The sequence below is a fragment of the Polyangiaceae bacterium genome, assembly GCA_016715885.1.
Taxonomy (GTDB): domain Bacteria; phylum Myxococcota_A; class Polyangia; order Polyangiales; family Polyangiaceae; genus Polyangium.
Window position 1 is genome coordinate 1,211,100 of the sequence record JADJXL010000020.1, and the last position, 57,671, is coordinate 1,268,770.

45 protein-coding genes, 2 tRNA genes and 1 pseudogene (1 of these 48 only partly in view) are annotated in these 57,671 nt (G+C 60.2%); 24 read left to right on the forward strand and 24 right to left on the reverse strand.

All coding sequences use genetic code 11. The features are described from left to right. Positions 1-21: 21 nt before the first annotated feature. Positions 22-1,086 carry a serine/threonine protein kinase gene (locus tag IPM54_30305; protein MBK9264083.1) on the reverse strand — a complete coding sequence of 355 codons (1,065 nt, stop codon included), beginning with the start codon at positions 1,084-1,086 and terminating at the stop codon, positions 22-24. 197 nt (positions 1,087-1,283) lie between these two features. Next, on the reverse strand, positions 1,284-2,516 hold the full coding sequence (locus IPM54_30310) for an FHA domain-containing protein (GenBank protein ID MBK9264084.1): 1,233 nt from the start codon (positions 2,514-2,516) through the stop codon (positions 1,284-1,286). 126 nt (positions 2,517-2,642) lie between these two features. Here IPM54_30310 and pilB point away from each other — a divergent pair, with 126 nt between their 5' ends. The 7 genes from pilB to IPM54_30345 all read left to right on the forward strand — a co-directional run bounded on the left by pilB (position 2,643) and on the right by IPM54_30345 (position 10,533). Beyond that, entirely contained in the window at positions 2,643-4,367 is a 1,725-nt protein-coding gene (pilB, locus tag IPM54_30315; GenBank protein MBK9264085.1) for a type IV-A pilus assembly ATPase PilB, read from the forward strand. A gap of 2 nt (positions 4,368-4,369) precedes the next feature. Continuing rightward, a complete protein-coding gene (locus IPM54_30320; GenBank protein ID MBK9264086.1) occupies positions 4,370-5,497 on the forward strand; it encodes a type IV pilus twitching motility protein PilT in 1,128 nt (375 codons plus the stop codon). A gap of 125 nt (positions 5,498-5,622) precedes the next feature. Further along, entirely contained in the window at positions 5,623-6,288 is a 666-nt protein-coding gene (gene lexA / locus IPM54_30325; GenBank protein ID MBK9264087.1) for a transcriptional repressor LexA, read from the forward strand. A gap of 301 nt (positions 6,289-6,589) precedes the next feature. Then, entirely contained in the window at positions 6,590-6,868 is a 279-nt protein-coding gene (locus IPM54_30330; GenBank protein MBK9264088.1) for a DUF4398 domain-containing protein, read from the forward strand. Next, positions 6,865-8,079, forward strand: a complete 1,215-nt coding sequence (locus IPM54_30335) for a DUF4398 and OmpA-like domain-containing protein (GenBank protein ID MBK9264089.1) — start codon at positions 6,865-6,867, stop codon at positions 8,077-8,079. The genes IPM54_30330 and IPM54_30335 overlap by 4 nt, the downstream gene beginning before the upstream one ends. Positions 8,080-8,196: 117 nt before the next feature. Then, positions 8,197-9,888: a hypothetical protein gene (locus IPM54_30340; GenBank protein ID MBK9264090.1), complete on the forward strand. Its 1,692-nt coding sequence runs from the start codon at positions 8,197-8,199 to the stop codon at positions 9,886-9,888. A 114-nt stretch (positions 9,889-10,002) separates the two neighbouring features. Next, entirely contained in the window at positions 10,003-10,533 is a 531-nt protein-coding gene (locus tag IPM54_30345; protein ID MBK9264091.1) for a hypothetical protein, read from the forward strand. Positions 10,534-10,691: 158 nt separating this feature from the next. Here IPM54_30345 and IPM54_30350 read toward each other — a convergent pair whose 3' ends face one another. Then, entirely contained in the window at positions 10,692-11,033 is a 342-nt protein-coding gene (locus IPM54_30350) for a PilZ domain-containing protein (GenBank protein ID MBK9264092.1), read from the reverse strand. A 248-nt stretch (positions 11,034-11,281) separates the two neighbouring features. On the opposite strand from IPM54_30350, the pseudogene IPM54_30355 reads away from it, so the two are divergent. Continuing rightward, positions 11,282-12,885, forward strand: a pseudogene (locus IPM54_30355) (TIGR02266 family protein). Positions 12,886-13,093: 208 nt separating this feature from the next. On the opposite strand, the gene IPM54_30360 reads toward IPM54_30355, so the two are convergent. From IPM54_30360 to IPM54_30370, 3 genes are all read right to left on the reverse strand, one after another. Next, positions 13,094-13,168 (reverse strand) — tRNA-Val (locus tag IPM54_30360). Between the two features lie 151 nt (positions 13,169-13,319). Continuing rightward, positions 13,320-14,519 (reverse strand): pyridoxal phosphate-dependent aminotransferase, encoded by a 1,200-nt coding sequence (locus IPM54_30365; GenBank protein ID MBK9264093.1) that lies wholly within the window; start codon positions 14,517-14,519, stop codon positions 13,320-13,322. A gap of 80 nt (positions 14,520-14,599) precedes the next feature. Further along, positions 14,600-15,700 carry a GNAT family N-acetyltransferase gene (locus IPM54_30370; GenBank protein ID MBK9264094.1) on the reverse strand — a complete coding sequence of 367 codons (1,101 nt, stop codon included), beginning with the start codon at positions 15,698-15,700 and terminating at the stop codon, positions 14,600-14,602. 69 nt (positions 15,701-15,769) lie between these two features. On the opposite strand from IPM54_30370, the gene IPM54_30375 reads away from it, so the two are divergent. Beyond that, positions 15,770-17,251: a PLP-dependent aminotransferase family protein gene (locus IPM54_30375; protein ID MBK9264095.1), complete on the forward strand. Its 1,482-nt coding sequence runs from the start codon at positions 15,770-15,772 to the stop codon at positions 17,249-17,251. Between the two features lies 1 nt (position 17,252). On the opposite strand, the gene IPM54_30380 is transcribed toward IPM54_30375, so the two are convergent. The 6 genes from IPM54_30380 to yajC form a co-directional block, all read right to left on the reverse strand. Next, positions 17,253-18,383, reverse strand: a complete 1,131-nt coding sequence (locus tag IPM54_30380; protein MBK9264096.1) for an MCE family protein — start codon at positions 18,381-18,383, stop codon at positions 17,253-17,255. A gap of 23 nt (positions 18,384-18,406) precedes the next feature. After that, entirely contained in the window at positions 18,407-19,186 is a 780-nt protein-coding gene (locus tag IPM54_30385; protein MBK9264097.1) for an ATP-binding cassette domain-containing protein, read from the reverse strand. Positions 19,187-19,189: 3 nt separating this feature from the next. Next, a complete protein-coding gene (gene recJ / locus IPM54_30390) occupies positions 19,190-20,977 on the reverse strand; it encodes a single-stranded-DNA-specific exonuclease RecJ (GenBank protein MBK9264098.1) in 1,788 nt (595 codons plus the stop codon). 151 nt (positions 20,978-21,128) lie between these two features. Then, positions 21,129-22,388, reverse strand: a complete 1,260-nt coding sequence (secF, locus tag IPM54_30395; protein MBK9264099.1) for a protein translocase subunit SecF — start codon at positions 22,386-22,388, stop codon at positions 21,129-21,131. A 10-nt stretch (positions 22,389-22,398) separates the two neighbouring features. After that, positions 22,399-24,546, reverse strand: a complete 2,148-nt coding sequence (secD, locus tag IPM54_30400; protein MBK9264100.1) for a protein translocase subunit SecD — start codon at positions 24,544-24,546, stop codon at positions 22,399-22,401. 55 nt (positions 24,547-24,601) lie between these two features. Then, positions 24,602-25,015, reverse strand: coding sequence for a preprotein translocase subunit YajC (gene yajC, locus IPM54_30405; GenBank protein MBK9264101.1), 414 nt, complete (start codon positions 25,013-25,015; stop codon positions 24,602-24,604). A 196-nt stretch (positions 25,016-25,211) separates the two neighbouring features. Here yajC and IPM54_30410 point away from each other — a divergent pair. The 3 genes from IPM54_30410 to IPM54_30420 all read left to right on the forward strand — a co-directional run bounded on the left by IPM54_30410 (position 25,212) and on the right by IPM54_30420 (position 27,023). After that, positions 25,212-25,283, forward strand: a tRNA-Val gene (locus IPM54_30410). 233 nt (positions 25,284-25,516) lie between these two features. Next, on the forward strand, positions 25,517-26,245 hold the full coding sequence (locus IPM54_30415; protein MBK9264102.1) for a translation initiation factor IF-3: 729 nt from the start codon (positions 25,517-25,519) through the stop codon (positions 26,243-26,245). Further along, positions 26,235-27,023, forward strand: coding sequence for a hypothetical protein (locus IPM54_30420; protein ID MBK9264103.1), 789 nt, complete (start codon positions 26,235-26,237; stop codon positions 27,021-27,023). Before IPM54_30415 ends, IPM54_30420 begins: the two co-directional genes overlap by 11 nt. Here IPM54_30420 and IPM54_30425 read toward each other — a convergent pair. Beyond that, positions 27,009-28,919, reverse strand: a complete 1,911-nt coding sequence (locus IPM54_30425; GenBank protein MBK9264104.1) for a protein kinase — start codon at positions 28,917-28,919, stop codon at positions 27,009-27,011. The two genes, IPM54_30420 and IPM54_30425, sit on opposite strands and share 15 nt — an antisense overlap. Before the next feature lie 239 nt (positions 28,920-29,158). On the opposite strand from IPM54_30425, the gene IPM54_30430 reads away from it, so the two are divergent. Together IPM54_30430 and IPM54_30435 are read left to right on the forward strand one after the other, a co-directional pair. Then, positions 29,159-30,241: a hypothetical protein gene (locus IPM54_30430; GenBank protein MBK9264105.1), complete on the forward strand. Its 1,083-nt coding sequence runs from the start codon at positions 29,159-29,161 to the stop codon at positions 30,239-30,241. 93 nt (positions 30,242-30,334) lie between these two features. Further along, the gene (locus IPM54_30435) at positions 30,335-32,758 is read left to right on the forward strand and encodes a hypothetical protein (protein ID MBK9264106.1); all 2,424 of its coding nucleotides are present in this window, start codon (positions 30,335-30,337) and stop codon (positions 32,756-32,758) included. A gap of 189 nt (positions 32,759-32,947) precedes the next feature. On the opposite strand, the gene glgB is transcribed toward IPM54_30435, so the two are convergent. Beyond that, positions 32,948-35,335, reverse strand: a complete 2,388-nt coding sequence (gene glgB, locus IPM54_30440) for a 1,4-alpha-glucan branching protein GlgB (protein MBK9264107.1) — start codon at positions 35,333-35,335, stop codon at positions 32,948-32,950. Between the two features lie 128 nt (positions 35,336-35,463). Between glgB and IPM54_30445 the strand changes: the two genes are divergently transcribed. Both IPM54_30445 and IPM54_30450 read left to right on the forward strand, forming a co-directional pair. Beyond that, on the forward strand, positions 35,464-37,047 hold the full coding sequence (locus tag IPM54_30445; protein ID MBK9264108.1) for an aldehyde dehydrogenase family protein: 1,584 nt from the start codon (positions 35,464-35,466) through the stop codon (positions 37,045-37,047). Positions 37,048-37,143: 96 nt separating this feature from the next. After that, a complete protein-coding gene (locus IPM54_30450; GenBank protein MBK9264109.1) occupies positions 37,144-38,841 on the forward strand; it encodes a serine/threonine protein kinase in 1,698 nt (565 codons plus the stop codon). On the opposite strand, the gene IPM54_30455 is transcribed toward IPM54_30450, so the two are convergent. Continuing rightward, on the reverse strand, positions 38,835-39,293 hold the full coding sequence (locus tag IPM54_30455; protein MBK9264110.1) for a DsbA family protein: 459 nt from the start codon (positions 39,291-39,293) through the stop codon (positions 38,835-38,837). The two genes, IPM54_30450 and IPM54_30455, sit on opposite strands and share 7 nt — an antisense overlap. Before the next feature lie 36 nt (positions 39,294-39,329). Then, complete coding sequence (locus tag IPM54_30460; GenBank protein MBK9264111.1) at positions 39,330-40,091, reverse strand: hypothetical protein; 762 nt, start codon at positions 40,089-40,091, stop codon at positions 39,330-39,332. Positions 40,092-40,136: 45 nt separating this feature from the next. Between IPM54_30460 and IPM54_30465 the strand changes: the two genes are divergently transcribed. Beyond that, positions 40,137-40,886, forward strand: a complete 750-nt coding sequence (locus tag IPM54_30465) for an HAD family phosphatase (GenBank protein MBK9264112.1) — start codon at positions 40,137-40,139, stop codon at positions 40,884-40,886. Between the two features lie 120 nt (positions 40,887-41,006). Then, positions 41,007-43,328 (forward strand): hypothetical protein, encoded by a 2,322-nt coding sequence (locus IPM54_30470; protein ID MBK9264113.1) that lies wholly within the window; start codon positions 41,007-41,009, stop codon positions 43,326-43,328. Between the two features lie 176 nt (positions 43,329-43,504). Here the strand turns inward: IPM54_30470 and IPM54_30475 are convergent, their stop codons facing one another. The 5 genes from IPM54_30475 to IPM54_30495 form a co-directional block, all read right to left on the reverse strand. Then, positions 43,505-45,304, reverse strand: coding sequence for an ABC transporter ATP-binding protein (locus IPM54_30475; protein MBK9264114.1), 1,800 nt, complete (start codon positions 45,302-45,304; stop codon positions 43,505-43,507). Then, a complete protein-coding gene (locus tag IPM54_30480; GenBank protein MBK9264115.1) occupies positions 45,301-46,308 on the reverse strand; it encodes an MvdD family ATP-grasp ribosomal peptide maturase in 1,008 nt (335 codons plus the stop codon). Before IPM54_30480 ends, IPM54_30475 begins: the two co-directional genes overlap by 4 nt. Beyond that, positions 46,309-47,319 (reverse strand): MvdC family ATP-grasp ribosomal peptide maturase, encoded by a 1,011-nt coding sequence (locus IPM54_30485; GenBank protein ID MBK9264116.1) that lies wholly within the window; start codon positions 47,317-47,319, stop codon positions 46,309-46,311. A 66-nt stretch (positions 47,320-47,385) separates the two neighbouring features. Continuing rightward, positions 47,386-47,592 carry a microviridin/marinostatin family tricyclic proteinase inhibitor gene (locus IPM54_30490; GenBank protein ID MBK9264117.1) on the reverse strand — a complete coding sequence of 69 codons (207 nt, stop codon included), beginning with the start codon at positions 47,590-47,592 and terminating at the stop codon, positions 47,386-47,388. Between the two features lie 207 nt (positions 47,593-47,799). Next, positions 47,800-48,906 carry a sigma-54-dependent Fis family transcriptional regulator gene (locus tag IPM54_30495; protein MBK9264118.1) on the reverse strand — a complete coding sequence of 369 codons (1,107 nt, stop codon included), beginning with the start codon at positions 48,904-48,906 and terminating at the stop codon, positions 47,800-47,802. 111 nt (positions 48,907-49,017) lie between these two features. Here IPM54_30495 and IPM54_30500 point away from each other — a divergent pair, with 111 nt between their 5' ends. Both IPM54_30500 and IPM54_30505 read left to right on the forward strand, forming a co-directional pair. After that, complete coding sequence (locus IPM54_30500) at positions 49,018-50,481, forward strand: hypothetical protein (GenBank protein MBK9264119.1); 1,464 nt, start codon at positions 49,018-49,020, stop codon at positions 50,479-50,481. 8 nt (positions 50,482-50,489) lie between these two features. After that, entirely contained in the window at positions 50,490-52,139 is a 1,650-nt protein-coding gene (locus tag IPM54_30505; GenBank protein ID MBK9264120.1) for a hypothetical protein, read from the forward strand. A gap of 12 nt (positions 52,140-52,151) precedes the next feature. On the opposite strand, the gene IPM54_30510 is transcribed toward IPM54_30505, so the two are convergent. From IPM54_30510 to IPM54_30520, 3 genes are all read right to left on the reverse strand, one after another. Next, a complete protein-coding gene (locus IPM54_30510) occupies positions 52,152-52,853 on the reverse strand; it encodes a M15 family metallopeptidase (protein ID MBK9264121.1) in 702 nt (233 codons plus the stop codon). Between the two features lie 183 nt (positions 52,854-53,036). Then, positions 53,037-53,837, reverse strand: coding sequence for a 1-acyl-sn-glycerol-3-phosphate acyltransferase (locus IPM54_30515; GenBank protein ID MBK9264122.1), 801 nt, complete (start codon positions 53,835-53,837; stop codon positions 53,037-53,039). 43 nt (positions 53,838-53,880) lie between these two features. Then, positions 53,881-54,801, reverse strand: a complete 921-nt coding sequence (locus IPM54_30520) for a hypothetical protein (GenBank protein ID MBK9264123.1) — start codon at positions 54,799-54,801, stop codon at positions 53,881-53,883. A 371-nt stretch (positions 54,802-55,172) separates the two neighbouring features. Here IPM54_30520 and IPM54_30525 point away from each other — a divergent pair, with 371 nt between their 5' ends. The 4 genes from IPM54_30525 to IPM54_30540 form a co-directional block, all read left to right on the forward strand. Next, on the forward strand, positions 55,173-55,958 hold the full coding sequence (locus IPM54_30525; protein ID MBK9264124.1) for a hypothetical protein: 786 nt from the start codon (positions 55,173-55,175) through the stop codon (positions 55,956-55,958). Between the two features lie 39 nt (positions 55,959-55,997). After that, positions 55,998-56,207 (forward strand): hypothetical protein, encoded by a 210-nt coding sequence (locus IPM54_30530; GenBank protein ID MBK9264125.1) that lies wholly within the window; start codon positions 55,998-56,000, stop codon positions 56,205-56,207. Beyond that, complete coding sequence (locus IPM54_30535; protein ID MBK9264126.1) at positions 56,204-56,887, forward strand: hypothetical protein; 684 nt, start codon at positions 56,204-56,206, stop codon at positions 56,885-56,887. The genes IPM54_30530 and IPM54_30535 overlap by 4 nt, the downstream gene beginning before the upstream one ends. A 102-nt stretch (positions 56,888-56,989) precedes the next feature. Continuing rightward, positions 56,990-57,671, forward strand: the start of a protein-coding gene (locus tag IPM54_30540; GenBank protein ID MBK9264127.1) for a hypothetical protein. It continues 1,379 nt past the right edge of the window; only the first 682 of its 2,061 coding nucleotides appear in the window; the start codon lies at positions 56,990-56,992; its stop codon lies beyond the right edge, outside the window.

A 57,671-nucleotide genomic window follows, 5' to 3' on the forward strand; every position in this document is an offset into this window, starting at 1 on the left:
CATCGATGAGCGTGATGTCGATCATGGGAGGTGTTTGACGAGCTCGACTCCATTCGCAGGACGCTGCTCGTCGGAACCCATGCACTCGTCCGCAAGCGCTCGCCAAGAGGCTAGGTCGGCTGCGCCGATGCCGGGTTCAGTTAGACGATGGAGCACATCTTCGACGACCCGGCCAAAACCATAGACATCGTCACGCGGATCGCTCGTTCGTCCCGCGATACGCTCGGGCGACATGTAGCCTGCGCTGCCTCCAATGTACGCAGCACCAATGGGCCGAGCGATTCCGAAGTCGCCGAGCACGGGATCGCTGGGATCTCGGAGCAGAACGTTGGCCGGTTTCACGTCGGCATGGACGATTCCAGCCCCATGCAAACGCGCAAGGGTTCGTCCAAGCGGAACGGCCCACCGCTTCATCGGTAGAAGGAGCGAAACTTCGCCACGTGCGAGCACATCGCGAACCGACCCGCGAGCAATCCATTCGAGCGACACCCAGCCGTCTTCGGGATCGGCATCGAGCACGCGAATCACGCCCGGTCCGCGATGGCGAATCGCCATGCGAGCTTCTCGCTCGAGATGCTCTCGGTCCTTGCCGCGTCGATGGTAGACCTTGAAGGCGAGGCGACGCCCGATGAGCTCGTCCTCCACTTCATACACGGCGCCAGCTCCACCTCGGGCCACTTCGCGAAGCAATCGATAGGGCGCGCGTGCACCTGCATCGGTCACGACCGTGGCTTCATCGAGTCGCCGCGTTGGCGTTGGCGCAGCGCCTACCGCTGCTCGCCACCGCGTGTGCCTTTCGCGCGCACCTGGTGTGTCGATGCTCCATGCGAGCACGCGTTCGATGGTGCTGAGCGCACGGGGGAATTGCCCGAGCGATGCGTAGAGATCGGCAGCTAGCATGAGCGCAGCGGTGCTCGATGCTCCTCGGAGCGCATCCAGTGCTCCGCGTTCATCACCGCGCGACGCGAGAATATCGGCGCTCGCGATGCGCACGGATTCAGACACCAGACGAGATGTGCTGGCGGCGAGAACGCGCGTGACGGCCTGAGCCTCGTCGACCGTGCCTCGCACCTTGCGCAGCAGCATGACGGCCTCGGCTTCACTTGGGCCGTCCGCCAACCCCACCCGCGCGAGACGCTGCAGCTCGGGAGATTCGACGTGCTCAGGCGCTGTATGCGACGCGTCTTCGACTTGGGGAGTGGATGGTCGATCCTCGGCTGCCTCAGCGGCTGGCAACGATTCTTGGTCCCCAAACAATCGACTTCGAATGCGCCGCCAAATGCTCATCTTTGCGACCCGCTTCCACCATGACCCAACGGATCGGAAGCGACACGGAGCACGATGGGCCCACCGCGCACGGCACGTAATTCATCGCCTTGGCAGAGCTCGACTTCTCCGGCGAGCTCCAGTTCTTTCCGTTTTGGATCCACGAGGATGGGCCGAGACGCACCCGCGGGCGTGCGCAGCACGATGAATGCGTCGCCTCCATGCATGACGCGATCAATACGCCAGTCGCCGACGACGAGCTCACCGAGTGGAATGATCCACCGTGTGTCGGCGATGTTCACAATGACGCCTTCAGGCGCGAGGTCGTGCTCGAACGACGAAGTTGGCTCGATCGTGCATGGCACTTCGCCACCGAGCTCGAGACGGATTCCGCCACGCACGGGAATGGGCCCATCGACACGTGCGCCGGCGAGCATCGTCCCGTTGCGCGTATCGAGATCACACGCGACGATCTCGTTGCCTTCGCGACGGACTGCGATGTGTACTCGACTGATAGCGCGCATGCCCACGACGATCGTTGCGTCGCCACGGCCCACGGTCACCTCGCGGCCCAGCGCGCAATGCGCGAGCTGTCCTCGAATTTCCAAGTGGACCGCCGGTGCCGTCAGCAGCCGTGCACGGATGCTTCGTACGATGTCGCGGATCGTTTCGTCGTCTTCTTCAGCGAGTGCCACGCGCGCCGCTTCGAGGGCCGCACGTCGTTCGGCCATTCGATCGAGATCGGCGACTCGACTGCGAGCGTCGGCGATGATGCGCGCCTTGCGTGATTCCGTGTTGGATGCCTTGAGCCGTTCTTCGAGCTGCTCGATGGCTCCCATTTCCGTCAACATCCGCACTTCCGCTTCGGCGTCACCGGCAAGCGCGTATGCCTCGGTCGCTCGTTCGAGGAGCCCGGCTTCTTCGAGGTCGCGTGCGACGCGCGCAAGCTCGCTGCGCAGCGGGGTTCCTGGACGGGATCGCACGACGTCGAAAGAGATGAGAGCCTTTCGTCCGAGGGCGCTTTTTCGCAGCGTTTCGTCCTTCGCGGTGCGGGCGGCCAAATCGCAGAAAGCGATGCGTTGTTCCGGCATGCTTTCAGCATCGGCGCGCAGCAGCAGCACGCGCGCAGCTTCGTCTGGCAAGCCGGCTTCTACGTAGAGAGAGACGGCTTCTGCAAGCTGGCCGGATAGCTCTTTGGCGCGAGCCGACTTGGCACGCCGGCCGCGCGTGAAGCGATCGAAGAGGCCCACCGCGGCGCATCCTAGCGCGCCGTGGACGTGTAAGGGAGCGCCTCGAACACAGATCGCTTCGTGGATCATCGAGCACGAACGCGCCCTGTTGACTCGGCTTTCTCCAGCGCAGACCATCGTGGACCAATGTCCACCACCTCTTCTGCATCCACTGCCGCCCAAGGCCGTCTCGGCGAACTGCTCGTTCGCGAAAAGCTCATCAGCTTGCAACAACTTCGTCAGGCGCAAGAGGAACAGCGCAAGACGGGGACGCAGCTCAATCAAGTTCTGACCAAGCTCGGCTACCTATCCGACGACGACATCGCGAACTTTCTCGCTACGCAATACGGCATCGCCGTCGTCGATCTGACGGCGACCGAGTTCGATGCCGAAGTCCTGAAGCTCGTACCGCGCGACGTTTGCGAGAAGCAGAAGATCATTCCTGTGGGCAAGAGTGGCTCGTCGCTCGTCGTGGCGATGGCCGATCCGACGAACCTGCACGCGATCGACGACATCAAGTTCCTCACGGGCATGAACATCGAGCCGCGTGTTGCGAGCGAGAACGCGATCATGCAGGCGATCGAGGCCGCATACGTCGCAACGACCAACTACGACGAGATGCTCGCCGAGTTCGGCGAAGAAAAGGTCGAGATTTCGATCGAGGCCGAAGACATCAACGTCATGGAGCTGGAGAAGCAGGCCGAAGGCGCGCCTGTCGTGCGTCTCGTCAACGCCATCCTGCTCAACTCGATCAAGAAGGGCGCGAGCGACATCCACATCGAGCCGTACGAGAAGAAGCTCCGCGTGCGTTATCGCATCGACGGTGTGCTCCTCGAAGAGATGCAGCCTCCGCTCAAGCTCAAGAACGCGATTGCGAGCCGCATCAAAATCATGAGCTCGCTCGACATCGCCGAACGCCGCTTGCCACAGGACGGGCGCATCAAGCTCAAGATGGGCAAGGGCAAGGAGATGGACTTCCGCGTCTCCGTTTGTCCGACGATTTGGGGTGAAAAGATCGTCATGCGGCTCCTCGACAAGGGGAACCTGCAGCTCGACATGACGAAGCTCGGCTTCGACAAGAGACCGCTCGAAGACTTCCAATGGGCGATCAATCAGCCCTGGGGCATGACACTCGTCACGGGCCCGACGGGTTCGGGAAAAACGACGACGCTCTACTCGGCGCTGTCGGAGCTCAACACTTCGGACACGAACATCAGCACCGCGGAAGACCCGGTCGAGTACAACCTGCACGGCATCAATCAAGTGCAGATGCTCGACTCGATTGGCTTGAACTTCGCCGCCGCACTCCGCTCGTTTCTTCGCCAGGATCCGGACATCATCATGGTCGGCGAGATTCGCGACTTCGAGACGGCTGAGATCGCAGTCAAAGCGGCGCTCACGGGGCACATGGTGCTCTCGACGCTGCACACGAACGACGCACCTTCGACGATCTCGCGCATGCTCAACATGGGCATCGAGCCGTTCCTCATCACGGCCAGCGTGAACCTCGTGCTCGCGCAACGTTTGGCCCGCAAGATTTGTGGGGATTGCAAAGTTCCCCATACGCAGGATCCGAAGCAGCTCAAGGACTTTGGCTTCACCGACGACCAGATCGCAAAGGCCAAGCTCATGAAGGGTTCCGGCTGCAAGACGTGCAACGGATCGGGCTACAAGGGTCGCGTCGCACTTTATGAAGTCATGCGTTTCCACGAACCGCTCAAGGACTTGGTCCTTCAGGGCGCATCCACCGCCGAGCTCAAGGTCGCGGCGATCAAGAGCGGCATGAACACCCTGCGCATGGCAGGCATCGAGAAGATTTGTCAGGGCATGACGACGACCGAGGAAGTCGGTCGCTGCACGATGGGAGACTGATCATGAGCGCTGAGGGCCAGGTTCGAGAACCTCTTCGGTACACGCTCCATCAGCTCCTGAAGGTGATGGTCGACAAGGGATCGAGCGACATGCACATCACGCGTGGATCGCCGCCCGTGCTTCGCATCGACGGCGCTGTCGTTCCGCTGAAGCTCCCGCCTCTCAGCGAAGACGATACGCGTGAGCTTTGTTATTCGGTTTTGAGTGACGAACAGAAATCGATCTTCGAACAGAAAAACGAGCTCGATCTATCCTTTGGGCTCCAAGGATTGTCGCGTTTTCGTGCGAACATTTTCATGCAACGCGGAGCCGTATCGGGCGCGTTTCGTCAGATTCCGTTCAAGATTTTGAACTTCGACGAACTGTGTTTGCCCCCGGTCGTCAACGAAATCGCCAACAAACCTCGTGGTTTGGTGCTCGTGACGGGACCGACGGGTTCGGGCAAGAGCACGACGCTCGCGAGCATCATCGACAAGATCAATTCGGAGCAGCGCCTGCACATCATCACGATCGAGGACCCGATCGAGTACATGCACAACCACAAGTTATCGATCGTGAACCAACGTGAAGTCGGAGCGGACACGTCAGCGTTCAAGACCGCGTTGAAGTATGTGCTTCGGCAAGATCCGGACGTCGTGCTCGTCGGCGAAATGCGTGATCTCGAGACGATCGAGGCTGCGCTGACGATCGCCGAAACGGGTCACTTGGTCTTCGCGACGCTGCACACGAACAGTGCCGTCACATCGATCAACCGCGTCATCGACGTATTTCCGTCGCATCAGCAATCGCAGGTGCGAGCTCAGTTGAGCTTCACGCTCGCCGCGGTCATGTCGCAGCAGCTCGTACCGAAGATCGGTGGTGGCCGTGTGCTTTCGGTCGAGGTCATGGTGCCGAACCCGGCCATCCGAAACCTCATCCGCGAGGACAAACTCCATCAGGTGTATTCGCAGATGCAGGTCGGGCAGGCAGGTAGCGGAATGCAGACGATGAATCAGTCGCTGTACGGCCTGTATCAGCGACGTCTCATCACGCTCGACGACTGTTATGGACACGCCGGAGAGATCGAAGAGCTTCGCGCGATGATCGAGGGGCGCACACCGGTGGCTCGCAATCGTCCGATGAACTCCTGACGTCTTGGTTTCCGTTTGTCCGACGAGCTCGGATCGTCGCTTTTTCCCGTCCGTCAAGGTCTTTACGACAAATGGACGCAGGAATTTTGACACCCTATCGCCCGTTCAGTAGGGTGGTAGGTGCGATGCAGGGCCTTACCGAGCGGCAACAACAAGTTCTCCACTACATTCGCCAATCCATCAACGACCGGGGCTATCCGCCCACGTTGCGCGAGATTGGTGCCCACATGGGGATTCGCTCAACCAACGGGGTGAACGACCATCTCCGAGCCCTCGAGCGCAAGGGGTACTTGACGCGCGAGGACATGAAAAGCCGTGCGCTTCGGCCGAAAGACATGGCCGATGGCGTGCAAGAAGACGCAACCATTGTTCAGCTACCGTCGCCTCCACCCGAGGACGACATGGTCGACGTGCCGATCGTTGGCCGGATCGCTGCCGGGTTGCCGATTTTGGCGGACGAACAGATCATCGACACCGTTCGCGTCGATCGGACGCTCGTGCGTGGAGGCCGTGAAATTTTCGGCCTCAAGGTGACGGGCGATTCGATGATCGAAGCTGGGATTTTGAACGGCGACTACATCTTCGTGAAGCGTCAGCCGACGGCCCATCGCGGAGAAATCGTCGTGGCGCTCATCGGCGACGAAGCGACGGTCAAGTACTTCTATCCGGAGAAGGACTACGTTCGTTTCCAGCCTGCGAACTCGAAGATGGCCCCCATCCTCGTGCGCGCATCCGACTTCAAGCCGACGATGCTTCTCGGCACGGTGGTCGGCGTCTTCCGCCGCATTTGATGCCTCGAGTGGGGCGTTGGCCCTGAGTTTGCCGCTTCGCAAACGTCGCGGCCCATCTTCCTTCGTTCCATCCGAGCTTGCAGTTGCCAGAACCATCCACACGCGGGTTGACGCGTGAGGCGCCGACTTGATAGCGTCCCGCTGGGCTCGGCGTGATGGACTGACCAGGACGTCGCCCAGAAAGAACGCGATCGTGAAGGCGCACGTGAAGCGGTTGCTAACGGTGGTATTGGGTCGCAATTCGGCTCGCCCGAGCATCCTCCCCAAGCGAAGCGCAGCACCATGGGCAGTGCTTGCATGCATGCTCGTGTGCTCGTCGGTCGGCACCGGCTGCGGTGGCTCGATCTACGCCATCACTTCGAGCGGCGCGGCATCGAAGATCGAAGCCGCCGAAGCGCTCGGTGCAGAGCGACATGCTCCGTACGAGTTCTGGTACGCCAAGGAGCACCTTCAAAAGGCGATGGAAGAAGCCGCTACTGCGGACTACGGCGATGCGATCAAGTTCGCGAGCATCGCTGAAGAAAAAGCAGAGCGCGCGATCATGCTGTCGAAACAGGCGCACGAAGGATCGGGCCGATGAAACGCACGCCGACGAACGACAATGCCGTAGCGACTCCTGCTCGAATCACGCGCACGCTTGGTCTTCCTGCGCTCGTCGTCATTGCCGTCACGCAAGCGTCCTGTTCGCAGGTTTCGGTCATGCGTGGCGACATCACGGGCCTCACGAAAGTCGCGGCGCAAGCCGAACGCAACGGTGCCATTCGATGCGCACCACGCGAGCTCGCGACGGCAAAGAGTCACCTCACGTTCGCTGAAACCGAGCTCGATCAAGGGTTCGTATTCAAGGCGAAGGCGCACCTCGACATTGCTCGCGCCAACGCGCATGCGGCGTATGATTTGTCTCCGCCGCAGAAGTGCGCCGAGCGTGGCTTCGATGATGATGCGCCGCCTCCGCCGCCTCCGCCCCCGCCGCCTCCCCCGCCGCCTCCGCCTCCAGGCGATTGCGATGGCGATGGTCTGCTCGATCCGTTCGATCAGAAGTGCCCGTGCGATGCCGAAACGTACAACGGGTACCAGGATGACGATGGTTGTCCGGACGATCCGGATCTCGATGGTGACGGCATACCCGACTCGAAGGACACGTGTGTCCTCGTGCCCGAAGACAAGGACGGCTACCTCGACGACGACGGTTGTCCCGAGCTCGACAACGATCTCGACGGCATCCTCGACGATGCCGACAAGGACACGTCGACGGGCAAGAGCTGCGCGAATGATCCTGAAGATCCGGATGGGTACGAGGATGCGGACGGCTGCCCCGAGCCCGACAACGACAAGGACACTGTGCCGGACATCGAAGATCAGTGTCCGAACGAGCCTGGGGTGGCTGGTGGGGACAAACCCGGTTGTCCGAAGAAACCTTCTCTCGTCGTCGTGACGGAGAAGGAAATCAAGATCATGCAGCAGATCCACTTCGAGTTCGACAAGGACAAGATCAAGCCGGAGAGCTTCCCGATCCTCGATGCGGTCGTCCAAGTTTTGCAGGACAACCCGAAGATCAAGATCGAGATCCAGGGTCACACCGACAACAAGGGTCGACCGGACTACAACAAGAAACTCTCGGATCGTCGCGCCTTGTCTGTCTTGAAGTACCTCGTCTCGCACGGGATCGACGCGAATCGCCTCACGTCGCGCGGGTACGGTATGGAAGTGCCGCTCGTGCCAAACACCACCGATCAAAATCGCGCGCTGAATCGACGCGTGCAATTTGTCCGGATGGAAGCAAAGCCCTAATATCGGGACTCGTTCCCCTCCTTTCGTCTGCATCTCGGAGGACTCACCGCCGTGAATCTTCGTCCGTTTGGGTCGATCGTTGCTCTCGCACTCTCCACTGCCTTGTTCAGTGGCTTCATGGGTTACGCGTCTACGGCATTTGCTGCCGAAAAAGACAAAGAAGCCATGAAGCTCCACGACGCCGCAATGGACGAGGACTACCTCAACCTCGACTTGGACAAGGCCGAGACCAAGCTGAAAGACGCACTCAAAAAGTGCGACGACGGCGCGTGTTCGTCCTCTGTCGTAGGGAAACTGCACATCGCGCTCGGCACTGTCTACGGCGGCGGACGGCAAAATCTCGACCAGGCCAGAGACCAGTTTGTCTTGGCACTGAAGGCTGACTCAGGCGCCAAACTCAACGAGTCGTACACGACGCCCGAGCTCGCCAAAGCCTTCGAGAAAGCCAAGGAAATCGCCGCAAAGTCCAAGCCCACCAAGCCTGAAAAGGAGCCCGACGACGGCGAGGACGGGGACAAACCGAGCGCCGGAGGCGACCTTTCGCACACGCCTCCCTCAGAGCAGGCGGTCAACACGCCTGTGCCGATCTACATCGAGGTTCCCGAAGACATCTCGGTCGAGACGGTGAAGCTCAAGTACAAGCCCTTCGGTTCGACGAAGTGGCAGACCATCGACATGAACCGCATCGGCAAGGGCTGGGGTGCGGAGATTCCCTGCAAGGACGTCACGACCACGGGCGACGTCAAGTACTACATCATCGTCACCGATGATGCCGGCGAGCAACTCAAAGCGGGCTCGGCGAAAGAACCTCATCGCGTGACCATCAAGCGCGAGCTCGAAGGCGACGAGCCTTCGTTCCCCGGCAAGAAGCCGCCCGAGCAATGTGAGGCCAAAGAAGACTGCCCGCCTGGTTTGCCCGGGTGTGAAAAGGGCGGCGGCGAAAAGCGCGGCGACAAGGGCTGGGGCTCGTCGTGCGAAGAAGATCAAGAGTGCCAAGCAGGCCTCATCTGCGAAAACAGTCAGTGCGAAGAAGGCAAGCGCGATGGCGGCGGAGGCGGCGGAGGCAAAGCGTCCAAAGGCAAGAAAAACATCATCGGCCTCGGCGGGCAGTTCGACCTGATGCTCATCAGCACCGCCGAAAACGTCTGCTCGGGCGATAACGACGCGTACTACTGCTTCTACGCCGGCACATCGGATCGCTTCTTCGGTGATCCCATCTCCGCGCAAGGCACCAACGGCGTGCAGGGCGGTTTTGCAGCCGCCGGCGGGCGCGTGTTCCTCTCGTACGACCGCGAGTTCGCGAAGGTCGGCCCTGGCTTTATTGGTCTTGGCGCAAAGGTAGGCATTGCGTTCGGCGGGCATCCGAATTCGGAGGAAACACCACCGAACAGCCAACACCTCGAGATGGTCCCCTTCCCGCCGCTCCACCTCGAAGCACGCGGCTACTACTCCTTCCTCGGCAACACCTTCGAGGCTGGCGCAGTTCGTCCGTACGCGTTCTTGGGTGCCGGCTTCGCGAAAGTTTCCGCGTCCGTTCCGGTTACCGTTTGCGATCAGCTCGACACGAACGGCGTCGATCCCGTGCCGGACGCCGACGCTGACAGCTCGTGCTCGGACACCATCAAAGCAGCGCCCCGCTCGCTCGATGCGTACCAAATTTCGGGCCTCAACTTCGTTTCCGTCGGCGCCGGGGTCACCTACGGAATCACGCCCAACTTCGGCATCAACGGCGAGCTCAAGCTCATGTTCATGCTGACGACCTTCTCCGTCGTCATCGCTCCGACCGTCGGTCCCGTCTTCGCGTTCTGATCTTCCCGCCAAGCTCGTTCCCATCAAGCTCGGTTTGTCCGGACGCTATACGTTCGTGCTCCAACGACACGGCGCTCCCTCCTCGTCGCCGCCACGCGCGCTACAACAACGCACGTGGACTACGCGGAGTTCCAGATCGCGGTCATCGAGCTAGCGGCGACGGGCGTGCCACTCACGGTGGCCAACGTCGTTGCGCACCTGCGCATCGATCCGGCTCGTGCAGAAACGTTTCTCGATCGGATGGCGCGTGATGGACGCGTCGACGTCGAGGTCGACGACGTCCACGATTCGGTCGTTTATCGCGTGCGCGGCTTGTCCACGACCACGAAGCGCGCGCTCGCGGACGTAGATCTTCGCGCATGGCGCATGCAGCCTGCGCATCGTCCCGCGCCACCGAAAAGCGTCACACTGGCCGTCCTGCTCGCAGCCCTCTTTCCAGGCGTTGGTCTGGCGTACGCGGCACCGCTGCGAACGGTGTTGATGTGGAGCGTCGTGATCCTGTTTTTCGGCAAGCTCATGGGCGCGAGCTTCATCTTGGGTCCGCTGTTTTGGACATGCGCGGTGATCGTGTCGGCGCTTTTCGGAGGCCTGTATGCCGTCCGATTCAACCAGGAAGGGCACCGCGCGGCGCTACATCGTCCATGATAAATATTATTAAATTATTTCAAGCACTTGCATGCGCATCTTCACGTTGAGTCTGAACCACTTGCAGCCGTTCATGTATCGCTCGAAGTGTCGCGTGCAGGTGCACGTGTTGCGAGGACATCCGATCGGCGTGCGTGTCGTGTTGGTGCGCGCGAGCGTCAGTGGGAACTGAGCACGTCGAAGAGCGACAACAGGGTGGTAGCGGCGAGTGGTTCGAAGCGGATGCCGGCGCGCAGTTGGCGAGTGCCGGCCGCGTTGTGGCGGCTCCAGGCGATCTTTCCAGGAAGCAGCAGCGGGTCCCAGAGAACGGGAGCCACGAGCTCGAGCACAACGGGCATGTCGCAGGTGAGCTCGAAGGATGACGATGTTGCTTGCGTGGAGGGTCGAAGTGTCGGATCGGCGATGTCGAGCCCTGCCCCTCCGAAGCCGAGATCGCGGATGGTTACGGGGAGCGCGAGAGCATCCTGCTGTCTCAGGACGGCATCGATTTGGACGGGCACGCGTCCATGCGCACGGAAGTGGTCCCAAGGGGCCATGGGCAAGGATTCTATGACGGCGAGCGTGCGGGCACATCGCCGTTCTAGGGTCGTGGATGGCTCGTTTCGTGGCTCTCGACAAAATCTCGAAAAATAGAAGTGCAACGTAGTTGGGTTTTTACGTCGCCTCAAGGTAACATCCGCCCCGCTGCTCGCTTCCAGGCGAGCTTGAGTGGCGACGATTCGCCGATCGAGATGGGAGCTCTACCCTGATGGCTGAGGAAACTCGTAAGGACCCGCGAGCGAAGGTGCTCTCGATGACGGTGCGCTACAAGAGCGCCAACGTTGATGAGTTCATCGAGAACCATTCGCATGATGTGAGCAAGGGCGGGATCTTCATCAAGACTGCATCGCCGTTCCCGCCTGGGACGTTGCTCAAGTTCGAGATTCGCATCCAGGACGAAAAGCCGGTGCTGAGTGGTGTTGGACGCGTCGTGTGGAAGCGCGATTCTGATCAAGCGGCGGACGAATCGCCTGCTGGGATGGGCGTCAAGTTCATCAAGATCGACGACACCACGAAGGCGATGATCCAGCGGCTCGTCGATAAACAAGGCGACGGCCCGAATGCGTACGATGCGGGCAAGCCTGCGGATGCAGGAGGCGACGACGATGCGCCTGCTGCAAGTGCGCCTGCGGCATCTTCGCCGGCCGCTGCCAAGCCGTCTCCGCGCGGCGCAACGATGCTTGGACTCGGGACGGTGGGCGCTGCAGCGAAGGCCGCGGGCAAACCCCTCTCGACCGAAGACAAGAAGCCCGATGCCGGCGGTGGTGGCGGAGGGTTTTTCCCGACGACCGATCCTCAAGCGGAGATGCCTCCGCCCGAAGAGCGCACCGTCATGCGTCAGGCTGCGGAGCTTCTGAAGCAAGCGCTCGAAGGCACGGGAAGCTCGCTCGACGAAGTGGGCGGCAAGATCGAGCTCGCCAAGGAAGAACCCAAGGCCGAGGAAAAATCTGCCGAAGCTCCCAAGGCCGAAGAGGCGAAGGCTGAAGAGCCCAAGGCTGAGGAAGCGAAAGCCGACGAGCCCAAGACCGAAGAGGCGAAAGCCGAAGAGCCCAAGGCTGAAGAAGCGAAGGCCGAAGAGCCCAAGGCCGAAGAAGAGCAGAAGGCTGTGCCGGCCAAGGCCGCGGATGATGAGGACGAGGCTGCTGAGGAGAAGGTCGAAGAGAAGAAGCCTGCCGCAGCAGCGAAGACCGAGTCCAAGAAACCAGCAGCAGCCGCGAAGAGCAAAGACGGGGATGCCAAACCCGCCGTCAAGAAGGCCGCAGCACCGGTCGCAAAGGCGACGATTTCGACGCCAGAGCCGGCCGAAGAGAGTGGTGGCAGCGGGCGCATCTTGACGATTCTGCTCATCGCCGCAGCGGTCGTCGGCGCGCTCTTCCTGGCGCTCGGCGATAGCAACAAGCCAGCAGAACCGGTCAAGCCCGCGCCGACGGCAAGTGCGACGACGGCCAAGCCGACCGAGACGGCTGCGCTGCCCATGCCTCCCGTCACGGCCGCGCCATCGGCTGCGGAGCCCGCAGCTTCTGCAAGCGCTGCACCGGATTCATCGGCTGCACCGGATTCATCGGCTGCACCGCCGGCATCTGCGAGCGCGGCGGCTCCCACAGAGCCCGCTCCCGCGGACAAACCTGCGGACAAACCGGCCGAGAAGCCCGCGGACAAACCGGCAGACAAACCGGCCGAGAAGCCCGCGGACAAACCGGTTGAGAAGCCTGCCGATAAGCCCGCTCCGGCTCCGGCCCCGCTCCCGCACCGGCTCCTGCACCGGCTCCCGCGCCGAAGCCCGCTCCGGCACCTGCCGACGACTACGAGTGATCGTCGGTCCCAACCCTTCCCGTTCAGTTTGAATCCAAGCCGGGTGTTGCGCGCTCGCTTCGCGGGCGCCAGCACCCGCTCGCGCCTCGTTTGCGATGGGCTCGCAGACAGCTCCCCATGCCCCGCATGAGCCTCGTCAACGATTGTCGTACAAAACAGAAAACCCCTCGCTACAGGAGCAGAGGGGTCGGTTTGAGCTGCAACGACTTGGTGGGCGCAACAGGATTTGAACCTGTGACTTCATCCGTGTGAAGGATGCACTCTACCGCTGAGTTATGCGCCCGATGCCGTTTCGACGCGTCCGCTCGGTGCGTCCCGTCGAATTGCAGGAGCATCACTAGCGCAGGCCGCGAGACACGACAAGAGTTTTGCGATGGGTTTGTCCTGGCAGTTCACGGAACCGTCTCTTGCACGAGACTTCCACACAGTGTCGTTCAGGCCCCCGCCGCTCGAGCACGCCGAATTGCTTCGATCCCCGCTTCGATGTCCTGCTCCGAACACGCGTACGAAAAGCGCACGTATCCAGGCGCTCCAAACGGCGTTCCCGCGACGGACGCGACATGCGCTTCTTCGAGCAACCACATGGCCACATCGATGTCGTTTTGCGTTTTGGCGCCCTTGTACGGCAGTCCGTAGAGACCACGGACATCTGCAAAGGCATAAAACGCACCCTCGGGCATGCGACACGTAACGCCCGGAATGCTGCGCAGCCCCTCGACCATCAAGTTTCTACGTCGCTCGAATGCTTCACGCATCATGCGCACTTCGTCTTGTGGACCCACGAGCGCCGCTACTGCCGCCGCTTGCGCTGCCGCCGTCGCGTTCGTCGTGCTTTGGCTCTGAACCATGTCCAGCATCTTCGCGACTTCGGGCGGCGTGATGCTCCACCCGATGCGCCATCCAGTCATCGCGTACGTCTTGCTCACGCCGTTGATCACAATCGTACGATCTCGTAAGTCTGGCGCGATCACGGGCACCGAGACGTGCTCGAAACCGTCGTACACGAGCTCCGCATAGATCTCGTCGACGACGAGCCACAAGTCGTGACGACGTACGACGTCGAGGAGCACTTCGAGGTGCTCCCTGGCGTAGGCCGAGCCGGTCGGATTCGACGGTGTGCAGATGATGATCGCTTTGGTGCGATCGGTGATCGCTCGTTCGAGGCTCGCGGCGTCCATGCGGAAACCGTCTTGCTCGCGCGTTTCGACGATGACGGGGTTTGCCCCGACGATCCGCACTTGTTCGGGGTAACTCACCCAGTACGGAGCTGGAATGATGACTTCGTCGCCAGGGCCGTAGAGCGCGAGCGCCAAATTGAAAAGCGCGTGCTTCGCCCCGCACGAAACGACGATTTGATCAGGCGTGATGCTGTACCCACGGTCGCGCTGCGTTGCTGCACAAATGGCTTGTTTCAGTGCAGGCGTGCCGGAAACCGCGGTGTAGTGCGAAGCGCCGGCGGCAATGGCAACCGCTGCTGCTTCACGTATGTGGCGGGGCGTCTCGAAGTCGGGCTCGCCCACACTGAACGGAAAAACCTTGTGCCCCTGGGCGCGCAAACGAGCGGCCTGAGCCGCCATCGCGAGCGTCGCACTCGGAGCCACCGCGGAAAGACGATCAGCGAAATTTCGAGGCATATCGCCACCCAATCCAACAGGTCGAGTGCCCGCCGAAAACGCCGGAGACGTGACGGCCCCCGAACACAATTTCGATACGTTCAACCGTCGACCGATGCAAGCAAGTAACTCGATGGAACACCAACTTTACCGTTCGTCCGCTCGAGGATCATTTCGGACAGACGCGAGCCTGGAGACACGGTGCGAGTTCGAAATCCAAAACGCTCATAGAAACCTTGGGCATCACGCGTATTGAGCAGAATGTGATCCACTCCGCGCACCTCAGGATGGTCGAGCAACAGCCGCACCACCGCGGTCCCAAGCCCTCGACCATGACGCCCGGGCAACACGATCACGTCGTACATCCACGCGCGCTTTCCCCCATCGCTGATCGCTCGAGCCATCGCGACGAGTGTTCCCGTCGCATCGCGCGCACCAACCCATGCAGACGACCCAAGCAGGCTGCGTCGAATTTTCTTCGGATCCGTACCTTCTTGCCAGTACGTCCCACGCAACATCTCGGTCGCTTCGTCGGCATCCTGCTCGCCCATTGCACACACGAGCCGCACGCCGTCGGGCGCTTCGAGAAAACGCGGCACCGGAAGCTTCGGATGCGCACGAAGCACGAGGTCTACGGCTCGCGGATCCCCTGCCCCTCCACGCGCCCATAAAAGCTCCACGATGCGCGTGATCTCGGCAGGACTTCGGTTCTGCCCAAGTTTCGCTTTGCCATCGACGACGTCGAGCCGCAGCCCGAACACCAACACGCCGTCGATCGCTTTGCGATAGAGCGGATGGTCAGCCTCGATCGGCACGTGACCTCCTTCAGGCTGATGCTTCGCCATGAGCGCCGCGAGCATCTTCGTCTTCAGAGTCGCATCATCGACACGCTCGATCGTCCCGTGCACTTGAACGCTCCGGTAGAACGTCGTCGCCGGACAAGCTCGTTCGGGGTCGACGAAGTAGCTCGGGATCGATGCGATGAATTCTTCGGCGCTCACCACGGCTCGCCGCCCGAGCACGTTCATCTTTTCGCCGGCGGGGGCCGCGTGAAAAAGCACCCAGTCGCCCACAGTCGATGCGTGCATCGTGCGCAGCACCGGTTCGCCTTCGGCGGTCGATGAGGCGAAGTGGACGGTAGTCGCTCGCGCGAGCAGCTCGATGGCACTCGCGCGGTCCATTCGGAAGATCTCCTTGCGCATGGTGATGATCTGAAGGTCGACTGGTACGTTGCACAGGACCAGAACCGAAAAATCGGATAGACCAGTTCCATGCGCACATTTCCCGTCGAGATCGCGCTGGATCCTTCATCGGAAACGCCGCTCTTTCTGCGCATCGCGCGCGCCGTGATGGACGACATTCGTCGCGGCAGATTGAAGCCCGGTGCGCCCCTGCCAAGCAGCCGCGCGCTTGCCGAATCGCTCGGCGTGCATCGCAACACGGTGCTCGCGGCCTACCGAGAGCTCGGCGCCGAAGGCTGGATCGAAACCTCGCCAGCACAGGGCACGTTCGTCTCGACCGCCATACCGGACATGGCAACGCAACGCTCGTCGTCGAAGGCGCAGGCTGGCATCGCAGCGCGGCTCGGCTTCGACATGTCGTCCGCATCGACGGCTGCACCCGTGCACGCGCACAAACGCGGAACGATCGTTCTTTCCGCAGGAACACCCGACGTGCGTCTCTTGCCAACGGAAATCATCGCACGCGCGTACCGGCGTGCAGCGCGAAGCTCCGACAAACGCCTCTTCGACTACGGCGATCCGCGCGGTGATGAACGACTCCGCGTGGCACTTGCGGCAATGTTCGGATCGGTGCGGGGCATCGTCGCGTCGCCCGAAGAAGTGCTCGTCACGCGCGGAAGCCAAATGGCGCTGGACCTGACGGCACGCGCGCTGCTCTCTCGAGGTGACGTCGTTGCTGTCGAAGCACTTGGATACCGACCAGCGTGGGAAGCGCTAGGACAAACTGGCGCGCGTCTGGTGCCGCTTGCCGTCGACGAAGAAGGGCTCTCCGTCGATGCGCTGGAAGCCCTCGCCGATCGCGAAAACGTGCGTACCGTGTACCTGACGCCTCACCACCAGTACCCATCGACGGTGGTGCTTTCTCCACCGCGACGACTGCGCTTGCTCGAGCTCGCGCGCACGCGACGAATCGCCATCATCGAAGACGACTACGATCACGAGTTTCATTACGACGGACGTCCCGTCCTGCCGCTCGCGAGCGCCGATCGCGCAGGTGTCGTCGTCTACATCGGTACGTTGTCGAAGATTCTTGCTCCGGGGTTGCGCATTGGGTTTGTCGCGGCCCCAGCACCGCTCATCGACAGGCTCGCTGCAATCCGCTACTTCGTCGATCGGCAAGGAGATCTCGCCATCGAGCGTGCGGCGGCCGAGTTGCTCGAAGATGGCGAAGTGCAAAGGCACGCGCGACGTATGCGCCGCATCTACCAAGATCGTCGCGACGCGCTCGCCAGCGCGCTCCACAAGCATCTCGCGGGATACCTCGACTTCACGGTGCCTTCGGGAGGCATGGCTCTGTGGCTCCGCGTCGCAGCGGACATCGACGTGGATGCATGGGCCGAACGCGCTGCAGAGCACGCGCTCGTGGTTCACGCAGGAAAACGTTACGCGTTCGATGGACGATCGCGACCGTTCTTCCGTACGGGTTTTGCCGCCCTGAACGAGCGCGAGATACGGGAAGCCGTCGCGAGACTGGCAGCGTCACGTCCTCGAAGCGCCAAGGCGCGAATGTAAATTATTTCGGAGGCGTAGAATCTTTGGGGGGCGTCACTTCGACCGTGGGCTTCTTTTCGTCCTGTCGGATCGAATAACGCACGAGCGCGCGAAGGATGTCGTTGCGACTGACGTTGCCGACCATCGTTTTCACGTCCTCGTAAATCGATGGGTCGACGAGAAGCGCTCCAACGGTGCCCTTGCCTCGGCGCATGTCTGCAACGATCGCGCGCAAGTCGCCGGTCATCGCAGTGACGTTCGCGAGCGCTTCGGTGCCATTTCCTTTGCCGCCGTAGAGAGCGTCATGAACGAAGCTGTCGCTTTCACGAATTCCCTTCAGGGTCGTAGCAACTTCGCCCGCTGCGGCACCGAACTGCGCGATCTCCTTCTTCGGCCCCTCGCCATAAATCATGTCGTGCGCAAAGCCCGGACCCGACTTCACGCGTGCGATGACGCCTCGAAGCTCGCCCAGCGTGAGTGCAAGCTCGGAGCTTGCGCGATCGAGGTTTTGCAGCGTGCGCGAGATGCGTTCGGCCTCGTCCTTGTCCGTGAGAAACTTGCGCGGATACCCCTCACCATTCGCGACATCGCTGAGGAGCTTGTTCATCGACGCAGCGCTGCCGCGTATGTCTTGATGCAACCGTTCGTCGGCGAGCGATTCGCTCACCTTCGAGATGTTGCCGAGGGCATCGTTGGCTTTTGCCGTCATGCCCATCGCGGTGCCCATGAGATCCGTCGGTTCTTCGCCGCGGATATCGCCGCCTGCGGGAACGACCTCCGGGGACTCGCCCTTCGTGATCTCGATCATCTTGTCGCCGAGCAGGCCCTTGGCCGCAACACGCGCAACGCTGTCTTTGCGAATGCGTGCAGCTTCGTCTTTGACGATGTCGAGCTCGACGTAGATGGTCGTGTCGATCGACCCCTTCTTGTAACCGACCTTTTTGACGGTTCCGACGTCGATACCACCCATGCGAACAGGCGCGCCGGGCTTTAGACCCTGCACATCCGTGAACGTGGTGTTGATGCGGATCGACGAGTTGAAGAACCGGCGCTCGTCGCCGATGAGGAAGATGACGAGCGCAGAGAAAAGCAGCCCAGCGAGTACGAAGAGACCAACCTTGATGTCACGGGACCTGTTCATCTGCGCCCCCATCATGCGCGAAGATGAGCCCCACGTCACGCTCGCAACAGCGTCTCGACGTCTTCGTTCACCGGCGCGATGCCCTTGATGAAATGTTCGACGCGCGGGTCCGTCGACTGGTCGAACTCGCTCGGCGTCCCTGAAAAGATAATCTCGCCAGCCTGCACCATGGCCATGCGATCGGAAATCGAGAACGCACTCTTCATGTCGTGCGTGACCACGATGCTCGTGACGGTGAGCGCCTTTTTCAGGCCGCGAATGAGGTGATTGATCCGTTCGGTGTTGATGGGATCGAGGCCCGTCGTCGGTTCGTCGTACAGCAGCACTTCCGGTTGCACCGCGATCGCTCGCGCTAAACCGACGCGTTTTTTCATGCCTCCAGAAAGGTCCGAAGGCCGCATCGCTTCGATCCCGGGCAGCCCCACGAGCGACAACGCCCAGTCGACTCGCTCGGCAATCTGCGCCTCGGTCATCTCGTCGCGGTAGTGCTCGTGCAAACCGTACGCGACGTTTCCTCCCACGGATATCGAGTCGAATAACGCAGCGCCCTGAAACAACATCGCGATGCGTCGACGAAGAAGGCGCGCCTTCCACTCCTTCATCGACGTGATCTCTTCACCGTGAAACGTGATGGATCCGTCGTCTGCTTCGAGAAGCCGAATGAGCAGCTTCAGCATGACGCTCTTGCCGACACCGGAGCCACCGATGACGGTGAGCGTTTCTCCGGGAAACACGTCGAGCGAAAGGCTGCGATAGACGACCTTCTCGCCAAATGCCTTCTTCACGTTTCGAAACCGGATGATCGGCTCGCGCACGACTCACTCTACCATCGCACGAGCACGCGCAACGCGATCGATGCGTAGTTCGACCGCGCTTCCACCGCGGAACGTGTCGCGACGAAGCCGCCCGACGATGTCGACGCGACCGCCGCCGAGCGCGCTTGCCTGGTCTCCAAGCTCGAAACCGAAAGCTCCAATGACGTGCCGCGCCAAGGCGACTTCGAGCTTCAGGTGGCCCTTGATCGCGCGCGCCGTACGCACAGGCGCGTTACGCACGAGAACGCGTGGAGCACGGTTGCCTTGGCCGCACGGCTCGAGCCGTTCGAGGTCACGCGCGACGACGGATGGTTCGTCGCGATCATCGAGACGCACGTCCGCGTTGACTTCGCTTTCAGGCGTAGCCGCGGCACCACCGATGTCCGTACACACCTCGCAAAACAGCGCACGCAACGCATCGACGCGATCAGGCCGCACCTCGACGCCCGCCGCAGCTTGATGGCCGCCAAATGCAACGAGCTCGCGACGACATCGCGTGAGCGCGTCGTGCAAAGGAAAGCCCGCTGGACCTCGCACGGAACCACGTCCCGTTTGCCCATCGATCGCAGCAACGATCGTGGGCTTGCCGTACTTCGACGCGATGCGTCCCGCCACGATGCCCACGATGCCGACATGCCATCCTTCACGCGCCAGAACGATCGCGGGATCGTTTGCCCACCGCGCCGCTTCGATGTCGCGTTCTGCTTGCACGATCATCTCTTCTTGAATGGCGCGCCGCTGCAGCGTGAGCTGTTCGATGTGCGCGGCAATTCCGTTTGCACGCGTAACATCTCGCTCGAGCAGCAGCGCGAGCGATAGATCCGGATCGGCTAGCCTTCCAGGCGCATTGAGACGCGGCGCGATGCGGAACGCGACGTCGTCGGCCGTGACACCGTGAATCAGGTCGAGCTTGCCGTATTCCGCAAGCGCACGAAGACCAGGTCGCAAACCAAGCGCAAGCGCCGCAAGGCCCGCTCGCACGAGGGATCGGTTGTCACCTACGAGCGGCGCGACGTCGGCAACCGTTCCAATGGCCACGAGATCGAGCCACGTGCGCATGTCGAGCTCCGCACCGAGCGCGCGACGCACGGCAGCTCCGAGCGACAGCGCCAAACCGCACGATGCAAGGTGCTTGAAGGGGAACTCGCATTCGGGCCGATGCGGATTCAAAAACGCAAGCGCAGGCAGTGGTTCGTCCGGTACGAGGTGATGATCGATGACGATCACGTCCATGCCGGCAGCACGCGCATCCGCAAGGCGTTCGTGGTCGCTCGATCCGCAATCGCACGTGACGAGAAGGCTCGCGCCCGTTGCTTTCACGCGTGCGAGCGCGGGAGCGCAGAAGCCGTAGCTGCCGTCCTTGCGCGTCGCGAGAAGGGGCGTAGCGCGGCCGCCAAGGGTGCGAATGACTTCGGTGACGATGGCGCAAGACGTGATGCCGTCGCAGTCGTAGTCGCCGAAGACGACGACGTGTTCGTTGCGACGAATCGCGTGCGCGATGCGATCCGCGCTGAGATCACGATCGGCCATGCGATCGGGAGGCGTGAGATGCGATAGGCGCGGGTCGAGAAAAAGGCGCGTGGCATCGTCGGCACGGCGGCCCGATCGAAACAAGGCATCGGCCACCGTGATTGACAAACCCAGTGCACGCGACAACTCGAGCGCATCGACGGAGGCTTGCCCAGGATCACGAATGATCGGTTCGTTCGAAACCGATGCTGGCAAAGCTTGTGGAATGACGAGGTGAGCCACTTCGGGCTCAGTGGCCTGTTTCCACGCTGAATCGATCATGCGAGGCGCAACGCGTACCGCGGCAGACGCGCGATGTCCACGGGAAGCACGAGTGCACACAGCGGGTTTGACGTTGCCCGGAAAAACGAAAGCCCCGCGATGGGAATCCATCGCGGGGCTTACGTGTGCGGAGAATGCTGCGGGATACGAGCTACACCACAGCGTCGGCGCGCTTGACGGCCTTGGTGCGGCTGACCTTCTTGCGCGGTGCCGCCGTCTGACCACCAAAGAACCTGCGGTCAATCCATTCGGTGATCGGAGCCGAGATGTAAATCGAGGAGTACGTACCGACCGCGACACCGACGAGCAACGCGAACGCGAAGTCCTTGATGACGCCCGTACCCCAGATGAGGAACGTCACCATGGTGAGCCCCGTCGTACCCGCCGTGATGATCGTGCGTCCGAGCATTTCGGAGACGGACAGGTTGATGATCTGCGCGAACGACATGTTCCGATGTTTGGCGAGGTTTTCTCGAATGCGGTCGTACACGATGACGGTGTCGTTGATCGAGTAGCCAACGATGGTGAGAAGCGCCGCGACCGTGGACAACGTGATCTCACGATGCGTGATGATCATGGCGCCAAGCGCGATACCGACGTCGTGCACGAGAGCGATGATGCCACCTGGTGCGAACCGCAGATCGAAGCGGAACGCGATGTACGCCATGATGAAGATGATCGAGATGACCACGCTCGTGATGGCGGCGTCGCGGAGTTGCGCACCGGCCTTCGGGCCGATCCACTCCACGCGCAAGGCTTGATCAGGCACTTTGTCCGACCCGAGCTTGCTGCGCAGACCGTCGAGAAGCTGATCACCTCGCGACTTGAGCTGAGCTTCGACCTTGTTGTCACGAACGCTCACGATGACGGGGTTGTTCTGGCCCTCGCGCAGCTCGACGCCACTGACGCCCGTGAGCTGCGCCTTGATCGCTTCAAGATCCGGCGCGGTGTCGTAACGCATCGAAATCTTGTCGCCTCCCGGGCTGAATTTGACCTCGCTCGCACGCACGTTGTTCGGACAGCGCGTGGCGAAGTCACCCGCAGGCTCGGTGCCTTCCGGCACGAAGCACAGTTTGTCTTGGATGACCTGCTTCTGCTGGTCGGTCAAAACCGTGACGTCCTGCACCCGGATGAGGAATCGGTTTGCATTTTCGGCGCCCGAGTCACGAACGCGAATGACATCGGCGCCCGTGAACCCAAGCGACTCGACGGTCTTTCGAATTTCACCCGCGTCGATCTGGGTCTTGAACGCCACCTCGAGCTCGGTGCCGCCCTTGAAGTCCGTGCCGATTTGCGGGCCGGGCTTGAAGAACGCGACGATGGATAGAAGGAGGAGTACCGCGCTCAGCCCAATGAAGTGCCAGCGCTTACTCATGAAGTCGAACTGCCGACCAGGCTTGATGAATTCCATGTGCTTCTTCTCAGCCGAGGTAGAGCTTCTTGGCTCTGCGACCACGAACGGCCCAATCGAACATGAGCCGCGTGCAAACCACGCCCGTGAACAAACTCACGACGATGCCTACGAGGAGCGTCACGGCAAACCCCTTGATGGGGCCAGAGCCGTAGGTTGCGAGAATCAACCCAGAGATGAACGTCGTGACGTGTCCGTCGAGAATGGCGCTGAACGCCTTGTCGTAACCAATGTCGACCGCCGCTCGTGCGCTCTTGCCCGCACGCAGCTCGTCACGAATACGCTCGTTGATGAGCACGTTCGCGTCGACGGCGATACCGATGGTGAGCGCAAGGCCCGCGATGCCCGGAAGCGTCATCGATGCGCCGAACATGGCCAAGACCGCGATCTGCAAGACCGCGTTGAAGAGCACGGCGATGTTCGCAATGAGCCCCGCGCGGCTGTAGTAGACCATCATGAAGATGAGCACCAAGGCGCCGCCCGCAGCACCCGCCTTGAGCCCTTGCCTGATGGCATCCTGACCGAGCGAAGCTCCGATGACCTGCTCATTGGAGGGCGAAATCGGCGCAGGAAGCGCGCCGGATGTCAGGACGAGCTCGAGCTTGCGCGCGTCTTGGATCTGCTGATCGACATTGCCCGATCCCATCGTGATCGTCGCGATACCGCCCGGGATCTTCGACTGAATGACGGGTGAGGTCTCTACTTTGCCGTCGAGGATGATCGCAAAGCGCCGCTTGATGTTGCGCCCCGTGATGTCCTCGAAGATGTCTGCGCCTTTCGGCGTCAGCTCCATGCGCACGAGCCAGCCACCAAGCCCCTTGTCGCTCGGATCCGCCATGGCTTGCGCCTCGCGCACCATGTCACCGGTGATCTCGGCCTTGCTGTAGAGATAATACGTGCGCCAACCAATGTCCTCGAAGGTCCCCTTGTCTTCGTCGTAGTCCTGGACCTTGCCGAAGCCGATCTCGTGATCGTCGGGCACCGACAACGTCGCAGCCCACTCCTTCATGCGACCGAGCGCATCGATCATCTTCTCGCCTTCCTTCTTCTCGAGGAAGGCGTAGACGTTGACCTTCTGTTTGCCCGGACCAACGCTGACCTGCTCTTGCTGAAACTTCAGGCCGCTGACTTCGTTGTTCTTCGAGTTGCGCACTTCCGGCTCGAGGAAGTTCGTGTCGTCGTCGAGCAGCTTGAATTCGAGGCGCGCGGTCTGCGCGATGATGTCCTTGATGTTCTTGAACGACTTCTCGTCGTCACCAGGAATCTCGATGATGATGTCTTCGTCGCGCGTCGTGACCGATGCTTCCTTCAGGCCCATGCCGTCGATGCGGCGGAGCACGGTGTCCTTGGCCTTCGCGACGGCCTTGTCTCGGATATCCGACTCGGTGTCGCTCTTGATGCGCATCGTGACGCGCTTGCGATCCGCCGAGAACTGACGTTGCAGCTCGCGGTAGGGCGTCATGAACTCTTCGTTGATCTTGTTCGCGTCGTCGGCGTTCTCGAGCGTGATGATCAACGTGCCGACGTTGTCGCGTGACTTTTCGACGCGCGCCTTGCCAGCGAGCTTCTTCAAGTCTTCGGACGTCGCGACCTTGTCTTTCTCGATGATCCCGAACGCTTTGGCGAGCGACTGGCGAAGCTCGTCGTAGTACCGGTCGCGCTTGTCCTTGATCGCTTCTTCGACGTCGACCGTGTAGACGAGCCGCAGACCGCCTTTCAAATCGAGGCCGCGGACGAGGCGGAACGGAATGTTCGTCAAGAGCCACTCACGAACGCCACGATCACCGGCCAGTGCAGCGAGCTCTGCTTTCTCCGCGTCTTCGGCACTGAGAGCGCTGCGATCGAGGCGACCGTAGCGTTCGTCGTGGTACGTCGGATAGATGGCGAGAGCCGAAGAGAGCGCGCAGAACAGGGCGAACCCGGTCTTGGCGCGCCAGGCGATGTCGATTGTTGGAAGCGCACAGACGAGCGCCCATGGGATGCACATGCCGAACACCGCGCTCGCCCAAAAGACTTGGTAGTGAGCGGCGATGAACGCGAAAAAGGCTGCGAGCGCCGCGACGGCGAACACGCCTCGCTTGGGCCGCAGCCAAAACGCAAGTGCACCGGACAGGACGGCAGTGCCGGCAAACACGTACTGGAGGATGTTGTAGATCATGAGAACGTGAATGGAGTGAGCAGCGCGGGCCCCTTCTTTAGTCGAAGCGCGGGCGCTACGCTTTCTTTTCGTTCGCCTTGTCTTTCGTCTCGGCCGGCTTGCTCTCCGCCGCCTCGGCAGGACCACTGATGGAGGACTTGCGCACCTTGACGTTCACGCCGGGAGCAATTTCCAGCTTCGCGTTGACGTCCCCGAGGTCGATGATCTTGCCAATCAGGCCGGATTGCGTGACCACGACATCCCCGGGCTTGAGCGACGCCTCGATTTCCTTCTGCTTTTTCGACTGACTTCGCGTCATCAAGAACACGAAGAGCAGCGGCAGCAGGAAAAAGAGAATGGACAGACCCCCAAACGGGCCACCATCCGGCGGCGCGGACGTCGGCGCGGGCGCCCCTTGCGAGGGCTGTGCGGGAGCGGGAGCAGCAGGGCCCTGACCAGGGGCAACGGTGGTCGGCTGAGACAAAAACATCGTCACGAGGCGAAACCCTCCAAAGGGCGGGGTCCATACCCACGATCGGGCAGGAGCGCAAGAAAAGCCCCCGCATGTGTCAGTCGGACGGATGGAATTTGAACGGCGAACCTTTTTCGCCTTGACGGCCCGACCATCACCTGGTAGCGATGCGTCCCCTCGGTGAGCCATCGCCGAGATGCAGTTCATGCGATACAGGCGCGTAGCTCAGTGGTAGAGCACTACCTTGACACGGTAGGGGTCGTTGGTTCGAACCCAATCGCGCCTACAAAATCGGGCGAAACAGAAAAAAGCGTGAGAAAAGCCTCCTGTTGGGAGGCTTTTCCCATTTGGCCTACTTGAATCGGAGCTGCCGGTTGATAATGGCGCTCAGTCGAGCGAAATTGACGCATCCACTGCGAAGCATCGCAGCGGATGAACACATTCGCAGCAGTAGCGCCAACAAGGCGTTTTACACAGCACCCTCACAACTCGAAGAACAAGGAGACAGCGAGACCACACATGAGCATGCGACGCTTCGATCCTCGGCAAGCCCAACGCGGACCCCAAATCAGAATCAATCAGCGAATCAGGGTCCCCGAGATCAGAGTCATCGGGGAAGCAGGAGAAATGCTCGGCATCCTGCCTACCCACGAAGCCTTGCGGCGCGCCCAGGAACGAGGCCTCGACCTCGTGGAGGTCAATCCGAAGGCTGACCCGCCCGTCTGCAAAATTCTCGACTTCGGCAAGTACAAGTACGACGAGAAGAAAAAAGCACGCGAGGCGAAGCGCAAGCAGAGTGTCGTCGAGATCAAAGAGATCAAGTTGCGTCCGAAAACCGACGATCACGACTTGCAGTTCAAGACGCGCGCAGCCATCCGCTTTCTCGAAGCGGGTCACAAGGTGAAGTTCACGGTGCGCTTCCGCGGCCGCGAGATCACGCACCCCGAGAAAGCACAAGAGCAGCTCGACTGGATCGTCCAGCAATGTGAAGAGACCGCGAACGTCGAAGTTCGTCCCGTCATGGAACAACGAACGATGACGCTTCTCATGGCGCCGAAACCGGCCGTCATGCAGCGCGTGGCCCAAGCGCGCGCAGCCGCTGAAAAAGCTCGACAGAAAGCCCTGCAAGAGGGTCGCGCAGCTCCCGCCCCGACCGACAACGAAGAAGCCCTCCGCAAACTCGAAGAACAACTCGAAGAGGCGGACGAGGACGAGGACGACGAGGACGACGAAGGGGATGCCGAATAGCCCCGACACGTCTCCCCTTCACTTCACCCCATCGACGCTCGAACGAGCGTCGTTCGATGCGGTGAACGTACCTCGCGATCCGATCGTTCCACTAGGACAAACCACACACGAAACGTCGCAGGTTACGCGCGGACAAACCTCATCGAGGCCCGCTGCGTACCTGCGGCGCGCCGCGATCGCATCCCTTCTCGTCGCACCACTCGTCGCCATCCCGCCGGTCGCGCGCGTCCTCGTCGATCGCGCCGCACCCGCGCTCGCTGACGTCGCCACCACGAACCTCGACAGCGCCTTCGCTTGGCGTCCCGTCGAAGCGCGTCCAGTAGCGCCGCCCAAAGCTCCTGCAAAAGCAAGCGACTCCGTCGCTGAAACACGCCGCAGCGATGCGCCGTCAACACGACACGCAGCGCCGTCAGCCAAGACGCACCGCGGAATCATCGTGCGTACCGACGCCGTCGTTCGCGCCGTGCGCAGTGGAGGGCGCCCGTCATCCGTACCTGCACCCGCAACGGCTCAACGACCCGCAGGCCTGTCCCTCGTCGGCGTCTCCGCGTTCGGCACGGGCCTGCGTGATGGCGACATTCTCACGAGCGTCGGTGGAGCGCCGGCGACTTCGGAGAGCGCCGTCATCGGCATCGTCGCCGGAGCCATCAGCCGAAACGCAAAGGTCATCACGGGCGTGGTTTGGCGCGGCGAACAGCGCTTCGACGTGGCCGTGGAAATCCCGCGCCCGAAAGACTTTTCCGACAAACCGCGCAGGCGCGCCTCAGTGCGCGAATAGCCCGCCGTAATACGCGCCCACCGCAAGCAGCAAAAGCGCCGCGACAACGAAGATCCACATCCCTTTGTTGCCGTCTTTGCCAGACGCCGCGGACGCAGCCGACGGCGCAGATGTCGTCTTGATGGGCCCCTTCCCCGTTTCGATGCGCGAGCTTCTGTCCTTCTTGCCCGTGGCGATGGACTTCGACTCCATCTCGATGCGCGAGCTCCGATCGCCGTCTTTCTTGTCGGACTTGCTCGATTTCTTCTTGCGCTTCTTGATGCCGGTCGAGCGCGAAACATCTCCCGTCTCGAGCGGCTCGGACTCTTCGACGTCAGGAGGCGACTGCGAGTCTTCGGCAACGGGAGGCAACGGCGTCGCGTCCATCACGGCCAACGGCGGCGATGGCTCCTTCGGTTGCGCGGGCTCGGATGCTTCTTTCGCATCAGGCGGTTGCATCGGCTCCGTGATCTCGACGGGTTGCCACGCTTCTTTGATGAGGACCGGCTGCGATTCCCTCGACGGTTGCGATGGCTCACCAACGGGCGGCACCGATCGCCTCGTATTGGGCGGCGGTGAATCATCATCCGCAGTCGGCGCTGTCGCTGCTCGATCGGCCGTGGTGATCACCGGCTCGGGCGGCGCCACGGGAGGAGCAATCGGCGCGGCATTTTCTGCTGGAGCTTCTTTCGGCACGTCATCTCGAGGCGCCGAAGAAACCGGACCGAGTGACGACGCGGGCGCTCGCGTAGAGATTGGCTCGAACGTTCTTCGCCTACCAAACGCTGGCCTTGCGCTTCGCGCTTCGCTCGCCGGGTTCTGCTCGATTTCCTCGATCCATTTCGCAATGTCCTCGAAGTGCGAAACGCGACCTCGCATGAGCCGTTCGGAGGTCGTTCCTCCTTGCGCTCCGTCGTCTTCCTCGAGCGACTTGAACTCGAGCAGCGCCTCTTCGATGAGTTTTCCAACCGTCGTGGGTTTGGCGCGTGCTTGTGGTTTGCGATGGGCCACGGTGTTGCGGACGATTTCCGCAACGTCCTGCGACGAGACGGGTTTGCCGTATTTGTAGAGAAACGTCGTCAGATCGCGCCCCATCTCGCGCGCTGTCGCGTAACGTTTGTCGGGGTCACGCGCGAGCGCCCGAGCGACTATCCGATCGAGCTCGGGTGGGACGTCTTTATTGATTGCGCCAAGCGGTGGAATGTTGGCAGCGCGAACCTGGATGACCGTTCGAGCATCGTTTTCCCCGAGAAACAGGCGCTTTTGTGCGAGCATTTCCCATAAGATGATGCCCGTGGCGAAGATATCCGTGCGCGCGTCGACTTCTTGGCCCTGCGCGGCTTCGGGCGACAGATAACTGAATTTTCCTTTGACGATCCCCGGATCGCTTTTCTCGAGCTGACTCGTTGCTTTCGCGAGACCGAAATCGACGATCTTGACCTCGCCGTATTTCGTGATGAGCACGTTTGGCGGGGACACGTCACGATGCACGATGCAGAGCGGATCGCCTTCGGGGGTTTTTGCTTCGTGCGCGTACGAAAGCCCCTCGCACATCTTTTCGGCGACGTGCACGGCGACTTCGACGGGGAACGATCGCCCCGATTTGCGCATGTATTCCATAACCGACTTCAAGTCGGCCCCCTCGACGTACTCCATCACGATGAAGTACGCGTTTTCGCCGACACCGATATCGAAGACCTGCGCGACGTTGGAATGGGTCAGATACGCCGATACGCGAGCTTCATCGAGAAACATCGCGATGAATCGAGTTTTCTGCGACAGATGAGGCAAGACGCGCTTGATCGCCACGCGTTTCTTGAACCCCTCGAGCCCCACGCGTTCGGCCAGAAATACTTCCGCCATGCCTCCGACGGCGAGCCTCTCGATAACCCGGTATTGTTGGTGTCCTTGCGTCATCTCGCCCGAAAACGTCTCCCACCCATCTGCCGTCCCGACTCTACTGCGAAGCGCCGCGAGCATACCACGAGTCGCTCCGGGCCCCAAAGAATGCGGTGGAAAAGTCTACATGTTCGAGCAAACACACAAATTCTGCGCGACACATCACATTCACGAACACCTGGACAGCTCGCACTTGTGCATCACGACACACATGAAGTTCCTAGAAGACGGGTATGTAATTTGCTATTCTACCGCGCATGACTCGAAAAACTTTGCTTCAAACGCTTGCCGCCATGACTTTTTTGTCGGCGTGCGGCGCTCCGGGGAATCGGGCGGCGTCTGGCGACTTTAGCTGCCCCGAGGAAGAGACCTGTTCGCAGCTCACGCCCGAGGGCTTGTGGTTCACGGGAGCGAGTTTGTTTGATGGTTTTTTGGATACGGGGCCGCAAACGACTGCGGTTTCGGGCACGCAGACCATCCGAGTTCACGCATCGAACAGCAATACGGACTTCTTTGACGTACCATTCGGGGCCGAGGGCACGCCTCCGCTGCAAGTCGAAGAGATCGATTCTCCTTCGGTGATCATTCGGGCAAATGGTGAAGGTTCGGGCTATTTGCGCATCTTCGATGCCGGATCGCTGGAGCTTTTCGATCGCATATCGATATCGGCCGCAAGTATTCAATCCATTCGAGTCGTTCCGGTGTCGGCACCGTGGTTCGATCCCGAAGCGGCAGAAAAAATGGATTGGGCACTTTTGGCCGATTCGCACTTGGAAATGGGCGTCGTTCTTCGCGGCAGCGACAAGCGCCTCGTGGACCAAAGCATGACGTTCGACATTGGAGGCTCGGCCACGAGCGAAACCAGCATCCCGAGCTGGGACAAACGCTCGATTTTCGTGGACGCGGCTGGATCTGCCGAAATATTCGTGCAAACCGGGTCAGGCGATTCCTACTCGGACAGCATGCCCATCGTCGGCACGCTCGACGATATCGAAATCGTGTCGAGCATCTTCAGCCCAGATACCAGCTCATCGATACCCATGGGCACCGAGCGCGTGTATTGTTTTCGTGGTTTGGCTGGGAATCGCGCCGTCGGGGGCTTGTCGTGGTCGGCGTCCGTCGAAGGATCCATTACGGCAAAACCTGTGGATATGTCGTGTTTCGGCGTCAAGGCAAGCGGGCCTGGAATCGCGACGCTCATTGTATCCGCAGGAGGATTCAAGAAAGATTTTTCGCTCACCATCACCCAAAGCGCCGGAGCTGCACCACCACTGCAAATCGTTGCATCCGACGAGGCTTCGGCTGGCGGGGGTCCCGCTCCAGGGCAGCGCGCGCGGTAGGCCTGCGTCATCTGCTCGAGCGCAAGGAATCCACGAAAGAAAATTCCCGATTCTCCCTTGCGCCCCGCCGCCCAATTCTCGTAGCATTTTAGAATGCGACTACGACCTTCTCGATTGGGTTTGGTTCTCTTGACGACGCTTTCTGCCGCGGCGCTTGGAGCTGCTTGTGGCGGCCCAGGCAGCTCGAGCCCCGCCGGCAGCAGCGGATCCAGCTCCGGCGGGGCGGCTGCGGGGGGCTCTGCGGGCAACGGCAGCGGTGGCGAAGCTGGCATGGGTGGCGACTGCGGGCTGTTCGGCTGTGGAGGCATGGGCGGCGGCTCGCAGATGCAAGGTTTCGACGTGCAGCCGGCTGCGCCGCAAACGATCGAGGTGCAGGTTGGGCAAAACATGCCGACGATTGAATACACGGCTACGCTCGATGGAAAACCCATCGCGGCCGGGTGGAGCGTCGATCGTGGGGAAGTTGCGACCATCCCGGCTGGCCCGGCGAGCTCGGCGGCATTCGCGCCGAAAGGCACGGTTGGCGGCATCGTGCGCGTGCGTGCGGGCCTCAATGGGCAAACCATCGAACGGGAGGTTTTCGTCAAAGTTGCAGGCACGCAAAATGGCGCCGATCCGAACAACCCGGCGCAGCAGCCGCAAATTGCGACGAGCGTCCCGCAACTCACGCAAGACGGTGGCATAGGTGGTGTCGGTGGCGAAGGCCTCGGGGACGGCGTGACCGATCCCAATGTCATTGCGGCGCTCGGAACACCCAGCAGCAATGGGCAAGCGGAAAACTTGCGACTCCTCTACCCGTACGACAAGACGGTTTTTCCGCGCGGCATTCTCGCACCGCTGCTCATGTGGGAGTCGACGCTGGGCGATGTCGATGCGATTCGAATCGATCTCGAAACGACGAGCGGTTCGTTCAAATGGAGCGGCACGTTCGGTCGTCCGCCCATTCTGCAACAAACAGGTGGTGCTTTCATTCGGCACCCGATTCCTCAAGACGTTTGGACCATGGCGACGAACACGGCAGGAGGAAAAGCGCCGGACGGGACCACCGACAAGCTCCTCGTCAAACTCACGGTCGCCAAAGGTGGCGTGGGTTATGGCCCCATTGCGGAGACGTGGACCATTGCGCCGGGGCGTCTTTCCGGCATCATCTATTACAACTCGTACGGCACGAAGCTCGCCAAGAATTATGGTGGAGCGGTCGGGGGCGATGGCATGTTCGGGGGCGCGGTTTTGTCCATCAAGGTGGGCGATACGGGGCCGCAGCTCGCAGCCGGCAAGAGCGGACCCGCTTCGGAGTGTCGCGTTTGTCATTCCGTCGCTGCGAATGGCGCGAAGCTCATTGCTGAACGAGATGGCGGCGGCGTTTCTTATTATGATCTGACGCCTGCCGGCACGACGGAAGCCAATCTTCCCAATGGTAGCGCGCATCCGGGCATCGCGCCCGACGCGTCCATGGCCCTCACGATCACGGGGAATCTCGTTTCGCTGACGAATCCTGGCACGCTCCTCCCCATTTCGGGATTGAACACCGTGGCTGTGGGCAACATTGGCACACCCATGTTCTCGCCCGACGGGAAAAAGGTCGTCACGAATCCGATGTCGAGTCCCAGCATTCCGAATCCCACGCAAAAGCTCGTCGTGCTCGACTTCGACGCTGCAACGGGTGCATTCTCGAATCCGGTCACGGTCGTCGACTTGACGGGACAGCCTGCGCAGACGCGGCCCGGATGGCCTGCCTTCTTCCCGGATGGGAAATCCGTCGTGTATCACCATCAAATTGCCGCCGGCATCGACGGCAATGGGCTCGGCGATCTCCGCACGCGCAAAGGTGCCAAGGCGTTCATTGCGGTTGCCAATGCAGCAGGCGGGGGCGATCCCACGCCGCTCAACCAATTGAATGGCAAAGACGCAGCGGGAAACGTGTACTTGCCCAAGCTCGCCGCGCCCATCAACATGGGCTGCACGGGCGACGGCTCGCAAGTCGGAAACATCGATCCCGATCATGGCGACGACGTGAACCTCAATTACGAGCCCACGGTCAATCCAATCGCTTCCGGCGGCTACGCGTGGGTGGTTTTCACGAGCCGCCGCATGTATGGAAACGTCGCGACGATTCCGCCATTCTGCAGCGACCCGCGAGGCGTCAACCTCTTCCAAAACATCACCACGAAGAAATTGTGGGTCAGCGCGGTCGACCTGAGCTCCCCAGCTGGCGTCGACGGAAGCCATCCAGGGTTTTACTTGCCCGCACAGGAGCTTTTGGCGGGCAACGCGCGTGGCTTCTGGGTGCTCGAACCGTGCCGCGCCGACGGCAATGGTTGCGAGACGGGCGATCAATGCTGCAATGGTTTCTGTTCGCCAAACCCCGAAGGTGGTCCGCCCGAGCTCATCTGTTCGGACAAGCCCCCGGAGGGCATGTGTTCGAAGTTGCAAGAAAAGTGCACGACGGCGGCCGATTGTTGCGATCCGACGAACATTTGCATCAACGGCTTCTGCGCGCTCGATACGCCGAAGTGAATGCGGACATCCGCGTGACGTAGACGCATTGTCGAGATAGGGAGCGGCTCGGATATTTCCGGCGCTTGCGGGGGGGCCCCACTGTTCGAGCCTGCGAAGCAGGCGAGTTTGGGGTCCCGCGAGTGCCGGAAATATTCGGGCAGCGACCGGGCTATCAAACTCGATACCTCGACTTCCAAGGCAGCGGCGCTACGGCAAACTCGTCATTGACGACATTTCGCCTTCGTTCTCCGCCGTCACGACTCCACCCAAATCGCTCGAATCCTCATCCGCCTCGGGCACCAAATAAATCACACCGAGCGGCGGCAACGTCAGCACCACCGATTGCGGAAAGCCGTGCGACGCTACGCTCTCGCATTCGACGGCGCCCATGTTCCCTACCCCGCCTCCGCCATAGGCAGCCGCATCCGTATTGAGCACCTCGACGTACCGACATCGCCTCGGCACGCCAATTCGATAGCCATACCGAACCACCGGCGTGAAATTGCCCACGAACACGACGAACGTGCCCTTGGTCAAACGTTTCGGACAAGGTTCTTCCACACCATCGGGCGATTTTGGAAAACGCACGAAGGACGCAATGCTCAGAAGTGCTTCATCCGCATCGATCCAGGTAAAACCCGCAGGGTGACTGTCGAGCTCCCAGAGGGCCGGATATTTGCGGTAAACGGCATTCAAGTCGTGCAAAAGCAAACCAATTCCAGCGTGATCCTGTTCGGTGAGCAGCGACCAATCGAGCTGTCCGTCGTGGTTCCATTCGCGCCACTGCCCAAGCTCGCCGCCCATGAAAAGCAATTTTTTGCCCGGATGCGCCCACATCAAACCATAAAGCGCACGCAAATTCGCGTGCTGTTTCCAGCGATCCCCCGGCATTTTCGACAGCAGCGATTTTTTCAAATGCACCACTTCGTCGTGCGAAAGCGGCAACAGAAATTGCTCGGAATACGCATACATCATTCCGAACGTGATTTTCCCGTGATGTTTGGATCGATAGATTGGATCGAGCGCAAAATAGTTCAACGTATCGTGCATCCAGCCCATGTTCCACTTGAAGTCGAACCCGAGTCCTCCTTCGGATACGGGCTTCGTCACGCCAGGCCACGTCGTCGATTCCTCGGCGGATACGAGCACCCCCGGAAACATTTCGTGCACAGCATTCGTGAGCTCGCGCAAAAATGCCACCGCGTCCAGGTTCTCGCGGCCCCCAAGCTCGTTCGGCACCCATTCGCTCGGGTGTTTGGCGCCATAATCCAGGTACAGCATCGAAGCAACCGCATCCACGCGCAGTCCATCGGCGTGAAATGATTCAATCCAATACAGAGCGCTCGCTATCAAAAAGTTGCGCACCGCAGGCTTACCGTAATCGAAGACGAACGTGCGCCATTCGCGATGTTCTCCGCGGCGAGGGTCGGCATGTTCGTACAGCGGCGTGCCGTCGAATCGTCCAAGCGCAAAGGCATCCTTCGGAAAATGCGCCGGCGGCCAATCCAATATGACACCGATCCCTCGCGCGTGAAACCCGTCCACCAGCGCCCGCAAATCGTCTGGCGCGCCAAACCGTGACGTCGGCGCGAAATACCCCGTCACTTGATACCCCCATGACCCATCGAACGGATGTTCCATCACGGGCAAAAGTTCCACGTGGGAAAACCCAAGCGCTTCGACGTGATCAACGAGCGCTCCGCAAAGCTCGCGATAGGTCGACCAGTCGTGCGGTTTGTCCGCGCGCCGCACGCGCCGAAACGAACCGATGTGCACCTCGTAAATGCTCATCGGCAAGGATGCTGCATTTTCCACCGGACGCCGCGCGAGCCACAATTCATCCGTAAATACATATTTTTGCGATGTGACGCGAGATGCGTGATTCGGACGAACCTCGGCCGCTCGAGCCAAAGGATCGCTCTTCAAGAGCACGATGCCTTCGGCCGTTTTGATTTCATATTTGTACGTGGCCCCTTCGCGCACGTCGGGCGCAAAGATTTCCCATACGCCGTGCTTCGTCCGGCGCATCGCGTGCCTTCGACCATCCCATTTGTTGAAATCCCCAACGACGCTCACGCGCCGCGCCGACGGAGCCCAAACGGCAAATGCCGTACCGATGTATCCGTCCTGCCGAATCACATGCGCGCCCAGTCGTTGCGCATACGTACGATATGCCCCCGGAGCGCTCGGATCGAAATCTTCGGCGCCGAGCGATGGCGAAAACGCATAGGGATCACGCGTAACCGTCACGCCGCGTGACGAGCGGGCTTCGATGCGATAAGCAAACGGCTTTTCCAACTGGGCAAACGAAGTTGCAAAGATCCCTCCGTGATGCACTTTGGCCATCGCCCGAGGTCGCATTTCGCCTGCGTCGGGCCGGAGGATCACCTGCGCCGCATCCGGACGGAACACGCGCACGACCACACCCGACGCCTCGACGTGCGGACCGAGGATGGCGTGAGGATCCGGATGCTCGACCCGGACGATGCGCTCGAAATCTGGGTGGTTCACGCGCTTTGTGACCTTTGCCGAGCGCACGGTATCGCGAAACTGGCAAAAGCGCGAGTCCAGCAAACGGGCATGCGCATCACCCATCCCACATCGACTCGATCCTTACTTTCTCGATTGAACGTTTTGCTCTCCGCGGTTACCCTTCACCGCGCTCGAAACGGGACACACATCCCGCGAGCGCTCGTAGCCGATCCGATACGGAGGAACACGACATGGGCCAAGTGGTGATGAACCGAGGAAACGGAAGCAGTGCGCACGCGAGCTCTGGTTCCAACGGACAAACACCGACCCGGATTCGGAGCTATGCGCCGGCGACGGGCGAGCTCATCGGTGAAGCCAAAGTGTGGTCGGCCGACGAGGTGAAAGAAGCGGTTACGAAAGCACGGCGTGCGCAAGAATCCTGGGGGGCTCTTCCGCCTGCTGCGCGTGCCGAGCGCATCTTGCGTTTTCGCGACGCGTTCGTCGATCGTGCGGACGAAGTCATCGACCTGCTCGTGCGCGAATGCGGCAAACCCAGGCACGAAGCGCTGCTGCACGAAGTGCTCGTTGCAGCGGATTTGGCGACGTTTTTTGCCAAAGCCGCGCCGCGCGTGCTCGAGCCGCACGAAGTCAGCCTGCACCTTTTGAAGCATCGTCGCAGCTTCGTTCATTACCGGCCACGCGGCGTCGTCGCCGTGATTTCGCCTTGGAACTTTCCGTTTCAGCTTCCGCTGCGCGATGCCATCATCGCGCTGCTCGCGGGCAACGCGGTCATCATCAAGCCAAGCGAGGTCACGCCGCTGATTGCGCTGAAGGCCAAGGAAATTTGGGACACGGCGGGTTTGCCCGAGGATCTGTTCCAGGTGTGCACGGGGTTCGGAGCCACGGGCGCCGCGCTCATCGATTCCATGCCCGACTTCGTCGTCCTCACGGGCAGCGTTTCCACGGGGCGCCGCGTCGCAGCAGCTTGCGGCGAACGCCTCATCCCGTGCGTCATGGAGCTCGGTGGCAAAGCGCCGCTCATCGCATGCTCGGACGCGAGCGTCGAACGCACGGCTCGCTCCATCGTCTACGGCGGCTTCGCGAACTCGGGTCAAGTGTGCATTTCCGTCGAACGCGTCTACGCACACGCCGACGTGCACGATGCCCTCGTCGACCGAGTCGTTACGCTGACGAACGAACTGCGCCAAGGTGATCCGAGTCAAGATTTCGTCGACGTCGGCGCCATCATTTTCCCGCATCAGATTGACGTTGCGGAAAAACACATCGCGGATGCGCTTGCTAAGGGCGGGCAAGTGCGCACAGGCGGCAAACGCAAAGAAGGTCCGGGGCAGTTTTTCGAGCCCACCGTGATCACGGGATGCAACCACTCGATGACCGTAATGACCGAAGAAATCTTCGGGCCCATCGTGCCCATCATGCGCGTATCGAGCGAAGAGGAAGCGTTGCAGTTCGCCAACGACTCGCAATTCGGACTGAACGCTTACGTGTTCTCGAGCGATCGTCACAAGGCCACGCGGCTCGCCGAACGAGTCGAAGCTGGCGGCGTGCTCGTCAACGACGTCTTGACCAATGGCGGTACGCCCGATGCGCCTTTCGGGGGCATCAAAGCAAGCGGTTTTGGTCGTACGATGGGCGAAGAGAGCTTGCGGGAGATGTGTTACGTCAAGCACATCAGCGTCGATCGTGTTGCAATGGGCGACAAAGACCCGCTGCAATTCCCCTACACGGCGCAAAATTATGGATGGTTCCGCAAAGGGCTCCGCGCGCTCTTCTCGGGCGGCGGCGTATTTCAGCGCATTGGTGAATTGCTCTAAAGGCGCGCAAACGGCAAACTCCAAACATCATCCCACCATCGTGCCAAGAGCCTTGGATTCAATCCACCATAAGATACACGTCGCACACGCCGCTCCATGAAGTCCTGTCCGCAATGCAACCTCCGCTATCCGAGCGACAGCACGACGTGCTTTCTCGATGGCCAAGCGCTCACCCATCTGCGTGATCCCTGGCTCAGTGGCACGATCGCCGGCAGATACGTGCTCGACGAGCTCATTGGCATTGGCGGCATGGCGTCGGTGTATCGAGCGAGAATCCTGCTTTCGGACCAAACTTGCGCCGTCAAACTCCTGAATCCGCAGCTTGCCGTGGATGACACGACCCGCGAGCGTTTTCGGCGGGAAGCCAAGCATGCGCAGCGTTTGTCGCACCCGAACATCATCGAGATATTCGATCAAGGCGATGCCAGCGATGGCACTCCATTTCTCGTCATGGAGCTGCTCGAAGGCCAGAGTTTGTCCGAGCTGATTGCGGCGGGCCCGACGCCTCTCGAACGAGCGTTGCCCATCATCGTGCAAATGACGCGAGCGCTCGCTCGCGCCCATGATTTCGAGGTCATTCATCGCGATCTCAAGCCGGAGAACGTTTATCTGCTTCGCGGCGACCGCGTCAAATTGCTCGACTTCGGCATTGCGAGATGCAATCAAGACGTGCGCCTCACGAGCGCGGGTGAAGTGTTCGGCACACCCGAATACATGGCTCCTGAACGAGCGACGTCATCGGATGCAGGGCCCGCCGCCGATCTTTATGCGCTCGGCGTCATCATGTTCGAAATGCTCACGCAAAAGCTTCCGTTCGATGCGCCAACACCAGCGGGCATTTTGAGCAAACACATGGTCGAGCCGCCGCCGCGCCTGCGCGAATACATGCCCGACTTACCGGCGCTGCTCGAACAGCTCATTTTGGACTTGCTTGCAAAAAGTCCCGACGCGCGGCCCGTCGATGCGCATCAGGTGTTGGCGGTGCTGAGCGAAATCGCCGCGCAAGAAAAGATTGCCATCGAACCCGAGGGCGATCGAGCATCGGAGCAGCCGCTTCGCAGGCTTTCCAGCACGCCGACGCAGCGCTGGGTTCGCCGCACCGAGCTCGTCGAAAAGCTCGTGCGCGAAGTTTATGGCGAATTGCCGCCGCCGGAAGCCATGGCGACGTTGCGAGTCATGAAAGCGTGCGCCAATGAATTGGCGGCATTGCGACAGCGAGGCATCGCCGAACAAACGTCGCTCGACCGCATGCATCGCGAATGGAAAGAGGGCCGTGTTCAGCAGGGCAAAGCCATGGATGAGCTCACCATTCATGTCTCGAAGGTGCGCGAAGAGGCTCGTGTTTTACGGGCCGGAGTGATTCCCCTCTCCAAAAAGTCGAAATCATTTTTGCCACGCGTACGCGAAGCGCATCAAAAGGCGCGATTTTGGGAAGGTCGCAGTGGGTTTCAGGAGCCCTATCGTGAATTGTCGCTGGCGTATCGCGACCTCGCGGACATCATCGATTTGTGGCACGACGCTCGACACGCTGAAATCGAAGTGGAAGCAGCGGCCGTCGAAAAAGAGCGCCAGGCGGCTGAAATCGACCAACAAATTCGAGAAATGCGCCACAACCTCGTCGTCGCCGACCGGTCGATGGAAGATCTGAAGGTAAAACACCTCGAAGTGATTGCGGATGTGGGGCAACGGGCCGATCTGCTCGAGCTCGAGCTGATGCGGCATTGTGGAAGGCTGTGCAATCCGATGCGCGAGCGAGCCGATTTCAGCTCGCTCGCATCGGAATTCACCTACTGACTCGTCGCGCGTTTCTTGTAGATTTCGCCCTTCGGCACGCCGGCTGCAATGAGCGCATCGGCTTGCTTGATTTCTTCGTTGATGAGCTCTTGGAACTTCTCGAAGCCTTGCGCTCCGACGAGGATCCGCCCATTGACGAAAAACGTAGGCGTACCGGATGCGCCCACGCTATTGGCGATTTTTTGATCGGCATCGACTTGCTGCTTCAGCGCGGGATCGTCCATGTCCTTCTTGAATTTGGCCATGTCGAGCCCGATTTCTTTCGCGTACTTGTCGATGTCTTCACGCGTCAGAGCGGTATTGTTCTCGAAGAGCTTGTCATGCATCGCCCAGCCCTTCTTTTGGCGATTCGCGGCCTGCACGGCAAGGGCGGCGCCCATGGCTTTGTCGTGGAACGGCAGCGGCTGATGTTTGAACACGATCGCGACGTCGTTGCCATACTGCTTCTCAATTTGCTCGAGAGTCGGACCGACCCTCTTACAGAATGGTCATTGGAAGTCGCTGAATTCGACGATCGTGACTTTGGGCTCCTTCGGCCCCTTGCGCACGTTGTATTCCGCAACCTCGATGTATTGCGGACCCTTCGGCGCCTCGGGTGCGGCTTGCGGCTTGTTGTTGCCACTTTGCCGTTCGTCGATGGCGGCCAGCAGTTGGTCGAGATTTTTGCCTTCTTTGGCGAGGCCGACGATCATTTTGGTGATCGCCGGACTATTCGGGCAATTCGGATCTTTTTGAAGACACGTCGCAAGCCTCCCGAACGGACAGCCACAGGTGCAATCGCGTTCGTTCAGCGCCTGCATGACCATCGCTTTTTGGCCGTCATCGAGCCCGCCGAGCAGCGTCGCGCCGTTGGCCAGATCGGCCGATTTCACCCAGCCAGCGGGAAAATCGGATTCGCGTGCGTAGCCGCGCGATGGCGGAGCATTGTCGGCTGAAATGAACGCAGCGGAAGCTTCGGGCGCAGCTTGCGGTACGCCCCCCGGCCAACCGAGCCGATACGCTTCACGCCCTACGGCAAAGCCCACGGCAAGCCCTGTTACGAGCGCCCAGACGACGTTCGGCGAAAATGGAAACCGTCGCGCAGGCTCCGAAGGAGCGGGCGTCGCGGCAGCCTGAGTGGACGGTTCGGATTTCGAACGATCCGTGGATTTGGGTGATTTGGCCGTCTTGTCGCGACGGCGTGAATCGATGGGTTTGTCGGCCACGATCGCCTCGTGCCATTGTTTTTTCCCGGCGGCAAGAAAATTCATCCACCAACGATTGCGCCCCACGGCGCTGGGTTTTACGTGCGCTTCGTGTCATTCGCAGCAGTCATTTTCGATGTCGATGGTGTGCTCGTCGATTCACCTCACGAGCGCGCTTGGCGCGATACCCTCGACGAGCTCATGCGGGGCCCCTGGGCCGACATACGGTCGTCGACCACGTATACTCCAGATCGCTTCGACAGCGCGCTGTATCAATCTCTCGTATCCGGCAAACCGAGAGACGCAGGGGCACTCGCAATCCTCGAACACTTTGGCGTTCCGCTAGCCGCTGAACGCGCGCTCGTGTATGCTCGCGAAAAACAAAACAAGGTCGTTGCGCTCATTGATGCCGGCAAATTTCGTGTTTTTCCGGATGCCATTCCCTTCGTCTTGGATGCAAAAAAACTCGGCCTGCCCCTCGCCGCCGCGTCGTCCTCCAAAAACGCGGGACAACTCTTGTCGAGCATTCCCGTGCAAGCGCCCGATATTGCTCCGAATTCGAAACTGCTCGACCTCTTCGACGTCGATATTTCCGGGCGCGACTTTCCCCAGGGAAAACCACATCCCGACATCTTCCTTTGCGCTGCTCAGGAATTGCACGTACGCCCCGACGATTGCATCGTCGTCGAAGATGCCGTCGCTGGCATTACCGCCGCAAAGTCAGGTGGAATGCACGCGCTTGGTGTGGCTCGACACAATGATGACGCCGCACTTCAAGCGGCAAATGCCGATCTCGTCGTACATTCGCTCGATGAAGTAAGCCGCAATGCCATGGCTAGAGGATACTTGAAAGCTGCATGACACGATAACCCGCCATTCGAGTTGACTACCGTACTTTCCGTGTGCCAACCCGGTTGACGTCATATCATCTGAATTTTACCTGATTTTCGCTTTGGCATCTTTCGTGCCGCACGCGTCGGCATGAAATACGCGCCATCCAAGCTCGGTCTTGCGGTCATTCCCGCGCTGGCAATTCTTGGTTGCTCGGACCAAGTCACCATCGTGCCAAGTCCGTCACCGTGCGGATCCAGCATGATTGTCCAGAAACTGCAGCAAAGTGCCGTCGAGAAGCTCGATCTATTGCTTGCCATCGACAATTCACCTTCGATGGCGGACAAGCAAGCCATTTTGGCGCTCGCCATTCCAGACCTCGTCAATCGGCTCGTCAATCCACCTTGCGTTGACGTCAATGGTGTCATTTTGCCGAATCCGCCTGCTGGACCGATGGACGCTTGTCCTCCTGGTTCTCGACGCCAATTCGATCCCGTTGTCGACATGCACATTGGCATCGTCAGCTCCAGCATTGGGGGCCATGGTGCCGATGCGTGTTCGAATGCCGAAAATAACAGCGAATGCAGCCCCGTCCCAAACCTCACCATCAATGACCGAGGGCACTTGCTCGCGCGCACGGACCCTTGCAGCGGCAGCGAAGCGCCCACATTCCAAAACAAGGGATTTTTGGCGTGGGATCCTGGGGACAAATATGGAGGGGAAACAATCATTGATGATGGCAATGGCAAAGGCGTCGTACCAGCGCTGCGCGACATGGTGACCGGGGTCGGGCAAATTGGTTGTCGTTATGAATCGCAGCTCGAATCGATTTATCGGTTCCTCGTGGATCCCGAACCGTACGAAACGATCACCGCCGAAAATTTCAAGGCCACGCCGAAGGGTATCGATTCCCTACTTCTCGAGCAGCGCAAGCAATTCCTTCGCCCTGATTCGATGCTCGCGATCCTCATGCTGAGCGACGAGAATGATTGCTCCATCAAAGAATATGGGCAATTTTATTATGCGGCACAACAGCAGCTCAATGGAATGCCCGTTCGACTTCCACGCCCGCGGCAAGAATGTGCCATCGATCCGAATGATCCTTGTTGCAGATCGTGCGGGCAGTCGCAGGGCGCATGTCCGGATGATCCGACATGCAAAGATCCGAATGGGGGCCCCGGCCCCGCGCTCCTCACGGCAGAAGAGGACGATCCGAAGCTGCGCTGTTGGGATCAAAAACGCCGCTTTGGAATCGATTTTTTATATTCGACGGATCGTTACGTGCAGGCGTTCAGCAGCCAGGTCATTCCGAATCGCGCGGGCGAGCTCGTCCCGAACCCCATTTTCTCCGACCTGGACTTCAATGATTCGAACTCCAACATTCGAGATTCCGGCATGGTTTACGTTGCCGGCATCGTCGGTGTGCCTTGGCAAGACATTGTGCGCGACCCAAACGATCCGAAAAATGGTTTCAAAGACGCAAACGAATTGAATGAGCAGGTCGACAACAACGGAACGACAACGTGGGACATGATTCTCGGAGATCCAGCGAAAAACAAAAAGCCGCTGGATCCGCTCATGATCGAGACCTACGAAAAACGCCCTGGGTTGCCCGATGCTTCCATGCCGCTTTCCAATCTCGTCAACGGGCACGAATGGACCATTGCCAAAAACGACCTCCAGTATGCGTGCATCTTTCCATTGCTCCCCGGAATGGAGCGTGATTGCACGGATCCGAGCCAAATCGGATGCGATTGCTCGTCACCGACGAACGACAACCCGCTCTGCGCACCAAACCCGAGCGACAATGGCAACCCCACGCTTCAAGTACGCGCCAAAGCATATCCAGGCATTCGCCCGCTCACGGTGCTGAAAGATCTCGGTTCGCAAGCTGTCGTCACATCCGTTTGTCCTGTCCAACTCGACGATTCCAGCGCCCCTGCGACCGATTTCGGCTACCGCATGGCCGTCTCCGCCATGATGGATCGATTGCGTCCGGCGCTTGGCGCGCAATGTTTGCCGCGGACACTCGTGCCCGACGAGAGCGGCAAGGTCTCATGCGTGCTGGTCGAGGCCATCAATTCCGAAGGAAACTGCCAATGCGACCCGAGCAAAGCGCGTCGCGGCATCGAAGCCGGCAGCGCGCAAGCCAATATGGTCAGCATTGCGAAAACGGATCCCCTTGCGGCACAAGCTGGATGGGATTGCTATTGCGAAGTGGTGCAGCTCGAAGGCGCAGCCAAAGAAGTTTGTCAACACGATACAGCGAGCGCACCCATGCTCAATGGCGAACCGGTCAATGGCTGGTGTTACGTCGACGCATCGACGGACCCGCCCACGGGCAATCCGGAGCTCGTTGCCGCGTGCCCCGACAACGAAAAACGAAAAATTCGCTATGCGGGCCACGGCGAAGCTCGGCCTGGCGCTACGCTGTTCATCACGTGTGGCGACGGGTCGATTTGCGCCCCCTGACGGCGTTGAACGGCATGCTCATTGGCGGTGACGACGATAGCCCGGGGAGTGGTTCGATTTCGCGGCGCTCGTGGTGGTTCCTGCTGTTCGAGCCCGCGGAGCGGGCGAGTTCAGGGGGACCGCGAGTGCCGCGAAATCGAACCCTCCCTGGGCGGACAAATTCGCCAGCTCTTCCTCTAAACGTACCCCTTCGCCTGTTTCCTGAACATTTCTGCATACATGCCGCCCTTCTCCATCAGCTCGGCATGCGTCCCGTCCTCGCGAATGCCCTGTTTGTCAAGGACGACGATACGATCGGCCATACGCACGTTCGCGAAACGGTGCGAAATCAATAGCAGCGTTTTTCCATCGGACAAATTCCGCACGCGTTCGAACACCTCGGCTTCCGCGTCGATATCGAGTGCCGCCGTGGGTTCGTCGAGCACCAAGACATCCGCTTCTTTGCGCATGAATGCGCGCGCAAGCGCCAATCGTTGCCATTGCCCGCCCGATAGCTCGACGCCGCCCGTGAACCACCGGCCGAGCTGCGTATCCAAAGCCCCAGGCAAATTGTCGACGATCGTCGTCGCTCCGCCACGAGAAACCGCATCGCGGATGCGCTCGTCGTCATCGATATGCGCTACGCTACCAAAAGCGATGTTTTCTCGTGCCGTCAGTTGGTATTGATTGAAATCCTGAAACACCACGGAGAGGCGTTTTCGTAGCTCGTCTCGGGCGATACCACGAATATCGCGACCATCGAGCAAGATTCGTCCCTCGGTTGGCTCGTACAATCCTGAAAGAAGTTTGATGAACGTCGACTTTCCCGCGCCGTTGTGCCCGACGAGCGCAAAACTCTGGCCCGCAGGAATCCACAAGTCGATGTGACGCAGCGCGAACGTTTCTTGGTCGGGATATCGAAAACCAACGTCCTCGAAGCGAATTCCGCGCTCGTCTCGGTCTTTTTCGGAGTTCGTCAACAGCTTCGAATCAGGCGCGGGAATTGCCATGAATTGCAGCAGATTCGACATGTACAAATCATGTTCGTAGAGTGCTCCCAGCGATAACAAAATGGCCAAAAACGTGGATTGGCCTTGCCTGAACGCAAGGGCGTACATCGTCATGTCGCCAAGCCCCAGTTTTCCCAGCGCCGCTTGAATCACGATGAACGCATAACAGCCATAAAACACGACCGTTCCGATTTGCGAAAGAAGCATGCCCCAAAAGACGCGCCGCACCGAAAGACCACGTTCTTCACGCCATAATTTTTCGCTCACGTCACGATAACGTCCCAGCAGCGTGGGCGACAACCCGAGCATCATGACCTCTTTTGCGTGCTCGTCGCTCGCCAGGACGAATTCGAGATACGAGAGCAAACGCGCATCGGTCACTCGCTTGTTGCGCAAATCGAATGCTGCGCGAGAAAACCGCAATTCGACCAGTGCAGCGGGAAATGCAGCCAGTGCCAGCAAAATAACGGCCAATGGATGAAACCGAAAAAGCAGTGCGGAAAAACCCACGAGCGTCGCGAGGGCGGAGCACAGCGCCAAAAGCTCGGCCGCAACCGACAGGGGGCGATGTGTGGCTTCACGCCGCGCCCTTGTCAATTGATCATAAAACTCGGGATTTTGGAAGTGGGACAGCGTGAGCGTCGCGGTTTTTTGCAGTATCTCGAAATTGACGGTCAACCCGAGGCGCACACCCAGCAATGAACGCAAAAGAGCTGCCCCTCGCTGGGCCGCCGCCATGGACGCCACGAGGAGCAATTCCGCCACGACCCACGCAATCGCCCGCTTTGCATCACGCGCGACGACGCTATCGACGATTGCCTTGCCAACCCAAACGATTGCAATCGGCATCACGGCGGTGATACCGATTGCACCGATCCACGCACCTGCAATGCTCGGCGAGCTGCGCCAAGCCATACCGACGGCTTTGGCGCCACGAGCCAACCGAGCACGAAGGCCGTTTTCGTTTGCACCACGTGAAGCCGTCATGCGCGATGTGCTCGACGTGCACCAGGTTCACCGAGCAGCACGTCCGCCAGCGCATCCGACAGCGGGAAGTTCGGCGAATTGTATTGCATCCAGAAGCATTCGCCGGCCGGATTTGCTTCCAAGAAAACATGCCGCCCGTCCGGATCGACAATCACGTCGACGGCGCTGTATTGCATGCCTATACGCTCCATGTATTTGCCGATTTTGGTCTCGATATCCGACGGAAGCGTGTATTCCTTCCATGATTGCAGCAGCGTCACGCCTCGCTCTCTCCAATCGATATCGGCTCCGGCCGTATTTTCGGAATCGACGCAGGCTGTGAACATGCGCGTTCCGATGACGGTGATGCGCAGCTCGAGCTTCTTGCGGATGCGTTCCTGAAAAACCATGGGGGAATAACGCAGGCCATCGAGCTTGCCCAGGTGCTCTTTCGTGATGAGCGTGGTGAACACCACTTGTTCATTGCCATTTTCGTCGAATACGGGAAACGCAGAGAGCATTTTGGCGACGGCACCATTTGGGCACGATTCGATGAATTCGCGCGCTTCTTGCGGATCGTTCGTCATGACCGATCGCGGAATTTCGAGCCCCAATTCTCGAGCAAGGTGCAGTTGCCTCGGTTTGTGTTCATTGCTGCGTACGACATGCGGCGGATCGAGCACGAAACACGGGGCCGCGGCGAGCGCGCCATACAGGAGCGCTTTGGATTCGAGCATCGCGCCATGACGCATTTGCCGCTCCATCTGCGGCAGCTTTTCCGCCGTTCGCCCGCGACGATACCAAATGGCATCTTCGGGCCCCACGCGCATCTCGCGCCCCTTGTACCGGAAGCGCAATCCTTCTCCGGACGAATGTTGCGACAGAACGATTTGCGCTTCGGTCGGGAAGACATCATTGTCGAAACGCATCACTTCCGCGCCGCGCGATTCCAGCCTGCGCGTCAACTCGGGGATCATGCCCGTGATATCCCCGGTGTACGTGACGAGTAGCACCTTCTTGCTCATTCAAACGCTCCCTTCCACGTCTTTTTGCATCATTTTCGCCGGCTCGCTATCCGATTGGCGCGCCAAACGGAGAAGCGCCTCCGCAATGGCTTCGCCAATCGGCAAGCCCAAATCTTTTTCCAGCATGCCCCATTCGCCATGTGGATTGACCTCCAAAAAAACGTAATCGCCGCTCGGTGTTAGAATGAGGTCAATCGCTCCTTGCCGCAAAGCAAGGCGATTCATGAGCGCCGAAAGTCGCGTATGCACGTGCTCGGGCAATGCGAGCGTCTCCCATGGTGCGTCCTTGGCATCGTAACGCCAATCGACGCCACACGCGGCCCCAGCGAGCGCCCCCACGAAAGCCATACCATTGACCCAAGCAATGCGCAATTCCTTGGCTTTTGGCACGAATCGTTGAAACATCATCGGACATTGCCGGAGACTTTCCAGCGAGCCCAAATCGGCGCGAGAGAGTCGTCGCGTTGGAAAGCCTCCCCCACCCTTCATCGAATACCCAAGAGAATTCTGCAACTTCGTCACGACATCACCGGCATGTTCATCATAGAATCGCGCTGCCGCCGCAGGATCGGCCGTAATGAGCGTCGGGGGAATTTCAAGTCCCACCGATTGCGCAATCGCAAGCTGTCGCGTTTTGTTTTCGGCACACCGATTCACATCGATGGGATCGATCCACGGCACGCCGGAGAGCAAATCCAAGAGCCCGCGTAATGCCGTCATGGATTCGCGCGTCGCCACTTCGCGATGCTGAACCGATAACCTTTCGTCCAAGCGCGGCGGCCACAGTCGCCACAACCACACCGCGTCCACTTCGAGCTCTTCGCCGTTCAGGAGCAATCGATTACCGGCGGGATTTCCCAATTCTGCACGAAGATCGAGTCCCGTCGGAAAGTCGTCCGTATTCAAACGAATCACGCGTGCGCCTCGTTGTAAAAGGGCCCCCGCGACCCGATCGGTGCAGAACGGCTCTTGCCGATGCGTGACGAGCAGCACGCAAACGTCTTGTTTCATTCGACACCTCCGTAGTCGCGGGGACCCACCCGCGTCATGCGTCACCGCATTTCGCGCACGATGCGATCACCAATCGGCGTCGCCGAACCACGTCGTCGACTCGTCATCGTCGCTCGGATACTTCTTGGTGCATTCGCTGTCCAAGCAATGATACGTGGGAGCCGGCTTGGAACCGCCGCCTCCGGCGAGTTGCGCGGGATCCTTTTGCGAGCTGAGCAGATTGGCGAAAAAGGGCGCGGCGCCCGCTTCGGATTCGGCAATTTTGTTGGACATGTCTTCCTCCTTGTTTGGCGCGCCAAACGACGAGCCACCCGTCGCAATTGCGAAGGGCACCCGCGTCAAGCAACGGATGGGCCAGCCTGCGAGCTGCGAAATCCGCGCTTCGGCCAATCCAAGGCACGCCAATTCGGCGCGACACTCACGCCGATTCGGCACTCGTCACGCCAAATCGGCGTTGCACACATTACATCAGCATGTTCGTCATTCGGAGTGCAAACCATATCGCTTGATCTTTGTAACGAAAGTACGTAGTGGTACGCCGAGCAGCTCGGCCGCGCGACGTTGATTGCCGCGCGTATACGCCAGCGCCTCGCGCATACGGCGCGCTTCGAGCGCTTCGATTTCGTCGGCAAGCGGTCGAAACCCTGGAGGCTCGGTCGTGGATTGATTCGCTGCCGCAATAGGTTCGACCATTGCGTCGTGATGGCTCGATTGTACATGAGCCGGCAGGTGCCGCGGCTCGATGCGACCTTCCGTCGCCGTGGCTGCGACATATCCCATCAAATTGCGCAACTCTCGCACGTTCCCCGGAAAGGAATATTTCGTGAGAATGGCAAGTGTACTGTCCGTTATCGTTGGCACCGCACGACTCGACGCTCGACACGCCTGGCGCAAGAAATGGCTTGCCAAAATGGGAATGTCCATCGGGCGTTCGGTCAATCGTGGGAGCGGGACCACCGCTGCTGCGAGACGAAAGTAAAGATCTTGTCGAAAGCGACCTGCGCGCACATCGGCCTCGAGGTCCTGATTCGTGGCGGCGACGACGCGACAATCCACTTTTCGTTCACGCACGCCGCCGACGGGACAAATCAAACCATCTTCCAGCACGCGCAGCAGCTTGGCTTGAGCCATTTTCGATAATTCGCCCACTTCGTCCAAGAATATCGTACCGCCATGCGCAACCTCGAAACGCCCTATCTTGTCGTTCGTCGCGCCGGAAAATGCACCACGCAAATAGCCAAAAAGCTCGCTCTCGAGAAGGCTGTCCGGAATGGCCGCACAGTTGATCGCCACGAATGGTGCGTCGCGACGAACCGAAAAGTAGTGCACGGCGCGCGCCGCGTGTTCTTTGCCCGTACCGGTGTCCCCCGTGATGGTGACTGGCAGCATGGAACGGGCCAGGTTTTGTAAAATTTCGTACACCCGAAGCATGGTGGGATCGGCAATGAGCGTGACGGCGCCACCCAAGTCCAATGCTTCAGGCTCTGCATCTTTCGGGCACAATGCGCTTTCGCAGATCAACGCCTCGATTTTCCTCCGCGTCTGAGACACGCGCCATCGCCCTGACGTAAAATGCGGTCCATTCATGCTTTTCATTGCGCCCGGCGTGCACATCTTGCGCACCAGACGGCTGGGTCCGCCTGGCGCGGCGAATGCAGCATGGCTTGAACGTTCGCATCACCACGCCGGAGTACAGAAATGAAACGATTTCCACGCGTCGCGCTCGCCGCATCGGCGATCGTACTCAGTGGCGCGCATCAAACATCTGCCGTATCTCGCGCCATTCCAGGATTTGCCCTCGGAGGAAGCATCGACACACACGACATCGTCGTGCCTGTGGAGAACGGACGCGAGCCCATGGATCAAGCCAACCTTGCCACACGACTACATCCGAGCTTGCGCGCCGATGCGCTACGCCTCGAAAACACGCCTCGTCAAGGAATCACTTCGCGACAAGTTTTCCCATCGAATTGGTGGCCCCAGGGCAGTGAAGGAATCGCCGCACGTTGGAATTCCCAGCTCAGGAATTATGCTGATTGGACGACGGATCGCGACAACCTTGCACCCACGGAGAAATACGACCTCCTATTTTACCCCGGCGACCATCGGCGTGTCGACGCAATTCGTGCATTCCCGCTCGCGGAATCACGTCGTCCTGCGAACGAGCGCCGTAACGGCATTTTGCGACCCGCAACCAACGTCGTCGGACCTACGACGGCGTGGGAACTGACCAATCATGGGACCTATCAGAACACCTACCCTGAAAGCTGGTGGGGTCATTGCAATGGCTGGGCATCGTACGTAACGGCCGAAAAAGACGCGGCACCGCTGCACGACATTTTGGTGCGCCTCGAAAACGATCAAATCGTGATGTGCGCCGAGCCCGATCCGTCGTGCGTACTTTTCCGTACCGCCGACATCGAAGCGCTGATGAGCGAAATCTATTTCCACGACACGTCGACCGTCGCTGGACGCCGATGCAATACGGCGCGCGAAAGAATCGCACGCGATGCACGCGGCAGACCCATCGATCCGGCATGCCGAGACTTGAATCCCGCCACGCTGCACCTGGCGCTCACCGGGCTTTTGGGGCAAGGCGCACCGCCGCTCGACAACCTGAACGGCCCTTCGGAAAAACTACCATTCGTCATGGATTATGCCTACCACGACGAAGTATGGACATTTCCGGTCATCGGATACGAAATTCGCAGCATGGAGTACCTGACGGAAGCTCAAGCGGCGCGCCTCGTCTGCCGAGGAACGATGGGTGCGGCTGGATGCCGGAATTATCAATGGAACGAAAACGCAACGCGCTTTGCTCGCGTCGAAATGGCCGTGCAGGTCATGGCCTACGAAACGACCAATGCGGGGCTTCTTTCGTTTCCGCTGTCGAGACCCGGGCAGCCGGCCGAGCATACCTACCATTACGTTCTCGAAATGGACGGTCGCGGCACCATTCTCGGTGGGGAATGGATTGTATCCCCGACGAGCATTGGGCCGAATAGCAAAGAAATGCATCCAGACTTCATCTTCATGGCGGTAAAGCCCGAGGCCACCAGCGAAGACGCCGACGATCGTGGCGGACGCACGGACAACCCGTATATTTCGTCGGTCCACGTCAGGGAATTGCTCCGCTTGTCTCGGTTGCCCGTCGGCCCATGAAATGGTCCATGGCCAAGCTCCACCCCCCCGCACTCGCCTTGCTCGTCTGCCAAGCCCTGGCCTGCCAACCGTGTGTTTCCATCGACAAACCATCCGACAACCCGAGACCCAAAGGCAGTATCATCGTCAAGCGGCCCCCCCCGTCCGATTGGATCACCGATTGGACGCTTCTCATTTACGCGGCCAATGACGACCTCGATCCGAACCTCGTCGCCGCATTCGACGACGATGCGCTCGAGTGGCAACATGGTCTCGGCGGAAGCGCTCTTTTCCGCATCATGGTCCAGCGCGACTACGCGCCATTTCAATTGAATTCGGAGGATGAACCGCGCCCGTCCGAACGATATTCCGTTTATCGCGAAGAACGCCATCATCCCGAACATCCTCCAACCGTCGACGCGCCCGAAGCCATGCTGCTCGGCGAAACGGATACCACGAGCTCCACGACGTTGCGCGACTTTCTCGTGTACGGGATACGCACATTTCCCGCTCGACATTATTGGGTAACGGTCACGGGACATGGGGACGGTTTTGCGGGGCTCGCCACAGACGCATCGGCGGGTCCCGGGCGGCGGCTCAGCATCGACGGGCTGTCCGCAGCGCTCGCCGAAGCATCGGCCGTCATTGCGGCGGAAATACGCACGAAGCCGGGGTACGATGGCCCCGATACATCGAATCGAATCGATGTCGTCGCCTTCGACGCGTGCCGCCTTGGAACGATCGAAGTCGCCGCATCGGTCGCGCAATCAGCCGATTTCATGATTGCATCGCAAGAATCCATGCCGTACGCAGGCCATCCGTATAGCGCGCTGCGGTTCATCGCGCAAGACCACCCGGACGCGAGCCCCCGGGCGCTCGTCGAAGCCGTCGTGACCGATTACGTGCGCGCATACGTCGAAGGCGTGTCCACGGCCGGGCGCGCGTACGTGGGCACGTCCGTCACCAGCGTGGGGCTCGATTTGCGTCGCCTGAGTCCACTCGAATCGGCGCTCGACGAGCTCGCAAGCGCCGTCGAACGTTCGCATCCTCGAGGTTTTACCTGTACCGAAGTGCAAGCGCTGCTCACCGAAGCTTGCCATCAGGCACATGTTGCATTACCCGAGCGGCAATCCGTGGAAATGGCAGGCGACGCCGGTCTTCCCCGCACGCAGACGACCGTCGCGGCGGCAGCATCGGTCGACTTGATTGCGCTGCTCGAACACATGGCGCAAGGTCCTGCATGTCTCGGAGCGGCACCGCAAAACGCGGCGTCTTTAGGGGACATCGCCAAAGCAGCTCGCAAAGCTCTCGACATCATTGGCCGGCCGCCGCTCTGGGCGCCTCACAATCCGAGCGGCGTGCGTTTTCAATACGGGGGACAATATCGAAAGATCGTCGATTTTGGTCCCTCGAGCCCGTTCGTCGTCGAGGCGCAGCGGGTCGATCCGGACTCGAACGTGCGTTTGGGAGGTTTGGGCGTCCTTTGGGGCAATCCGTTCGATCTTTTGCTTCGTGAAAATGGCAAATCCCTCATGGACACCTATCGGACGCTGCCATTCGACGTACGCACGGGCTGGACTCGCATGATGCGCGCGTGCATCGAAGAAGCGGAAGCCTGCCGCACCTACGAGCCTTCGCCCGACGAACCCATATCGGAAGGACCGTGCGCGAATTTTTGAATTGGATTGACGCTATTTCTTGATACGGTCGGGATCCCCGAGAAACTCGAAATGCATGGTGTCCTCGAGTTTGTCGTGGCCAAGCCAGTCGAAACCATACCGTTCGAAAGCTTTTATCCAGCACTTCGGCATGTCGGCACGATCGTAGGGAGACTTCGCCGCCATTTTGCATTTTGGATGGCTGGGCCACGGCGCCACACATCCACAACACGGATTGCGATCCGGATCGATGTCGATCGCAATTCCAAAAAGATGATTCGAAACCTCGACCCCGCGATACGTATTGGCCTCGCGAAATCCACCAATGGCCTTCGGCGTGTATCGCGCCTTGCCACCACACGTGCTGCGTATTCGCTTTTCGACACATGAGAGCGCCGGCGCTACCTTCGAATGCACCGACACCGGCAATCCCATGAAACGAACCGTCGTGGCGCTCGACAAAGCAGCCTTCACATTGAACCGACGCGTTACCTCGTCATTGACATGACCATACCGTTCGGCAAGATAACGTACCGCCTTCGATTGCTTCTTGAGGTCGATGACGCCACGGGCCATGTAGTTGCGGCGTTCGAGCGACTTTTGGGGGCTTTGAACGCGACACCCGTATTCGAACGAACCTTTTTTCGGTGCAGGCTTCGGCTTGGCCTTGGACGCCTTGGAGGCCTTCGTTTTGCCTTCGCTGGCGTCCGCAAGCAGCGGCCCGTCGGGCAACATCGGCACGATCACGAGCCCCACCGCGAGCGCCAAAAGCACACGCGTCGTCATTCGAAGCGAAGCCACGGAAGTCCGGGACACGCCAGGTCCATACACCGTCTCATGAAAAAATGCCAGAACTTGGTGCACTTTCGCCCCGCTGGCGCGTGCGACGTAGCAAATGCCGCAAAAATAGTGTCTGCATTACGGATGCGCACCCAAGGAAACGCCATCGCCGCCAGGCGCATTCGATTGTGGCGTCGATTCGGGGACCCTGCCCCCCACGCTCACGAGCATTTCGGCGACGCTCGCATACGCGCGCTCACGCAAGTCTTCGACGCGATCGGATTCGCTACCTTCGGTCTTCGGCATGATGGGACGACCCACGCGCACCTTGACATGACGCATCGATCCCACCGATCCGTTGTCCATGAGCTGCCAGGATCCATCGAGCGCCACGGGGACGACTGGCTTGTTCGCTCGCACTGCCGCAACGAATCCGCCAGGTTTGAAGGCTTTGAGCACTCCATCGGCGCTGCGCGTTCCTTCCGGAAAAACCAAGAGTGGTTTGCCCGCATGGAGCACATCCACGAACCGCTCGATGATTTTCATGGCCGCTTTCGGCCCCTTGCCTCGATCCACCGGCACGTGTCCCGCGAGCCGCAAGTGCCAACCCAAAAAGGGAATGCGCATCAATTCACGTTTCGCCGCCCATTTGAAATCACCAGGTAAAACCGCTCCAAGAACCAAGATGTCGAGCATGCTCTGATGATTCGAACAATACACGAATGAGGAATCGGCCGGGACGTTTTCGGTTCCCGCAACATCGATGGTGATATCGAGCGCTCGGGCGCTCTGCTTGCACCAACGACGCATCGCCCAGGTGCTCGCCGAATGATCCGGCGTAAAAGGCCCTGCCACAATCGAAAGTGTTCCGTATCCTGCAGTCCGAGCGATGAATGGCCCCCACTGGCGCACAGCGCGAATGGCATCTTGGAAGTTCATGACTATGGCGTTCTACCACCACTTCGTCAGAAATTCCACTCCTCTAGCGCGCTGGGACACCGTCGCTCAGGGGATCCATGATGAGCCCGTAGCCAACCATCTCGGGCTTGCCCGCTCGCTCGAACTTCACGGTAAAAATGCCGGGCTCGTTTTCGCTTTGCAGCACCGCGCGCCGCATCGTCCCCGCCCACTCGGCTAGCACCGTAGCCCCTGGTTTGCCCTTCCACTTGATGGGGATTGGCACCAGATCCTTTTCGCTCACGACCATCGCCGCGCCTCCAAAACCAAGGCAGAACCACCGAGGCTCCGGGCCCTCGATGCGCGACACGAGCAGCACGTGACGCAGCTCGTCCTCCTGCTTGTATGCGGCGTAGTTGCCCGCCACGAGACCATCGACTTGCACGATCCAGCGCACGCCTTTGAGCTGAGCCTCGGGCGCGCGCCCATCGACGTCCGTGTACCTGACGGCGATCCGATCCTTCACGTAGCGCTTGACGAGCGCGTGTTTCATCACGCCGTTCCACTCGGTGAGCACCACGTCATTGGCCCTTGGTTTCACCCCGTCGGGCACAGGGATGACGTACGCTCCACCCACCTTGTACGAAGCTCCGCCCGCTTGCCCTTCGATGACCAAATCGTCGCCCTCGAGTCCCGCGACGGTGGCTGCGTAGAGCACGAGCGTCGATCCGAGTCGCGCGTGCGAGAGCATGGATTCGGAAAACGTGAACACGCGGCGCCCTGGATCGAGCTTGACGGCGCGTGAGGGCAGCCCGAGCGGGTTTGGCAGGAGCGACCCGGTTGCGGGTGCAGGCGGCGGGCTTGGCGCGATGAACGACGCGAGAGGTGCCGACGATGATGGTCCGTTCGATGCTGCGCCTTGCGTCGCCACGGATGCGTTCTGGCTGTCGCACGCACACAGGAGCGCCGGAAGAACGCAGGCGAGGGGCACGATCGAGCGGAGCATGGACGGCACATCTTTGCCGCGCGCGGGGCAAATGGGCGAGAAAAAAGCGCACGAAAAGTGACGATCGAACGCTGGACAAACGTCACGTAATGGTTGGACGTCAAACGTTTGGCGATGCGGAGCTGCGAAAATCTGCGTGGTGCAGGTGATGGATGGCGGTGCCAAACATACTTTTTCGCCGCCGCACGCAACTCGGGCCTTCGTCGTGACGATGATCGTACATGGCACACTCGAGGCGTTCGCCCAGATCAGCACGGCCCCATCGCGCGACGCGCAAGCGCCGTCGTAACCTCTGGCACCTACCTTTCGCCAGCTTTCTGCAGGAGATCGCGCCGAGCAATTTCGATGTTCAGGCCGAGGTGTGGCTCGCCATGGAGTCGCCGCGAGCCGATTTCCTCATCCAGCGCCAAGAAGGGAAATCGCGACGTGGAGCCACAGCGCTGAGACGCTTGTGGGGACGACTTGGCAAGGTGACGGTGCTGGAATACAAGAGTCCTGTCAAATCATCATTTCGGTGTGGAGATCTGGTGCGGCTCGTCGGTTACGGTGCGCTTTACCATGCGCGCCATGCCAAACTCGTGTGCCATTGCGACGAGCTCACGCTGGTGCTGGTCGTTGCGTCAGTAACGCCGACGTTGGTGCGGGAAATCGAACAGATGGGCTGGACGCTCGAAACGATGGAAATTGGCTATGCACGCATCCACGGCACGATGTATCCTTGCTTCGTTGTCATCATCGACGATGTGTGTCAGGTAGAACGAAGCGAGCTCTTGCGTGTCTTCAGTCATCATCCGGTGACCGACGCGAGAGCCGATGCGTGGATTTCGTACTGGATGAAGGAGCCGAAAATGAAAGGACCTCCGGGATTCTCTCGAGCCGAAGCTGATGAGTTCATGCGGCAGGTCATGGGACGCTTGCCCGTCAAGACGCGCCTTGCAGGGATCGCGCCGGAAGAGCTCGTCGTGAACTTGCCGCTCGATGCCCTGCGAGCTCTGTCGAACGAGTACATCCAATCGCTCGCGCCAGACGTTCGGCGTAAAGTGCAGCAGCGTTTGCGCACAGGTAGTGCAAAGGCGAAAGCAGCCAAGACCCAAGGCCCCTCGTCAACGAAAAAGACCGCCACGCCAGCTTCGCGACGCCCACGAAAAGCGGCCTGATCATACGCCGACCCGAAAGCCCACAACGAGGTCATTCCCATGAATGACGACGACGTGCTCTTCGAAACGCTCGACGAGCTCGAGATCCCGCGCAAAGGACTGCGCGCTTGGTTTGCCCACAACCGCGCATTTTGCCAGCAACATGGCGGCACGCGCGTGTATGGCGAGCTCATGGACCTCATGGATCGGTGCGACGCTGCTCTTTCCCGCAAAGAACGCGCGGAAAAATCGTCAGGAGGCGGGTCGTGAGGTACAACGGGCTCTTCATCGTGCTCGACCTCGCCATCCGAAAGCTCGATGAACCGCTCGTCAATCGTTATCGCGATCCGCTGGTGCTCGGGTCACTTCGCGAGGATGTCTGGTACATCCCAGGATTCAATACCATTTTCGAGCATTGGTCATTCAGCCACTTTTACAAGCCTCCCCTTCCGGGTGGATTCATTCCGATCATCTGGCCGGGGCCACGGCGTCAGGGCGAAAAGTTTTATCGAAGGGCGCTCGGTCTGCATCGCGCGGGCAAAGTCGCGGGGAGCTTCGTGCAGCTCGGCCGAGTGGCCCATTTGATGACGGACATGTGCTGCCCCGTGCACGTGCATCGGACGACGCACCTCACCGATCCATTCGAATGGTATGTCGAAGGAAACAAGAAGAAGTTATTGGCAAGTGAAGTGCCGGACGTGCCCGATGGAACGAGCGTGAGCCATTTGATTCAGGATCTTGCGGCGTACACGAGCAAGTTCCGGGACGACAAGACGAACAATTGGCCCGGGTATGTCATGCGCAAATTGGATTTGTGGCAGCCGATGAAGGCAAGAGAAGCGGGTGAGCAAGCGCGGGAATTGATTCCGATGGCCGCGGCCTACACCGTGGCGCTCTTGCGGATGTATTTGCGGGATGCGGGGCAGCCGGGAGCTCACGACCCACGGTAAGCTCTTTGCAAGCCTGCCCGATACGCTCTCCGACGAGCCATCCTCGATAAAGCTCAATCTCGTCGCTTGAAGTTTCAAGAAATCTGGTAACATCCCCCTGCCATGACAACCAAGCGCTCGCGGACACCCGCAAAAACCACGGCGAAAGAGAGTGCCAAAAAGCCCGCCAAACGCGCTGCTTCCTCGCCCGCCAAACCCGCCGCTGCCTCGGCTCGCAAAGCCTCGGCCACGGCCAAAGCTTCCGCCGCCAAACCCAAGAAGAGCACCAAGGCACCCGCGAAGACAACCCGCGCAAAAGACAAGCGCGATGACGTGAACGTCGAAACGCTTCACCTTCCGCGACGCTGGCCCCTCGTCGACGACATCGAGATCACCGAGTCGATCCTCCACAATGCGCCATGGGACACCCCAAACGTTCCCGCAGAATTCACCGATCCATCATGGCTGGTACGCATGGGCGCCGCGGCTTTTCGTAACGGCGACGATGCAAAGGCCAATGCGTGGTGGACGCGGATTGATCCATCGGCAAACCTCGCAGAAACCGTGAAAGGCTGGCGCGCATTGGCGCTCGTGCGAGGCATCGATGCAATCGAAGAAAGTAAGCGCCGCGAAATACTGGAAGAAGCCCTCGAGCTTGCACCGGCATCGAGTCACCTTGCGGGCGAAATCCTGTGCGCGCTGGGCCGAATCGACGAAGGGCTCGCCCAAATCGAACAAGCTCGCAAAGGCGCGGAAATGGTCGAATGGCGCGCGTTGCGAAAGGCCCTATGGCTCGTGCGCGCAG

Excerpts from the sequence above, each read along its gene's own strand:
- IPM54_30305 (MBK9264083.1), bottom strand. The coding sequence starts at position 1,086 with ATGCTGCTGCGCAAGGTGCGAGGCACGGTCGACGAGGCTCAGGCCGTC.
- pilB (MBK9264085.1), top strand. The coding sequence starts at position 2,643 with ATGTCCACCACCTCTTCTGCATCCACTGCCGCCCAAGGCCGTCTCGGC.
- IPM54_30320 (MBK9264086.1), top strand. The coding sequence starts at position 4,370 with ATGAGCGCTGAGGGCCAGGTTCGAGAACCTCTTCGGTACACGCTCCAT.
- lexA (MBK9264087.1), top strand. The coding sequence starts at position 5,623 with ATGCAGGGCCTTACCGAGCGGCAACAACAAGTTCTCCACTACATTCGC.
- IPM54_30330 (MBK9264088.1), top strand. The coding sequence starts at position 6,590 with ATGCTCGTGTGCTCGTCGGTCGGCACCGGCTGCGGTGGCTCGATCTAC.
- IPM54_30335 (MBK9264089.1), top strand. The coding sequence starts at position 6,865 with ATGAAACGCACGCCGACGAACGACAATGCCGTAGCGACTCCTGCTCGA.
- IPM54_30340 (MBK9264090.1), top strand. The coding sequence starts at position 8,197 with ATGGGTTACGCGTCTACGGCATTTGCTGCCGAAAAAGACAAAGAAGCC.
- IPM54_30365 (MBK9264093.1), bottom strand. The coding sequence starts at position 14,519 with ATGCCTCGAAATTTCGCTGATCGTCTTTCCGCGGTGGCTCCGAGTGCG.
- IPM54_30370 (MBK9264094.1), bottom strand. The coding sequence starts at position 15,700 with ATGCGCAAGGAGATCTTCCGAATGGACCGCGCGAGTGCCATCGAGCTG.
- IPM54_30375 (MBK9264095.1), top strand. The coding sequence starts at position 15,770 with ATGCGCACATTTCCCGTCGAGATCGCGCTGGATCCTTCATCGGAAACG.
- IPM54_30380 (MBK9264096.1), bottom strand. The coding sequence starts at position 18,383 with ATGGGGGCGCAGATGAACAGGTCCCGTGACATCAAGGTTGGTCTCTTC.
- recJ (MBK9264098.1), bottom strand. The coding sequence starts at position 20,977 with ATGATCGATTCAGCGTGGAAACAGGCCACTGAGCCCGAAGTGGCTCAC.
- secF (MBK9264099.1), bottom strand. The coding sequence starts at position 22,388 with ATGGAATTCATCAAGCCTGGTCGGCAGTTCGACTTCATGAGTAAGCGC.
- secD (MBK9264100.1), bottom strand. The coding sequence starts at position 24,546 with ATGATCTACAACATCCTCCAGTACGTGTTTGCCGGCACTGCCGTCCTG.
- yajC (MBK9264101.1), bottom strand. The coding sequence starts at position 25,015 with ATGTTTTTGTCTCAGCCGACCACCGTTGCCCCTGGTCAGGGCCCTGCT.
- IPM54_30415 (MBK9264102.1), top strand. The coding sequence starts at position 25,517 with ATGAGCATGCGACGCTTCGATCCTCGGCAAGCCCAACGCGGACCCCAA.
- IPM54_30420 (MBK9264103.1), top strand. The coding sequence starts at position 26,235 with ATGCCGAATAGCCCCGACACGTCTCCCCTTCACTTCACCCCATCGACG.
- IPM54_30425 (MBK9264104.1), bottom strand. The coding sequence starts at position 28,919 with ATGACGCAAGGACACCAACAATACCGGGTTATCGAGAGGCTCGCCGTC.
- IPM54_30430 (MBK9264105.1), top strand. The coding sequence starts at position 29,159 with ATGACTCGAAAAACTTTGCTTCAAACGCTTGCCGCCATGACTTTTTTG.
- IPM54_30435 (MBK9264106.1), top strand. The coding sequence starts at position 30,335 with ATGCGACTACGACCTTCTCGATTGGGTTTGGTTCTCTTGACGACGCTT.
- glgB (MBK9264107.1), bottom strand. The coding sequence starts at position 35,335 with ATGGGTGATGCGCATGCCCGTTTGCTGGACTCGCGCTTTTGCCAGTTT.
- IPM54_30445 (MBK9264108.1), top strand. The coding sequence starts at position 35,464 with ATGGGCCAAGTGGTGATGAACCGAGGAAACGGAAGCAGTGCGCACGCG.
- IPM54_30450 (MBK9264109.1), top strand. The coding sequence starts at position 37,144 with ATGAAGTCCTGTCCGCAATGCAACCTCCGCTATCCGAGCGACAGCACG.
- IPM54_30460 (MBK9264111.1), bottom strand. The coding sequence starts at position 40,091 with ATGAATTTTCTTGCCGCCGGGAAAAAACAATGGCACGAGGCGATCGTG.
- IPM54_30470 (MBK9264113.1), top strand. The coding sequence starts at position 41,007 with ATGAAATACGCGCCATCCAAGCTCGGTCTTGCGGTCATTCCCGCGCTG.
- IPM54_30475 (MBK9264114.1), bottom strand. The coding sequence starts at position 45,304 with ATGACGGCTTCACGTGGTGCAAACGAAAACGGCCTTCGTGCTCGGTTG.
- IPM54_30480 (MBK9264115.1), bottom strand. The coding sequence starts at position 46,308 with ATGAGCAAGAAGGTGCTACTCGTCACGTACACCGGGGATATCACGGGC.
- IPM54_30485 (MBK9264116.1), bottom strand. The coding sequence starts at position 47,319 with ATGAAACAAGACGTTTGCGTGCTGCTCGTCACGCATCGGCAAGAGCCG.
- IPM54_30490 (MBK9264117.1), bottom strand. The coding sequence starts at position 47,592 with ATGTCCAACAAAATTGCCGAATCCGAAGCGGGCGCCGCGCCCTTTTTC.
- IPM54_30495 (MBK9264118.1), bottom strand. The coding sequence starts at position 48,906 with ATGAATGGACCGCATTTTACGTCAGGGCGATGGCGCGTGTCTCAGACG.
- IPM54_30500 (MBK9264119.1), top strand. The coding sequence starts at position 49,018 with ATGAAACGATTTCCACGCGTCGCGCTCGCCGCATCGGCGATCGTACTC.
- IPM54_30505 (MBK9264120.1), top strand. The coding sequence starts at position 50,490 with ATGGCCAAGCTCCACCCCCCCGCACTCGCCTTGCTCGTCTGCCAAGCC.
- IPM54_30510 (MBK9264121.1), bottom strand. The coding sequence starts at position 52,853 with ATGTTGCCCGACGGGCCGCTGCTTGCGGACGCCAGCGAAGGCAAAACG.
- IPM54_30515 (MBK9264122.1), bottom strand. The coding sequence starts at position 53,837 with ATGAACTTCCAAGATGCCATTCGCGCTGTGCGCCAGTGGGGGCCATTC.
- IPM54_30520 (MBK9264123.1), bottom strand. The coding sequence starts at position 54,801 with ATGCTCCGCTCGATCGTGCCCCTCGCCTGCGTTCTTCCGGCGCTCCTG.
- IPM54_30525 (MBK9264124.1), top strand. The coding sequence starts at position 55,173 with ATGGAGTCGCCGCGAGCCGATTTCCTCATCCAGCGCCAAGAAGGGAAA.
- IPM54_30530 (MBK9264125.1), top strand. The coding sequence starts at position 55,998 with ATGAATGACGACGACGTGCTCTTCGAAACGCTCGACGAGCTCGAGATC.